This window comes from Candidatus Symbiopectobacterium sp. NZEC135, assembly GCF_025962695.1.
In genome coordinates this window covers 57,672-115,342 of the sequence record NZ_JAGFPF010000006.1, presented here as the reverse complement: position 1 = coordinate 115,342, position 57,671 = coordinate 57,672, and the positions used below count along the sequence as shown (strand labels likewise).

53 protein-coding genes (2 of these 53 cut by a window edge) are annotated in these 57,671 nt (G+C 53.5%); 24 read left to right on the top strand and 29 right to left on the bottom strand.

What is annotated here, in order from left to right:
- Positions 1–139: the 5' end (the start) of a 6-phosphogluconate phosphatase gene (gene yieH / locus J5224_RS05825; protein WP_264624457.1), read on the bottom strand. 527 nt of this gene lie to the left of the window's left edge; 139 of the gene's 666 nt are visible here — the first part of the coding sequence; the start codon lies at positions 137–139; the stop codon falls past the left edge of the window.
- A gap of 320 nt (positions 140–459) precedes the next feature.
- On the opposite strand from yieH, the gene J5224_RS05820 reads away from it, so the two are divergent.
- A complete protein-coding gene (locus J5224_RS05820) occupies positions 460–1,797 on the top strand; it encodes an NCS2 family permease (RefSeq protein ID WP_264624456.1) in 1,338 nt (445 codons plus the stop codon).
- 50 nt (positions 1,798–1,847) lie between these two features.
- Here the strand turns inward: J5224_RS05820 and J5224_RS05815 are convergent, their stop codons facing one another.
- From J5224_RS05815 to aegA, 3 genes are all read right to left on the bottom strand, one after another.
- Positions 1,848–2,576: a 4'-phosphopantetheinyl transferase family protein gene (locus tag J5224_RS05815; RefSeq protein WP_264624455.1), complete on the bottom strand. Its 729-nt coding sequence runs from the start codon at positions 2,574–2,576 to the stop codon at positions 1,848–1,850.
- 155 nt (positions 2,577–2,731) lie between these two features.
- On the bottom strand, positions 2,732–3,247 hold the full coding sequence (locus J5224_RS05810) for a 4Fe-4S binding protein (protein WP_264624454.1): 516 nt from the start codon (positions 3,245–3,247) through the stop codon (positions 2,732–2,734).
- Entirely contained in the window at positions 3,244–5,274 is a 2,031-nt protein-coding gene (gene aegA, locus J5224_RS05805) for a formate-dependent uric acid utilization protein AegA (protein WP_264624453.1), read from the bottom strand. Before aegA ends, J5224_RS05810 begins: the two co-directional genes overlap by 4 nt.
- A gap of 644 nt (positions 5,275–5,918) precedes the next feature.
- Here aegA and J5224_RS05800 point away from each other — a divergent pair.
- The 5 genes from J5224_RS05800 to J5224_RS05780 all read left to right on the top strand — a co-directional run bounded on the left by J5224_RS05800 (position 5,919) and on the right by J5224_RS05780 (position 9,473).
- On the top strand, positions 5,919–6,590 hold the full coding sequence (locus J5224_RS05800) for a CsgG/HfaB family protein (protein ID WP_264624452.1): 672 nt from the start codon (positions 5,919–5,921) through the stop codon (positions 6,588–6,590).
- Between the two features lie 21 nt (positions 6,591–6,611).
- On the top strand, positions 6,612–6,971 hold the full coding sequence (locus J5224_RS05795) for a DUF4810 domain-containing protein (RefSeq protein WP_264624451.1): 360 nt from the start codon (positions 6,612–6,614) through the stop codon (positions 6,969–6,971).
- Entirely contained in the window at positions 6,968–7,624 is a 657-nt protein-coding gene (locus tag J5224_RS05790) for a DUF799 domain-containing protein (protein ID WP_264624450.1), read from the top strand. The genes J5224_RS05795 and J5224_RS05790 overlap by 4 nt, the downstream gene beginning before the upstream one ends.
- Positions 7,625–7,988: 364 nt before the next feature.
- The gene (locus J5224_RS05785; protein WP_264624449.1) at positions 7,989–8,711 is read left to right on the top strand and encodes a hypothetical protein; all 723 of its coding nucleotides are present in this window, start codon (positions 7,989–7,991) and stop codon (positions 8,709–8,711) included.
- 33 nt (positions 8,712–8,744) lie between these two features.
- Positions 8,745–9,473 carry a hypothetical protein gene (locus J5224_RS05780; RefSeq protein ID WP_264624448.1) on the top strand — a complete coding sequence of 243 codons (729 nt, stop codon included), beginning with the start codon at positions 8,745–8,747 and terminating at the stop codon, positions 9,471–9,473.
- A gap of 91 nt (positions 9,474–9,564) precedes the next feature.
- Here the strand turns inward: J5224_RS05780 and ddlA are convergent, their stop codons facing one another.
- Positions 9,565–10,662 carry a D-alanine--D-alanine ligase gene (gene ddlA, locus J5224_RS05775; protein WP_264624447.1) on the bottom strand — a complete coding sequence of 366 codons (1,098 nt, stop codon included), beginning with the start codon at positions 10,660–10,662 and terminating at the stop codon, positions 9,565–9,567.
- Between the two features lie 222 nt (positions 10,663–10,884).
- Here ddlA and J5224_RS05770 point away from each other — a divergent pair, with 222 nt between their 5' ends.
- Positions 10,885–11,619 (top strand): hypothetical protein, encoded by a 735-nt coding sequence (locus J5224_RS05770; protein ID WP_264624446.1) that lies wholly within the window; start codon positions 10,885–10,887, stop codon positions 11,617–11,619.
- 64 nt (positions 11,620–11,683) lie between these two features.
- Here J5224_RS05770 and J5224_RS05765 read toward each other — a convergent pair whose 3' ends face one another.
- From J5224_RS05765 to yihU, 6 genes are all read right to left on the bottom strand, one after another.
- Positions 11,684–13,105: an MFS transporter gene (locus J5224_RS05765; RefSeq protein ID WP_264624445.1), complete on the bottom strand. Its 1,422-nt coding sequence runs from the start codon at positions 13,103–13,105 to the stop codon at positions 11,684–11,686.
- Positions 13,106–13,145: 40 nt separating this feature from the next.
- Entirely contained in the window at positions 13,146–14,528 is a 1,383-nt protein-coding gene (locus J5224_RS05760) for an MFS transporter (RefSeq protein ID WP_264624444.1), read from the bottom strand.
- Between the two features lie 45 nt (positions 14,529–14,573).
- Positions 14,574–16,598 carry an alpha-glucosidase gene (locus J5224_RS05755; protein ID WP_264624443.1) on the bottom strand — a complete coding sequence of 675 codons (2,025 nt, stop codon included), beginning with the start codon at positions 16,596–16,598 and terminating at the stop codon, positions 14,574–14,576.
- Positions 16,599–16,665: 67 nt separating this feature from the next.
- Positions 16,666–17,907 (bottom strand): sulfoquinovose isomerase, encoded by a 1,242-nt coding sequence (gene yihS / locus J5224_RS05750; protein ID WP_264624496.1) that lies wholly within the window; start codon positions 17,905–17,907, stop codon positions 16,666–16,668.
- Positions 17,908–17,922: 15 nt separating this feature from the next.
- Entirely contained in the window at positions 17,923–18,801 is an 879-nt protein-coding gene (gene yihT, locus J5224_RS05745; protein WP_264624442.1) for a sulfofructosephosphate aldolase, read from the bottom strand.
- 38 nt (positions 18,802–18,839) lie between these two features.
- Positions 18,840–19,736 carry a sulfolactaldehyde 3-reductase gene (gene yihU / locus J5224_RS05740; protein WP_264624441.1) on the bottom strand — a complete coding sequence of 299 codons (897 nt, stop codon included), beginning with the start codon at positions 19,734–19,736 and terminating at the stop codon, positions 18,840–18,842.
- 167 nt (positions 19,737–19,903) lie between these two features.
- Between yihU and J5224_RS05735 the strand changes: the two genes are divergently transcribed.
- Both J5224_RS05735 and J5224_RS05730 read left to right on the top strand, forming a co-directional pair.
- Positions 19,904–20,800, top strand: a complete 897-nt coding sequence (locus J5224_RS05735) for a sugar kinase (protein ID WP_264624440.1) — start codon at positions 19,904–19,906, stop codon at positions 20,798–20,800.
- A gap of 33 nt (positions 20,801–20,833) precedes the next feature.
- Positions 20,834–21,628 (top strand): DeoR/GlpR family DNA-binding transcription regulator, encoded by a 795-nt coding sequence (locus tag J5224_RS05730; RefSeq protein ID WP_264624439.1) that lies wholly within the window; start codon positions 20,834–20,836, stop codon positions 21,626–21,628.
- Here the strand turns inward: J5224_RS05730 and J5224_RS05725 are convergent.
- The 9 genes from J5224_RS05725 to rpmH form a co-directional block, all read right to left on the bottom strand.
- Entirely contained in the window at positions 21,625–22,194 is a 570-nt protein-coding gene (locus J5224_RS05725) for a DUF6933 domain-containing protein (RefSeq protein WP_264624438.1), read from the bottom strand. The genes J5224_RS05730 and J5224_RS05725 overlap by 4 nt on opposite strands.
- 31 nt (positions 22,195–22,225) lie before the next feature.
- Positions 22,226–22,510 (bottom strand): putative quinol monooxygenase, encoded by a 285-nt coding sequence (locus J5224_RS05720; RefSeq protein ID WP_264624437.1) that lies wholly within the window; start codon positions 22,508–22,510, stop codon positions 22,226–22,228.
- A 114-nt stretch (positions 22,511–22,624) separates the two neighbouring features.
- Positions 22,625–23,929, bottom strand: coding sequence for a type II toxin-antitoxin system HipA family toxin (locus tag J5224_RS05715; protein WP_264624495.1), 1,305 nt, complete (start codon positions 23,927–23,929; stop codon positions 22,625–22,627).
- A 9-nt stretch (positions 23,930–23,938) separates the two neighbouring features.
- Entirely contained in the window at positions 23,939–24,190 is a 252-nt protein-coding gene (locus tag J5224_RS05710; protein WP_264624436.1) for a helix-turn-helix domain-containing protein, read from the bottom strand.
- 322 nt (positions 24,191–24,512) lie between these two features.
- Positions 24,513–25,877 (bottom strand): tRNA uridine-5-carboxymethylaminomethyl(34) synthesis GTPase MnmE, encoded by a 1,365-nt coding sequence (gene mnmE, locus J5224_RS05705; protein WP_264624435.1) that lies wholly within the window; start codon positions 25,875–25,877, stop codon positions 24,513–24,515.
- Between the two features lie 77 nt (positions 25,878–25,954).
- Positions 25,955–27,601 carry a membrane protein insertase YidC gene (yidC, locus tag J5224_RS05700; RefSeq protein ID WP_264624434.1) on the bottom strand — a complete coding sequence of 549 codons (1,647 nt, stop codon included), beginning with the start codon at positions 27,599–27,601 and terminating at the stop codon, positions 25,955–25,957.
- A gap of 2 nt (positions 27,602–27,603) precedes the next feature.
- Positions 27,604–27,861, bottom strand: coding sequence for a membrane protein insertion efficiency factor YidD (gene yidD / locus J5224_RS05695; RefSeq protein WP_222159001.1), 258 nt, complete (start codon positions 27,859–27,861; stop codon positions 27,604–27,606).
- Entirely contained in the window at positions 27,825–28,184 is a 360-nt protein-coding gene (gene rnpA, locus J5224_RS05690) for a ribonuclease P protein component (RefSeq protein ID WP_264624433.1), read from the bottom strand. Before rnpA ends, yidD begins: the two co-directional genes overlap by 37 nt.
- Before the next feature lie 18 nt (positions 28,185–28,202).
- Entirely contained in the window at positions 28,203–28,343 is a 141-nt protein-coding gene (gene rpmH / locus J5224_RS05685) for a 50S ribosomal protein L34 (RefSeq protein ID WP_004093983.1), read from the bottom strand.
- Between the two features lie 646 nt (positions 28,344–28,989).
- Here rpmH and dnaA point away from each other — a divergent pair.
- The 4 genes from dnaA (at position 28,990) to gyrB (ending at position 35,085) form a co-directional block, all read left to right on the top strand.
- Complete coding sequence (gene dnaA / locus J5224_RS05680; protein ID WP_264624432.1) at positions 28,990–30,372, top strand: chromosomal replication initiator protein DnaA; 1,383 nt, start codon at positions 28,990–28,992, stop codon at positions 30,370–30,372.
- Between the two features lie 4 nt (positions 30,373–30,376).
- Positions 30,377–31,477: a DNA polymerase III subunit beta gene (gene dnaN, locus J5224_RS05675; protein WP_222159004.1), complete on the top strand. Its 1,101-nt coding sequence runs from the start codon at positions 30,377–30,379 to the stop codon at positions 31,475–31,477.
- A gap of 92 nt (positions 31,478–31,569) precedes the next feature.
- Positions 31,570–32,655, top strand: coding sequence for a DNA replication/repair protein RecF (recF, locus tag J5224_RS05670; protein ID WP_264624431.1), 1,086 nt, complete (start codon positions 31,570–31,572; stop codon positions 32,653–32,655).
- 18 nt (positions 32,656–32,673) lie between these two features.
- Entirely contained in the window at positions 32,674–35,085 is a 2,412-nt protein-coding gene (gene gyrB, locus J5224_RS05665) for a DNA topoisomerase (ATP-hydrolyzing) subunit B (protein WP_264624430.1), read from the top strand.
- A gap of 63 nt (positions 35,086–35,148) precedes the next feature.
- Here gyrB and J5224_RS05660 read toward each other — a convergent pair whose 3' ends face one another.
- Together J5224_RS05660 and J5224_RS05655 are read right to left on the bottom strand one after the other, a co-directional pair.
- On the bottom strand, positions 35,149–36,351 hold the full coding sequence (locus J5224_RS05660) for an MFS transporter (protein ID WP_264624429.1): 1,203 nt from the start codon (positions 36,349–36,351) through the stop codon (positions 35,149–35,151).
- Positions 36,352–36,529: 178 nt separating this feature from the next.
- Entirely contained in the window at positions 36,530–38,446 is a 1,917-nt protein-coding gene (locus J5224_RS05655; protein WP_264624494.1) for a methyl-accepting chemotaxis protein, read from the bottom strand.
- Between the two features lie 351 nt (positions 38,447–38,797).
- Here J5224_RS05655 and yidA point away from each other — a divergent pair, with 351 nt between their 5' ends.
- On the top strand, positions 38,798–39,619 hold the full coding sequence (yidA, locus tag J5224_RS05650) for a sugar-phosphatase (protein WP_264624428.1): 822 nt from the start codon (positions 38,798–38,800) through the stop codon (positions 39,617–39,619).
- A 71-nt stretch (positions 39,620–39,690) separates the two neighbouring features.
- Here yidA and bhsA read toward each other — a convergent pair whose 3' ends face one another.
- On the bottom strand, positions 39,691–39,951 hold the full coding sequence (gene bhsA / locus J5224_RS05645; protein ID WP_222159009.1) for a multiple stress resistance protein BhsA: 261 nt from the start codon (positions 39,949–39,951) through the stop codon (positions 39,691–39,693).
- Positions 39,952–40,615: 664 nt separating this feature from the next.
- Between bhsA and J5224_RS05640 the strand changes: the two genes are divergently transcribed.
- The 9 genes from J5224_RS05640 (at position 40,616) to J5224_RS05600 (ending at position 50,895) form a co-directional block, all read left to right on the top strand.
- A complete protein-coding gene (locus J5224_RS05640; RefSeq protein ID WP_264624493.1) occupies positions 40,616–42,199 on the top strand; it encodes an FGGY-family carbohydrate kinase in 1,584 nt (527 codons plus the stop codon).
- A 58-nt stretch (positions 42,200–42,257) separates the two neighbouring features.
- Positions 42,258–43,910 carry a signal transduction protein gene (locus J5224_RS05635; RefSeq protein ID WP_264624427.1) on the top strand — a complete coding sequence of 551 codons (1,653 nt, stop codon included), beginning with the start codon at positions 42,258–42,260 and terminating at the stop codon, positions 43,908–43,910.
- A gap of 135 nt (positions 43,911–44,045) precedes the next feature.
- Positions 44,046–44,990: a dihydrodipicolinate synthase family protein gene (locus J5224_RS05630; protein ID WP_264624426.1), complete on the top strand. Its 945-nt coding sequence runs from the start codon at positions 44,046–44,048 to the stop codon at positions 44,988–44,990.
- A 9-nt stretch (positions 44,991–44,999) separates the two neighbouring features.
- Positions 45,000–46,046, top strand: a complete 1,047-nt coding sequence (locus J5224_RS05625) for a sialidase family protein (protein ID WP_264624492.1) — start codon at positions 45,000–45,002, stop codon at positions 46,044–46,046.
- Positions 46,047–46,091: 45 nt separating this feature from the next.
- Positions 46,092–47,072 (top strand): tripartite tricarboxylate transporter substrate binding protein, encoded by a 981-nt coding sequence (locus J5224_RS05620; RefSeq protein WP_264624425.1) that lies wholly within the window; start codon positions 46,092–46,094, stop codon positions 47,070–47,072.
- A gap of 49 nt (positions 47,073–47,121) precedes the next feature.
- Positions 47,122–47,589 (top strand): tripartite tricarboxylate transporter TctB family protein, encoded by a 468-nt coding sequence (locus J5224_RS05615; RefSeq protein WP_264624424.1) that lies wholly within the window; start codon positions 47,122–47,124, stop codon positions 47,587–47,589.
- 81 nt (positions 47,590–47,670) lie between these two features.
- Positions 47,671–49,209 (top strand): tripartite tricarboxylate transporter permease, encoded by a 1,539-nt coding sequence (locus J5224_RS05610; RefSeq protein WP_264624423.1) that lies wholly within the window; start codon positions 47,671–47,673, stop codon positions 49,207–49,209.
- Between the two features lie 103 nt (positions 49,210–49,312).
- Positions 49,313–50,356, top strand: coding sequence for a LacI family DNA-binding transcriptional regulator (locus tag J5224_RS05605; protein WP_264624422.1), 1,044 nt, complete (start codon positions 49,313–49,315; stop codon positions 50,354–50,356).
- Positions 50,357–50,541: 185 nt separating this feature from the next.
- The gene (locus tag J5224_RS05600; RefSeq protein ID WP_264624421.1) at positions 50,542–50,895 is read left to right on the top strand and encodes a hypothetical protein; all 354 of its coding nucleotides are present in this window, start codon (positions 50,542–50,544) and stop codon (positions 50,893–50,895) included.
- Between the two features lie 42 nt (positions 50,896–50,937).
- On the opposite strand, the gene J5224_RS05595 is transcribed toward J5224_RS05600, so the two are convergent.
- The 5 genes from J5224_RS05595 to J5224_RS05575 are packed head-to-tail and all read right to left on the bottom strand — an operon-like array spanning position 50,938 to position 55,733.
- Positions 50,938–52,365, bottom strand: coding sequence for an NAD(P)/FAD-dependent oxidoreductase (locus tag J5224_RS05595; protein ID WP_264624420.1), 1,428 nt, complete (start codon positions 52,363–52,365; stop codon positions 50,938–50,940).
- Positions 52,362–52,670, bottom strand: a complete 309-nt coding sequence (locus J5224_RS05590) for a (2Fe-2S)-binding protein (protein WP_264624419.1) — start codon at positions 52,668–52,670, stop codon at positions 52,362–52,364. The genes J5224_RS05595 and J5224_RS05590 overlap by 4 nt, the downstream gene beginning before the upstream one ends.
- Positions 52,630–53,748 (bottom strand): NAD(P)/FAD-dependent oxidoreductase, encoded by a 1,119-nt coding sequence (locus J5224_RS05585; RefSeq protein ID WP_264624418.1) that lies wholly within the window; start codon positions 53,746–53,748, stop codon positions 52,630–52,632. The genes J5224_RS05590 and J5224_RS05585 overlap by 41 nt, the downstream gene beginning before the upstream one ends.
- Positions 53,749–53,773: 25 nt before the next feature.
- Complete coding sequence (locus J5224_RS05580; protein WP_264624417.1) at positions 53,774–54,511, bottom strand: aspartate/glutamate racemase family protein; 738 nt, start codon at positions 54,509–54,511, stop codon at positions 53,774–53,776.
- Between the two features lie 13 nt (positions 54,512–54,524).
- Positions 54,525–55,733, bottom strand: coding sequence for a MalY/PatB family protein (locus J5224_RS05575; RefSeq protein WP_264624416.1), 1,209 nt, complete (start codon positions 55,731–55,733; stop codon positions 54,525–54,527).
- 248 nt (positions 55,734–55,981) lie between these two features.
- Between J5224_RS05575 and J5224_RS05570 the strand changes: the two genes are divergently transcribed.
- Complete coding sequence (locus J5224_RS05570) at positions 55,982–56,680, top strand: GntR family transcriptional regulator (protein WP_264624415.1); 699 nt, start codon at positions 55,982–55,984, stop codon at positions 56,678–56,680.
- Between the two features lie 37 nt (positions 56,681–56,717).
- Here J5224_RS05570 and J5224_RS05565 read toward each other — a convergent pair whose 3' ends face one another.
- Positions 56,718–57,671: the 3' portion of an ABC transporter substrate-binding protein gene (locus J5224_RS05565; RefSeq protein ID WP_264624414.1), read on the bottom strand. Its footprint extends 654 nt past the window's final position; the window shows 954 of its 1,608 coding nt (coding positions 655–1,608); its start codon lies off the right edge, out of view — the gene reads right to left on this strand; its stop codon occupies positions 56,718–56,720.

Genomic DNA, 57,671 nt, shown 5'->3' with positions numbered 1-57,671 from the left:
TATAGGTCTTGATGACCTCCTCCAGCGACAACTGTAAGCCATACGGAATAAAAATATTCACATAGGCCTGGCAACAAATCACTTCACTGTCGACCAGCGTGCCATCACAATCGAAAAAAACACAATCAATCGAAGACATGGGGTTCCTTATTGGTAACGCGTGTGGTTCGCCCACTACTTTACCCCACCGCGTCAGTCTTTTGGCTTTACCGGGCGTAAACACGATAAAAGCCTGTTTTTCACCTGGTTTTCATTTTTTGTTCTGAAGATGGCGCGTTGTGGCTTGTTCGCTGTTTTTCTCATGTTTTTGCGGAAAAAAGGATACCCGATGCCGTTGAGGGTAACGGTTGCGATAACGTCTGCTTATAGCAAGAAAAAAAACCGGCCAATGGCGTTAATCTCTGTACTTTTTGTTATAGGATACCCACCGACCATAATTCCTTATCTGGAACGTTGATAATGAAAACATCACAACCTGAGCTTGCGGGAGAGCAAAGCTTATTGGAGCGCGTATTCAAACTGCGCCAACATGGCACTACGGCGCGTACGGAAACGATTGCTGGGTTCACGACCTTTCTTACCATGGTGTACATCGTTTTCGTAAACCCGCAGATTCTGGGTGTTGCGGGCATGGATACCCAAGCGGTGTTTGTGACCACCTGCCTGATTGCTGCATTTGGCAGTATTTTGATGGGGCTAGTGGCTAACCTGCCAGTTGCATTGGCTCCCGCCATGGGGCTGAATGCCTTTTTTGCGTTCGTCGTCGTCGGTGCCATGGGGATTTCCTGGCAGGTCGCGATGGGGGCTATCTTCTGGGGCGCAGTCGGCTTTTTGATACTGACCATTTTCCAGATTCGCTACTGGATGATTGCGAACATCCCGATCAGTTTGCGTTTAGGAATTGCCAGCGGTATCGGTTTGTTTATCGGCATGATGGGCCTGAAAAACGCCGGTATCATCGTTGCTAACCCGGAAACGCTGGTGACCATCGGTAACCTGACATCTCACAGCGTTCTGCTGGGCGCGTTGGGGTTCTTTATCATTGCGGTACTGGCCTCACGTAACATTCACGCCGCTGTGCTGATTTCCATTGTGGTGACCACGGTCATTGGCCTGTTGCTGGGTGACGTGAAATTTTCTGGCGTGTTTTCTATGCCGCCGAGCGTCACCTCCGTTGTTGGCCAGGTCGATCTGGCGGGATCGCTGAATTTGGCGCTTTCCGGCGTGATCTTTTCCTTTATGTTGGTCAACCTGTTCGACTCCTCCGGCACCCTGATTGGTGTGACGGATAAAGCAGGGTTAGTCGACGCGCGCGGTAAATTCCCGCGTATGAAGCAGGCGCTCTATGTCGATAGCATTAGCTCAGTTGTCGGTTCCTTTATTGGTACCTCTTCTGTGACAGCGTATATCGAAAGCTCTTCCGGTGTATCGGTTGGCGGACGTACCGGGTTGACGGCGGTTGTGGTCGGCCTTCTGTTCCTGCTGGTGATTTTCCTTTCTCCGTTGGCCAGTATGGTGCCTGCTTATGCAGCAGCGGGGGCGCTGATTTATGTTGGGGTGTTGATGACCTCAAGCCTGGCGCGCGTGAAATGGGACGACCTTACCGAAGCGGTGCCTGCGTTTATTACTGCGGTGATGATGCCGTTCAGTTTCTCTATCACTGAAGGGATTGCCCTGGGCTTTATTTCCTATGTGGTGATGAAAGCAGCGACTGGACGCTGGCGTGAAATCAGCCCTTGTGTGGTGGTGGTTGCGGCGCTGTTCCTGCTGAAGTTTATCTTTATCGACGCACATTAATCGTACGTGCAGTCAGTGATAAAAAGCCCCGCTTGCGGGGCTTTTTTATATCACGCCGAGGGGACTTTCTCGGCGACATGGCTGGTGAGCTTGATGTAACTGCGCGATTGGCGCTGTTGCTGGATTATCTCACCGGTTTTATGCATCACGCCGTTCCCCTGATAATGCCAGGTCATTAAATGATTTATGGTCGGCGTGCGCGCGCAGGCCCAAGCCAGATAGCCATCGATATCACTGATGGCTTCCAGTGAGGGGAAGTAGCTTGAACGTAATCGACCGGAGGCGGGATGCAACCGCAGGTTATCACCATGGCTGAACTCAGGGTCCGATATCTTGGTGATGGCTTGTCTAAGGGTACAGAGCTGTGTGGCGGCTTCTAGCGGATCGCTTTGGGCATTGATCCAGGCGGTTTCTGCGGGCGTTTGCGTATGGCTCGATGCGACATGGGTGGGGCGCAGATGGACAATCTCGATATCAATCCCCACTTTTCCCTCTTCGCTCAGCAATATCGCCAGCGTATTGCCTGCATAGGCCAGACTGAAATCAGGAAGATGGGGGTCGATAAAATGAGGCCGTTCATCCGGCGAAAGCGTTATTGCGGGTAATACCGGGTAGCCGAAAAAATAGAACATCATCTCGGCCAGCAGTGCTCGGCTTTTTAAGTAGCGTTCACGCCGCCAGACAGGAAGCTCCTGCGCGGCGGCGATCAGAGCATCGGGCAAGCGTTGTAGATCGGGTAATGCCTCCGTGCCGGTCCACCTGACAAAATGGCAGGTCATGCTTCACTCCGTGATAGTCACCAAGGGATGAGTGTTCTCCGATTCACCCCGATAAAATACAAGTTATATGCATATTAACAGACTATTATATGAACAAAAGTAAAAACACCCATAAGTTTGAGTGATAGGCACGCCGTGGCGTCATCGTATTTTACTTATAACAGACGAATGTCTGCGTTATCACGTGCCGCCTGTTGTTGCTTTTTGAAACTCCGTTGTTGCAGTTCACTGTTGCTTACCAATGTCAGCGCGGATGTCGGACACACCCGTACGCAGGAAGGCGATGCGGCAACATCGACACAGAGATCGCACTTGTGCACTTCGCTTTTTGCCGCAGCCTCTTGTGACGTCATCACAACGTCAATAGCACCAAAAGGACAAGCAATGACGCAACTTTTACAGCCAATGCAGCGAGATTGAATGACCTGAATGCTGTCGTGGTGGCGCACCAGCGCATCATGAGGACACACGCTGGCGCAGGGAGCATTTTCACATTGACGGCACAATACCGGCACGCTGACCTGTGCGCCCTTGATCACTTTCAGGCGGGGGAAGAAACGCGCTTTGTTGATGGTGGTATCAGCGCCGCCCGCATGGGCGACGGCACAGGCAATTTCACAGGTGCGGCAGCCAATACATTTACTGGCATCGGCAATCACAAAAGCATTCATGGAAGCGTTTCCTCGCGCGACGAGTTGAACTGAGAAGCCAGCGAGACCGCCGGTAAGGAAGCGATGGTGCTTTGTAACCCCATCTGGTCGAGCATGCTGATGGCAGCCTTGCGCCCATCGGCAATCGCGGTGACCACTAAATCCGCACCGCGCACGGCATCGCCACCGGCAAAAATGCGTGGATGGTTGGTCTGGCATGGACGTCGGCCGTTGCCGCGCGCTGGCGCATTAATGTGACCCCAGTCATCCAGTCTCACCTTGGCTTCTTCGAGCCACGGCATACTGTGCGGCTGGAAGCCAAACGCCGTGATGACGGCTTCAGCGGGTTGTACAAACTCGGAACCGGGGATCACGCGGGGCCGACGGCGACCGCTGGCATCCGCCTCACCCATCTCGGTTCTGACCAGGCTAATGCCGCAGACGTTGCCCTGTTCATCCAGACAAATCTTTTGCGGCTGAACGTTGAACATGAACTCCGCGCCTTCTTCGCGTGAGTTCTTCACCTCTTTTTTCGAGCCCGGCATGTTGGATTCATCGCGACGATAGGCACAGGTTACGGATGCCGCCCCCTGACGCAACGAGGTTCGCAGGCAGTCCATGGCCGTGTCACCCCCGCCGAGCACCACCACGCGCTTCCCTTCCATCGAGATATAGGGTTCTTCTTCCAGATCGGGTAACCCCATAACGCGTTTGGTGTTGGCAATCAGGAACGGTAAGGCATCGTAAACGCCGGGCGCGTCCTCATTTTCCAGACCCGCTTTCATCGAACGGTAAGTGCCGACGCCGAGGAACAGGGTTTCGTATTCCTCCATGATTTGCGACAGCGCGATATCTTTCCCGATTTCGGTATTGAGTTGGAAGTGAATACCCATTTCGCTGAACAGGTGGCGGCGATGGGTCAGTACTTTTTTGTCCAACTTGAAGGGCGGAATACCAAAGGTCAGCAGGCCACCAATCTCTGGGTGACGATCGAACACGGTAACGTCGACGCCATTGCGTGCCAGCACGTCCGCACAGGCTAAACCGGCGGGTCCGGCACCGATGATCGCCGCGCGCTTGCCGGTGGGGGTAACGCCACTCATATCTGGTTTCCAACCCATCGCCATGGCGCTGTCGGTGATGTAACGCTCGATATTGCCGACGGTAACCGCGCCGAATTCTTTCCCCAGCGTGCAGGCACCTTCGCATAAGCGATCCTGCGGGCATACGCGACCGCAGATCTCCGGCAGACTGCTGGTTTGGTGTGAAAGCTCCACCGCTTCCAGTATGCGACCCTGCTTCGCCAGACTGATCCAGTGCGGGATACTGTTGTGCAACGGGCAAGTCCATTCACAAATGGAATGGTTGCCGCAGGAGAGGCAACGGCTTGCCTGATCTTGCGTCTGTTCAGCGGAGAAACCGTGATAAATTTCGTCAAACGTGGTTTTGCGTAGTTCGATGGGTTTTTTCTTCGCTTCAACGCGCGGCCAGTTTTGGCGCTGCTTAAGCGGATTGGCGCTTTTGGTTGGCATGACCGGCGTGGCGCGTTGCCAGGTGGTCGCAGAGCGCTGCGCCATGGCTTGTTGCTTGGCTTTTCGCTTCGCCTCCAGCGTCTGTTCGCTCACCAGCGTGAGCGCTTGCGTTGGGCAAGCCGCCACGCACGCCTGACCTTCGGGGCGGCCGATACACAGGTCACATTTATGCGCAAGCGAGGCCGGGCTGGTGGGTTCTGCAACCATTGACATCGCCCCAAACGGGCAGGCAAGCACACAGGTTTTACAACCGATGCATTTGTCTTTTAACAGTTGAATGCTGTTGTCTTTGCGCACCAGTGCCTGAGTGGGACATACGCTGGCACAAGGGGCATCTTCACAATGGCGGCAGGTTACCGCAGAACGCAGTTCCGGTGTATTGAAGGCTTTGATGCGGGGTAAAAACGCATCCGCACTCGCAGGATACTGGTTGTCGTTGTGTGAAATGACACAGGCGATTTCACAGGCTTTACAGCCCATGCAATCTTGAGCGTTAGCAATAACAAAGCGATTCATAACCTCTCCCTGACACATCTAGCCGATAAAAAAGAACCCAGAGTGGTGACGACAAACGTCCCGCAGCATATTTGCCGCGTACCTTTCCTACGCCGGATGCGCAAAGATCATCGGCGAGGCGTTACTCTCTGATTGTTAACGTTCGATTTTTTGTCTGGTCACCCAGAAAGCGGTTTGGAAGGGGTTGGCACGGGTTTCGCACTTGCAGGAGAAAACACAAGAAAAAATACAACTTCCCCCCATTTACTGTCTTTCATCCTACTGGCTCCTTCAGTCTGTAATCTTGATGTAGGACATGTAAATGGAGGGTTAATAGGGAGAGCGGCATTGCTGAGAATGAAAACAAAATAGTGTGTTGTCTCAGTGGGTTACGTCGCGAGGTTTTACTTAGGACAACCGCTATTATTCAGCATAATGTGCCAGGTAATGACGAAAGAATAAACGATAACCTTGGTGTTGTTAGGGTTTTGGCGTTTTTTGTTATTAAAATTAAGAAAAACAGCTAGTGACAGGTCTTTACATTCATCATATTGTAATGGTGCCAATAAATTACATTTAACATAATGAATTTATTAGCGATTTATATAATTTCCACGGAAATGGTCGATCAAGATCACAAAAGAAGATTGATAAGGGATTGGTCTATGAAAAACAAAATCATCCTGGGTTCTCTATTGGTATCCGCGGCATTATTAAGTGGATGTGCAACAGAGTCTTCACGCAGCGTTGAGACACCTAAAGTTACCTCCTACCAAACGGCGTATCAGGGCGTTCGCAGCCCGATATCTGTCGGAAAATTTGAAAACCGCTCGAACTACATGAACGGTATTTTCTCTGATGGCGTTGACCGTCTGGGCAACCAATCAAAAACCATTCTGGTGAGCCACCTTCAGCAGACCGGTCGCTTCAACGTGTTGGATCGTACCAACATGGAAGAGATCAAGGCTGAAGCGGGTATCAAAGGCCAGCAGCAGAAACTCAAAGGTGCGAGTTATGTCATCACGGGTGATGTGACCGAGTTTGGGCGCAAAGAGGTGGGCGATCATCAACTGTGGGGCATCCTCGGTCGCGGAAAAACCCAGGTTGCTTACGCCAAAACCACGTTGAACGTGGTCAATGTGCAAACGTCAGAAGTCGTGTACTCGGTGCAAGGTGCGGGTGAATACACGCTCTCCAACCGTGAAATCATCGGTTTTGGCGGCACGGCAAGCTACGACTCTACCCTGAATGGCAAAGTGCTGGATCTTGCTATTCGTGAAGCAGTGAACAACCTGGTGTCAGGTATTGAGAGCGGCGCATGGCGCCCAAGTAACTAACAGCATAGGGAATTGCTACGTATGTCTTATGGAAAAAAAGTCGCGCTGCTGCTGGCGGCAGCGGTGCTGGCCGGTTGTGCCGCAGAACCCAAAACGATTTATAGCTGGGATAATTATCAACCGACGCTGTATCAATATTATCAACAGGACAAAACCAGCCCTGAAGAACAAATCACAGCGCTGAATCTGGCGCTTGAAAAAGCCAAAGCGAAAAATAAACCGGTTCCGCCCGGCTTACACGCTCAGCTTGGCTTACTCTACGCCAATACCGGGCGGGGCACGGAAGCCCGTCAACAGTTCGAAACGGAAAAAGCGCAATTTCCAGAATCTGCGCCGTACATGGATTTTCTGTTGAGCAAAAATAAAGGAGCGGCCAAATGAACCGTTTGTTGGGATTTCTCGGGCTGGCATGCGCTTTGGTCCTGACTGGCTGTGCCAAGCCGGCACCGTATGATTACACCGCATTTAAGCAAAGTCGGCCGAAATCTATTCTGGTGCTGCCGCCGCTTAATCATTCTCCGGATATTAAAGCGGGCCCCAGCATGCTAACGCAGGTGACCTATCCGCTGGCGGAAGCGGGATATTATGTGTTGCCGGTGGCTGTCGTGGATGAAACCTTCAAGCAAAACGGCATGACCACGGCGCAGGATATTCACGCGGTGAGCATCGATAAGCTGCGCCAGATTTTCGGCGCTGATGCTGCGCTTTATTTGGATGTCAAAGATTACGGCTCCAAGTACATGGTGCTTAGCAGCGAAACCCGTGTCACAGCGGAAGCCAAGCTGGTGGATTTGAAAACCGGCAAACAGATTTGGAACGGCGTTGCTACGGCCTCCAGCAGCGAGCAGCAGTCTAACTCCAATGGCATCCTTGGCGCACTGGTGCAGGCGGCGGTAGAACAGATTGCCAGCACGGTGTCTGACAAAGGGCATGATATTGCTGGTATCACCAGCGTGCGTCTGCTCTCTGCGGGCACGCCGCGTGGTGTGTTGTATGGCCCGCGTTCGCTGCAATACGGCAAAGATGGCCTGTAAGCGCCTTCGCGTTTAAACGGATTATTGATCAAAAAGGAGCGTTCATTGTTTACGCTCCTTTTTTTATCTAAGTAAACTGCTCGCTTGTGAATCACAGTAGCGTCTGCGTGAGCCCAACATTATTGTGTGGCGTTAGTATTCAATTCAGTCTTAAGCCAAAATTCATCCGACGTTTACGTTGTTCAAAAAACAATATTACGTGTTTGTAACTCAATGTTTTTATGCGAGTGATATCAGGTTGATTGGCACTATTTTTTGGCTTGCTTTTGTGAAAAGCCGATTATTAATAGTTAACCTAAGAAAAAAATACAATATCCAATAATATCGTTAATTTTTTACTTGATATTGGACTAATAAGGAAAATATGACTACAGTAAATTTAAATAGACTGGACAATAGTATTTTAAATTCCCATAGGATCTCTGCAAACAATGGAGAACGAAATCATAATTCGACTGCATTAGCAAGAAAACTACATTCCATTGATAATACAGAATGCGTTTTACAATTTGGTCTTACAAAAGGGAGCGTTACGTCGACTCTGAATAAGCAAGGTACGCTTTTTATGGGAATGCCCAAGATGGCTATGCCTATGAAGCCAGGCTTTATCAGAAGCCTTACGCATGAGCAATGTGGCATAAATAATCCGATAAAATATCAGGGTGGTCCTATTTATAATCCACTGAATAAACATGGAAATACCTTTCAGGGTATCCCGAAAAGTAACGTATCAACGCGGCCCGGTTTTATCAAAATCCTTGCCGATGAGCGGCGTGGCATAAACAACGTGGTTAAATATCACGGTGGTCCTATTTATAACCCGCTCAATAAACATGGGAATGCATTTCAGGGGTTTTCTACCACCATGAAAAGAGAACTTGAAGCAGGGCGAGATGTTTCAAAAAGAAACTCTATCAATATAGGCTTTGATGATCATGTTTTAGAAAAATATCCCTTATTTCCTGTGGTGAATGAAGCAGAAGTGCCCGTTGCACCTGTGAATCATGAAAATGAAATAAAATCGATTACGTTTAAAGATAATAAACTCTATTATCAAATAGCATTTTTAGACGTGAATTTATTTTAGCGTATTGCGGCATATTGAATAGAGGGTGAAATTATGAATGTGGGATTTTTAGGCTATTCAGCGTTAAAGAGTAAAAATTTGTCTAATCTTGTCATGTACACTGACAAAACGAAAGCAACGAAAATTAGCCTATGGGATAGGTTTATTGATCTTTTCAAATCCTGCAAGAAGCAAGATGTTGTCAATACGTTTTATAACCTTATTCATGGCGATGGCAATGAAGGTAGTAGTGATAAAACAAACAACAGATTTCATTGTTTTGAACAATTAAAAAGACTGGCGGATGTTGAACATCAACATCTGTTCAATATCCGCGAAAAATATATCAGTGACAATGAAAGCCTGTACACCTTTTCGATTGGTAGTGAAGATATAGTTAGCTTTTGTTCTGATAAAAATGGATATTCACTCGCTGAATTGAAAATGGCTGAATTACCGGTCGTGGATAATTATCAGAAAATTGTGCATGACTATATGAAAAGCAATGAAGAACGCTTTTTGATTGATTATCCCGACACAAAAACGAATGGTGTCTTGGGGGGCGATGAACTCATGGATTGTAGTTGTTTCTTCTTAAGGAATAACGACGACATAAGAAGAGCGCTTTTTGCACATGGTCTTATGAATATGGATATGGTGGATATACTCATGGATTATATGAAAATTCGTCTTCCTAATGATAATAGTCCAAGAGGTGGTATATTGACAGTTATCCATAACTCTCTGATAAAACTTTATAAATTAGATACCGATTATATGTGAATTATAATACTTGTTCTGTTAGGCCAGACTTCAAAAATATTTATTTGAAGTCTGGTGAGGAGAGCTAATTGATGTACGGCGAGCGCATCCGTTAGCGAACAGAGCTTGCCAAAGCGCGATCGTTTTCCTGCCGTTCTAACGCCAGCTCGATCAATGCCGTGATGAGAGCGGTATAGCTTATGCCGCTGGCCTGCCACAATTTTGGATACATGCTGATATTGGTGAAGCCGGGCAGCGTATTCACTTCATTGATAATCACTTCATCGTCCGGCGTGAGGAAAACATCGACACGCGCCATGCCCTGACATTCCAGCGCCTGGAAAGCCTGCAAGGCAATGCGTTGGATTTTTTCGTTAATGTCAGGCGTTAGATCCGCCGGCGCTCGCACCAGTGCACCTTGTTCGTTAATGTATTTGGTATCGTAAGAGTAAAACTCGTCGCTCAGCACAATTTCTCCACAGACGCTGGCTTTCGGATGATCGTTGCCCAACACGGCACATTCAATTTCTCTGCCAACGATCGCCGCTTCCACCAGCACTTTGTGATCGAACTGGAAAGCCAACTCAACGGCCTGCTGAAATTCTGCTTCGTTGCGTACCTTGCTCACGCCAACAGATGAGCCCTGATTGGCCGGCTTGATGAACAGCGGAAGCCCGAGAGCGTGGCTGACGCTGGCAAAGCTGTGATACTGGCGATTGGCGCGATTCAAGGTAACAAAGGGGGCCACCAGCAAGCCTGCATCACGCAGTAAGCGTTTGGTGACGTCTTTATCCATACTGACCGCGGAACCCAGTACGTTGCTGCCAACAAACGGGATATTGGCCATTCTCAGTAAGCCTTGCAGTGAACCGTCCTCTCCCAGCGTACCGTGCACGATAGGAAAAATAACATCTAACTGGGTAAGGGCATGGGCATTCTGGCTCTCGATCACTTGCTGCTGTGTTTGACCAGGGATCAGCGCTACGCTTTTGTTTGAGCGGTTTAAGGCGATGAGTGCGGGATTCTCGGCATTCAGCAGGTAGTTAGACGCATCGTTGATATGCCACGCACCTTGCTTGTCGATACCAAGCAACGTCACATCAAACTTGGCTTTATCAATGGCATCAATAATATTCTTGGCCGATTGTAACGAGACCTCGTGCTCAGCGGATTTACCGCCAAAAATGATGCCCACGCGTAGCTTTTTCATGCGTTGATTCCTGTGTTGTAGTACCAAACCCGTAGCGCTTAGGGTACTGATTAGATAATCAAGTGCCTCTGCGATCAAGCGCTTCGCGGTATTGCGGGTAAAAAAATTCTTAGTCAGAAAACGACGTGAGCATCACGGGGTGAAACTACATTGTGCTGTTGTTTCGGATACGTGGCCTACGCTAAGCAATGTCACGAATAAAAATAGAGGGGGATTCGCAAGATGGAAATAGAACTTACAGGGGGAAGGAAATTACATCATTGTAATATGGCGAATTTAGTACAGTATGATGATAAAAAAAAAGCAACGGCGTTGAGTTTATGGCAACGATTTCTCGATCTTTTTAGAATTTCGCCAAAAAAAGACATTCTTGACTCTCTTTATGAAAATATTAATGAGTATCCTGCCGCCAAGTTAGGTGGTGCAGTCTATTATCGTTTTTATAATTTTGAGAAACTCAAAGCACTGGCTTTACCCGCATATAGAAACCTTTTTAAAGTAGGTGTTCAATCGCTTGGAATGAATGGGACACGGTACACTTTTTCAATCGATAAGGTCGATATTTACAGTTTCGATACACCCAATAATTGGGATTCACTGTCTGAGTTATCATTCAATCAGTTGCCTTTGGTTGAAAACTACAACCTTATTGTTAAAAACTTCGCTGCCGATAATGATGTTGAGTTTACAAAAAAATTTCCAGATACCAAGATAAAAGATAACTATGGTGGGGATGAAGTTATGGATTATAGCTGCTTTTTTTTAGAGAGAAATCCAGACATCAAACTCACCTTGCTTGAGTATGGTCTTTTCGATCTGAATATCACCAACGCTTTTGTAAACGACATGGAGGCTCAACTCAAAGGCGATGATGATAGAATAGGAAAGATCAATTACCGACTGATCACCTTGCAAGTGTCACTCAACTATCTTGAGAGCAGGGATTGTATGGCGTGATATATTTATCGGCAGTGGGGTTTTACGTTCGTTGGTACCACCCCACAGCCGACGATATTTCACGTTACCCGTCACTCTTCAATGCGGTAAAGCTGCTGCTGCTTTCGATTGGTTTCCCTCCCTGATGCTTACGCTGGCCGATTTCTTCGATAATCAATGCAAAGCGCTTCTCATTGAGTTGGTAAAAGAAGCCCATGGTTAAGGCGGCGACGATCGCCAGACCGCACGGCCAGAGAAAAATAAGCTGACGCAGCCCGAGCAGGGTAGTGTCACTCTGCGCCACATTCGGCATATAGCCAATCTGTGTCAGCATGATACCCGGCAGGAAACCGGCTAGCGCGGCGGAAATTTTTCGCGAGAAGGTGTAACCGGTATACACCGAGCCTTCGGCACGAATGCCGGTTTTCCATTCGCCAAAATCGACCGTATCAGGCACCAGCGCCCAGTTCAGGCTGTTCACGAAAGCCGTGCCGAAAAAAGCCATGCAGGAAAATGAGACAAACAGTACCGAGTTGCTGCCCCAGAAAAAATTCAACACGTCGCCGATGGCCCATAGGACCAATCCGCCGAGGTAAACCTGCTTTTTGCCAAAGCGTTTTACTGCCGCAGGCACCATAAACACCCCGATCAAAATACAGCCCATGCTGAAAAAACCCATCCACGACAGCAAGTGAATATCGTTCAGTACGTATTGGGTGTAGTAGACCTGAATAGCCAGTTTGATATTGAAGGCGGCCAGCGTGCACAGGTTGGCAATGCACAGCACCAGCAGCGGTGGGTTATGAAAAATGGCGCGAAATGATTTCAGGATGCCGGGTTTATAGTGATCGGGCATGACATCCACGTAGCGCTCCTGCACGCCGCTGTAGCACCACCACATGCTAAACAGGCCGCAGGTGGCGAAGATCAGTGCGGCGACCAAAAAACCCAACGACGGTTGTGCCGTAAACAGTGCCTGGATTGGCATAAATCCTACGGTGCATAGCAGCAAACCCAGCGTTGCGCCACCCTGTCGCCAAGCGGCCAAGTGCGCCCGTTCATGCGGGTTCTTGGTGATGGCAGGCACCATTGCGCCGTAGGAGCAGTTCATCAGGCTGTAGAACAGGCCAAACAGCATAAACAGCACCGTAGCCAGCGCGGTTTTGACCGTCAGACTGAAGTCATTCGCCATAAATTGTGCGGTGGCGACCAGCGCAACCGGCACGGAGGCGTACAGGATAAACGGGCGGAATTTGCCTTTTTTGCCGATGTTGCGCCGATTATCAAGTAACACGCCGGTCAGCATATCGGTGAAGGCGGTAAAGAATTTCGCCACCAGAAAGATAATCCCGCCATAAAAAGCGGGCATTCCCAACTGATCGGTATAAAATTTCAGCAGATACAGCGTGCCGATACACAGCATCAGGTTTGAGCCGAAATCGCCTATTCCGTAGGAGAACTTTTCTTTCAGGCTCAGTTTCAGCGTCAGCGGATCCGTATTGTTCATTGTCGATCCTTATGACGCCCCGCAGGGCGTCACGGTGGTATTACGCCAGACGTTTGTGGGTTTCTATTTCTGCAACGATACGCACGTACATTTTCTCGTTGAGATTATAGAAACAGCCCATTGCCACAATGGTGACCACGGCGAGCGCGCACGGATAGATGAAGATCAATTGCCGTAAGCCTTCAACCGTACCTGCCGATTGCACCACGTTTGGTACATAGCCGATTTGCGTCAACATCCAGCCGGGGAAGAAGCCCGCCAGTGCCTGAGACACCTTGCGAAAGAAGGTAAACCCGGTGTAGACCGTCCCTTCCGAGCGCACGCCGGTACGCCATTCGCCATACTCAACGGTATCGGACACCAATGCCCAGTTGAGGCTGTTAACAAAGGCGGAACCGAAAAACGCCAGGCAGGAGAAGGCGACAAAACTGACCGAACCGCCGCCGAAGTTGTAGTTGAGCAGATCGCCCAGCACCCAGATGGATAACCCACCGATATAGACTTTTTTCTTGCCGAAGCGCCGCACGGCACCGGGCATCAAAAATACCCCGATAAAAATGCAGCCCATGCTGAAGAAACCCATGTAGGAGAGCAGGATGGGATCGTTAAGCACGTACTGGGTGTAATAGACCTGAATGGCAAGCTTGACGTTAAACGCGCCGAGGGTACACAGGTTGGCGATGCACAAAATAAACAACGGTCGGTTACCGGCTATCGCCCGGAAAGAGGCTAACAATCCCGGTTTCTGTGCTGGGTTAACGGGCTGTACTTCCACATAGCGCTCTTTCACCCCGGCGTAGCACCACCACATAAAGAACAAACCGAACAGCGAAAACAGCGTGGCGGCAAAGATGTAGCCAAGCTGTGGGTTGCCGTCGATCAGATTCATGACCGGCACAAACAGTACGGTACACAGCAGCAGGCCAAGTGTGGCTCCACCCTGACGCCAGGCGGCCAACGAGGCGCGCTCATCAGTATTTTTGGTGATAGCGGGCACCATTGCACCGTAGGAACAGTTCATCATACTGAAGAACAGGCCGTAGAGCATAAACAGCACCGTTGCCATCACGGTTTTGCCCGTAATGTCGAAAGGTGTGCCGATGAAGTTAGCCACCGCCAGCAGTGCCACGGGGAAGGAGGCGTACAGCACGAAGGGGCGGAATTTTCCTTTCGGCCCGATGTTGCGCCGTGAATCCAGCATCACGCCGGTACCCATATCGGTAAAGGCGGTAAAGAATTTTGCAATCAGGAAGATAATGCCGCCGTAGGTGCCCGGCAGACCCAGTACATCGGTATAGAACTTCAGCAGGTACAACGTGCCAATATCCAGCAGGATATTGGAGCCAAGGTCACCCATGCCGTAGGCGAGTTTTTCCTTGAACGGCAGACGTAGGGTAGCCGGATTGGTTGCGGATTGACTCATTTTTATTCTCCGAATGCCCGCAGCACGTGCTGCGGGCGAGCCGTTTTATAGGTGTTGTAATGAACCAAACAGAGTTGCCCATTGGCTGTCCGCGCGGTAGAACACCGGCGGTTTGCCCAGCGGAGCGTCAACGGTGACATCACCACCGCGGTGCGTTTCCCCCGTCCACAGGTTGACCCAGTTATCGTCCGGGAGATAAAGCGTCCAGTCGCTGCGGCCCTGCTCGTAGACCGGAGCCACCAACAGATCCTGACCAAACAGATACTGGTATTTCAGATGGTAAGTGCGGGCATCGTCTTCGTAATGCAGGAACAATGGGCGCATCACCGGCAGGCCGCTGCTGGCGTTTTGCGCCACCGCCTGTTTGATGTAGGGCTTCAAGGTGGTAAATACGCTGGTCATGCGCGCGAAGTGCGCGATGGTTTGTGCATCGCCATCAAACTGCCAGTTATCGCCGGGGCGGTTGCCTTCGTGGGTGCGCATCATGGGAGTAAAGGCACTGAAATCACACCAGCGCAGCAGCAGCTCTTTGCTGCGTTTCATCTCGAACAGCGTGGTGTAACCGCCAATGTCGCTGTGGTGCAGGCCGTGACCGGTCATCGCCAGCGACAGCGCGGCAGGCACCACCGAAGCCAGCCCGTCATCCAGACTCCAATCAACGTTCTGATCGCCAGCCCACATCATCACCGAGTATTTCTGGCTGCCGGTGGAGCCCGCACGCATAAAGAATAAAATCTCGCCGAGCTTGCCGGTTTCCTGCAATGCCTCGTAGTTGCACTTCGCCCACAGCGCAGGCCAGGCGTTGTGCATGATTTCTGCGCTGACGCCGTTATGCAGGTAGGTGTCGGTCGGCAGATATTCGCCGAAATCGGCCATCCAACCGTTGCAGCCCACCTCGATCAGGTTCTGCTTGATGACCTCTTTGTACCAGTCATAGGCGGCGGGATTGGTTAAATCCACGACGCCACCATAGAATTCGCCAAACTCCACCAGATAGTCGTTGCCCGCCGCATCTTTCGCTAGATAACCGTGCTGTGCCGCTTCGGTGCACAGGTCTTTGTCGCTGGCAACGTAAGGGTTGATGTAGGAGAGGAATTGCACGCCCTCCTGATTCCACTGCTTGATGCGCGCTTTCAGCTCCGGGTAGAGGGTTTGGTTCCAGCGCCAGTTCCACATCACGCGTTTACCGAAAGAGGTCATGCGAATCCCGGACCAGTCTTGTGCCCAGATGCCGTTCACTTTCACGCCCCCGTTACGCATGGTATCCAGCTTTTGCTGGCACACCTCGGTGCCGCCCTGAATGCCAAGCGTCACGCCGTCATACACCCAATCCGGCAGCTCCGGCTGCCGACCTAGCAGTGCGGTGAGTTTTTCCAACAGTGCGATGTAGTTATCGGCGCATTCGAAGCGCAGAGTGGCATGGTCTTCCCACATCGCCAGCTCGTGGTAATCCGGTGCGGTAAAATCAAAATTCATGTAGCAGCTGTTATCAACGTGGCAATAGTACTTTTGGCTGCTGACAAAGGTGGGTTGCGGGAAGAAGGTCCAGTAGTAGTCGCCGCCCGCATTCTCCTTGCAGTCAGCCTGCCAGGTGACATAGCTCTGTTTGTTGCGGCCCACACCCTGCTCGCTGGTCCACAGCGGGAATGGCTTGCCGCGCAGGTTGAAGTAGGAAAACTGTTCGCCGCAGCCATAAATATGGTCTTGTTCCTGCGCCGCCAGCCGCAACCAGATACGGTTATGGTCGCGATTGTCGTTTTGCAGCGCCAGCGTGAGTCTGCCCTGTTCATCACGCGTGATATGCAATGTGGCATGAACCGCATCACCGCGACTAAAGCGGATGGACCAGCCATCCGCGTGTTCCAGCACTGTCGCGTCGTTCAGCGCGATTTTCTCATTCAGACGATCTTTGATGCTGAAATTGCCACGGAACATATCGATGTCGGCGTTGCCGGCACCAATCCATAAACAGGGCGCTTCTGCGCTGTGGCGTAGAATCAGGCGCTGGTGATACGTTAATGAAAATCCACCGTCAACGGTGTGTAATTCGATATCGGTCAGCGAACGCATTATGACCTCCATAAAGTAGGGTACTTTTTAGGGTAATTTTGTCTTTTTTGTGTCTTTTTTAATCGCTTTACTTAGCCAGGCTATCCAACAACCCAGCGGCTACCGCAGGGGCTAAACCGGGTGCCAGCGGCAGACGAGGGATCACCAGACAGTGCAGCAGATGGTAAATATCCTGTTTGCCATCCCACACCTTGGTGGTCACTTCATTGTGGATATCCAGTTCTTGCCACCAGGAGCCGTTCTCGTAGTCCATGAGATATTTGATGCAGTAGTCCCACCATTTCTGATACCAGGCTTCGTACTGGCTATCGCCGGTAACGGTGTACAGGGCGTAGGCAGTGCCCATCGCTTCCACAATCGGCCAGCGCACGCGTTCACGCACGATGGGTTTGCCGTCCCAGTCCACGGAGTAAACAAAGCCGTCGGCACCGTCGGGGGCCCAGGCATCGCGGATAGTGGCGTGAAACAAGCCTTTAGCATCTTCCAACAGCCAGTCTGGCGGGGTCTCAAAGCGGGCTTCCAAGGCAGCGCGCAAGTGCAGCATCAAGCGGCCCCACTCGATCCAGTGCCCCGGTGTGCCGCCGTAAGCGCGGAAGCGGTGGGCGGGGTTATCCTTGTTGTAATCGCGAATCGGGTTCCACTGTGCATCGAAGTGTTCGTTGACGCGATACTCGCCGCGTCGGGCTACATCGTGAATGATCACGGAGGCAATCCGTAGGGCGCGATCGAGCCATTTACGGTCGTGGGTCACGTCGTACACAATCAGAAAGGCTTCGACCGCGTGCATGTTGGCGTTGCCGCCTCGGTAGTCTTCGGTCGCGCTGAACGCTTCATCCCAGGATTCCAGACACATCTGTTCCTGTTCGCTCCAGAAGTACTTTTCGATTACCGCAATGGCGTCATCCAGCAGCGTTCTGGCCTGCGGATGCCCAGTGGTGACGGCGCTGGCCGCACCGAGCAACACAAAGAAATGCTGATAACCTTGCTTTGAGGCATCCGTGACGCCTTCATCGTTAACGCAGGCATACCAGCCGCCATAGCGTTTGTCGCGCAGTGCGCCGTTCAGCGCCTGAATACCGTGTTCCACCAAGGCATATGCGCCGGGCCGCCCCATGGCGGCGGCCACGGAATAGACGTGCAACATGCGTGCGGTGATCCACAGGTGGGTGCCCATCTCGGCCCTGACCTGACCGTTGTTGCCGAGCCAGCCAAAGCCCGTGGCAACCGCCGCGTTCTTGCCGAAATCGAGAATGCGGTCCGTTTCTTGTTCCAGCCAGCGGTTGTGGCTCAGCGTGTTAAACCATTTCATCATGATGCGTATTCCTCAGCGGCGACGCGCCATCATCTCATCAACGATTTCACCCAGACGCTGCAATTTGGGCGCAGAGACATCCCTGAGCATCAGAGGCATATCGGGCAGACCAATCACGGAAGACCACACGGCGCGACCGGCTAAAAAGCCCGAAGCCCCTGCATCCATGGCAACGCGCACGGCGCGTGGGAACAATTTTTCATCGACGCCGGAAGAGAGGATGACCCACGGCATAGCAATGTGTTCATTGAGTTTTTGCGAGGCCGCGAGCAACGCTTGCTGTGTGCCTTTGCCGTGCAGCGGCATTTCCACTTTGTAGAGATCGGCCCCACTGTCACCCAGTTCTTTTGCTGCATCGATAATGGCTTGTTCGCGATCGAAGTGGTCGCCACAGCGCGGCGGACGTACCACGGGCTCGATAATGCTGAGCAGCCCCTGAGCGTGGCAGATGTGATTGAAGGTTTTCACCATCTCCAGACGCTGTTGCGCATCTTCATCGCTGCGCCACAGCACCAACAGTTTCAATGCCTTGGCGCCGTTGTTTTTGGCAGCCACCGGATCGACACTGCTATCAATCACGACGTTATCAACCGGGATGCCGTTACCGGGAATAAACGCATCGGCGGCAACGATGGTGCCGCAGGAAGGGGCGATTGCCTGCTGCTGCACCACTTGTGGGTAGCAGAATTGCTGATCGACCAAAATGGCTGAGGCATAAGGCGACAGAATTCTGGCGGCATTGATTTTAAAATCGGTTAACACCTGATCGCTAACCGGTTGGGGAGCCCCTGCTGCTGCAAACATTAAGCGCATCGCTTCACGCTGATCGACGGCAAGCATGGCAAAGCCGCCGGAAGGTCGGGTAATGTCTTTCAGGGTGTAGGTTTCCATGTATCTGTCCTTTATTTATGTGTTACAGAGAGCGGTGGTTACTGAGCGGCTTTCGGGGTTAACCCAGCGCTGGTGCGTACCTGCTCAAGAATGGCCGTCCAGTCCTGACGTCCGCGTCCGGCGGCGCGCGCCTGGTTGTAAACCTCGCGTGAGGCCGCGCCGAGCGGCATCGGAACGTGAAGCTGATTCGCCACGTCCAGCGCGATGCCCAAATCCTTGTGCGCCAGGTCGATCATGAAGGCCGGGGAGAGATCGCCTTTCAGCACCTTGTTGGGCCAGGAGGTGGTAAAGTGGCCTTTGCCTGCCGGTGTACCGCTCATCACCTTGAGGGCGACATCGAAAGAGAGGCCAAGCGCTTCACACAGCGTGGCGGCTTCTGCGGACAGGGCGTTGAGTGCGATGCTCATGTAGTTGTTGATGAGTTTGACCCGAATCCCCATGCCGGGACCGCCGGCATTCACCAGCTCATTGCCCATCGCCATCAGTACCGGTGTCGCGCGCTCAACCTGTGCGGGTGTGCCGCCTGCCAGTAACAGCAATGTGCCTGCGACGGCATGGTCAGAGGTGCGGCCGACAGGAACATCCATCATGCTGAAGCCTTTCTGGTGCATTTCGCGGATCAGCGCGTCAGTTTGCTGTGGGTGAATGGTGGACATATCGACAACCAGAGCATCCGTGCGCAGTGTGGTGCAGACGCCTTCGTCACCGAACAACACGTTGCGCACCAAATCACCGTTAGGCAGCATGGTGATCACGAATTCTGCCTCTTTTGCTGCCTCGGCGGCGCTCTTGGCGCTGTGCGCGCCCTGTAGCACCAGTGCCTGCACGGCGGCCTGGCTGATATCAAACACGTGGAGCTGGTGTCCCTGCTTGATCAGGTTGCTTGCCATAGGGGCGCCCATTTGGCCGAGGCCGATAAATGCGATTGTTGCCATGCTGCTCTCCTGCCGTTCTCGTTTGTCACATTTTGTCTATTAATGACCGTTTTTGTTCGTTGCGTTGATCGTATTTGTAATTTATGGTCAAAAAATTGACATTCATCACTCTTTAAACATTTGATGAAATTAAAATGGTGTCATTCGATGTCGTTTAAGGAACAACCATGATTCGTATTGCCTGTGTGGGAATTACCGTGATGGATCGCCTCTATTATGTAGAGGCGCTGCCTACGGCGGGAGGAAAGTATGTGGCGCAAAACTACCGGGAAGTGGGCGGCGGCCCGGCGGCAACGGCGGCGGTTGCGGCTGCCAGACTGGGCGCGCAGGTCGATTTCATCGGGCGCGTGGGGGATGACGACATTGGTGCCGCACTGCTGAGCGAGCTGGCGTCTTATGGCGTGAATACGCGTTATACCCGCTGTATTGAACAGGCCCGCTCTTCACAATCCGCCATTTTGGTGGATGAGCGTGGTGAGCGCATTATTGTCAATTACCCGAGCCCTGACCTCTCACCCAGCGCCTACTGGTTTGATCAAATAGATTTTAGCCAGTGGGATGTGGTGCTGGCGGATGTGCGCTGGCATGAAGGTGCCAAACGCGCTTTCACGTTGGCGCGTCAGGCGGGGGTGATGACGGTGTTGGACGGTGATATGACGCCGCAGGACATTACCGAACTGGTGGCGCTGAGCGATCATGCCGTGTTCTCTGCGCCCGGTCTGTTGCGCTTAACGGAAGTGGCCGCGAGCGAAGAAGCATTAATGCGCGCAAAAATGATCACAAATGGACAAGTGTATGTCACTCAAGGGGCTGAGGGGTGTCAGTGGTTGGAAAACGGTGAGTTACGGCATCAGTCGGGGTTCGCCGTTGACGTGGTGGATACCACCGGTGCGGGTGATGTTTTCCACGGTGCGTTGGCCGTTGCCTTGGCGCAGGGGAATACGGCGGCTGAGGCGGTGCGCTTTGCCAGTGGCGTGGCGGCATTGAAATGCACGCGCCCGGGCGGACGTGCCGGTATCCCTGACTGTGATCAAACCCGCTCCTTTTTGTCCCTTTTTGTATAGAATGCGGAAAGTGTGGTTTTGAGAGGGATCCCCATGAGCTTTACCGAACAGACCGGTAACCCGCGCCATGACCGCTTGCTGGCGCTGGTGGCCGAACGCGGTTACATGAACATTGATGAGCTGGCGCACCTGCTGGAGGTTTCCACGCAGACCGTTCGGCGTGATATTCGCAAGCTGAGCGAGCAAGGATTGATTACCCGGCATCACGGCGGTGCCGGACGCGCATCCAGCGTGGTGAACACCGCGTTTGAACAGCGCGAGGTGTCTCTTACCGATGAGAAAAAGGCGATTGCCGAGGCGATTGCCGATTATATTCCTGATGGCTCAACGATTTTCATCACCATCGGCACCACCGTGGAGCACGTAGCCCGTGCGCTGCTGAACCACAACGAACTGCGCATTATCACCAACAGTCTGCGCGTCGCGCATATTCTGTATAAAAACCCGCGCTTTGAAGTGATGGTGCCGGGCGGTACGCTGCGCCCCCATAACAGCGGCATTATCGGCCCAGCGGCTAACGCCTTTGTACAAGGGTTTCGCGCCGATTATCTGGTGACCAGCGTTGGGGCAATAGAGAGTGACGGCACGCTGCTGGAATTTGATGTCAACGAAGCCAGCGTGGCAAAAAGCATGATGCACCATTCGCGGCACATCTTGCTCGCCGCCGATCACACCAAGTACCACGCCTCAGCGGCGGTGGACATTGGCAATATCACGCAAGCCGCCGCGCTGTTTACTGATGAAATGCCGCCAGCGGCGTTGAAAGCGCGGCTCAAGGAGAGTCAGGTGGAGATTATTCTTTCGGGTGAAGATGGCGTACAGCCTTAAGCAACCGGACCGGCCATCCTTGATAATAAGGTCAGCATTGCTTGCTGTGGCCAGAGATGGCCTTGCCCTTTGACAGAGCAGGGTCTGTCTGCCAGCCACTGGCCTAAGGAATAACCCGACAGCTCAGCGATTTTGACATTTTCAAACCACAGCAGGTGCTCAATATCCCTTTTCATCTGATTTAATGTGCCTTGTACTGAGCGATTTACCTTGGTGTCTACCTGTATCGGGCGTAAATAGGTCTGGGCCGCCTGAATTTGCTTTTCATCTGCCCCACATTTTAGCAGGGTGTTGAGGAATGCATCCGCAATGTGCGCGTTCAATTCAGTGCAATCCTTCTTATGCAGTGTCGGTAGCACCACTGGAAAACGCGTCGCGTCATGAACCAGTAATAGACAATTCCTGCGCTGCAACACGATCAGATGACCATGCCAGTTGCTGAGGGGGTTGATATCCAAGATGGGTTGTTCAAACAGCCACTGACTATGAGCCGTGGGAGGAAGACGGTTTTCCTCATTCAGCGGTAAGTATTCAAACAGTTTTCGGGTGGCATGGAGATGAATCACTTTTTGTTTCCCTTTACCCTAATCTCAATCATCACACATTTTTCATCAATATATAGGTCGCATCCTTTCGCTTGTGCCGATCGATCATTGGCACCAGACGTTTGAAGTGCTCGCTGGCACAGTGCTCATCCAGCGCCGCATGATCCGGCCACTCTTCGATGAAGATGAAGTGCCCGATGTCTTTCTCGTCGACATACAGATCGTAGGCAATACACAGCGGCTCTTTCTTGGTGGCTTCCACCAGCTCACGATACAGCGGGAGGACGATTTCAATCGCCTCTGGTTTGATAAAATCTTCAGCAATCACTTTTAGCATGTAGGTTCTCGGTTTGTGTCGGATGGCTTGTCACTATCTGGCTTTACTCTTCTACATTTCAAATTTTTATAAAACAATTTGTTATGATTTTTTTTGCAGGGTCATAGAGTGAAATCATGGTTCCATTCTTCGGATCTTATCCGCTTTACGAGCGAGTCCGCTGAAAATGGCGGAACTGATATGCTCAGGAAAATCGGGTGGCAACTGTGCTGACACCTGGGCGATAACATCTCCTGCCTGATTCGCCATATCCTGCATCAGATTGGCTGCGACTTCTTTAGAGAACCCAACATGCCCTGCGGTACTGATGAAATGACGGGGTTGAATCATCGCGAAATGATACTGACGATTCTTTCCTTGCAATGCCATTGCCATCTTCGCTTTCTTTTCTTGGATGCTGCCACGTTCAAACAACGGGTAAGCAGACATTACATCGTAGAGTGGAGTCATCCGATAGGATGAACCGGCCTCAATAAAGAGGCTGAAATTCTTGCCGTGACCGTCTATTGCTGCCAGCATCCAGAACAGGATTTGCGATTTGAAGAACGTCTCGCGGTCGTGGGTTGCCAAACGTGAGCCCAATAGCAATCTCATTGCATCAGCAATACCGGGACCGCCATCTGATTCATATTTCAACGCAGGCGGAATACCAAGGGCTTGACAGAAATCCTCCTGAGGTAGCCGCATTAACCAGCCGCCGCCACTTGCCCATCGTCGGTCAAAACGTTCAACGATGAGCACTTTCTTTTGACCGAAAACGGCTAGCTCTGCTGTGGGGGTCTCGAACCCAAACGCGTTTGCGATACGCAGACACAACCACTCATTCTCACAGCTCTCACTCAGATCGATGTTGTTCTGCACTATCCTGCCGATGGGGAGCTTGAAGATATGGCTTGTTGGTGTGCTACCTGACGGCCGTTGCCACTGTCCTTGATGCCAAAGCAACGCTGTCTTTTCTTGTGCTCCAGCCAAGGAGATACGGAAGTCGACATCATCAACCATCCCCAAGGGGGCCATCTGATAGCCTTCCAACAGCGCTTCTATTTGCCCTTCATCCAAAGGTTTTGCAATGATTTCAGTCACTGGCGGTATGTGGCTGGCAGGTGGGTAAAGCTGAATAGCCCCAACACAATCACGTCCTACGCTTGCCAGTAAATCAAAGGGATGAGCGGTTTCTACCTGAAATCTGGCCTGCATTCTGGCTATAATCGCTTCTGAATCCGGCAAAAGGTTGTGAAAGAAATTAAAAACCTCAGGTCCTCTGAGTCTGTCTCTTCTCAATGGGAGTGACAGTGAAATAGGGCGTGCATCATCTTCTGCAAGCCACTCCGGTAGATACTGAAATGACATGGCTCCGCTGCCGTCCCGGAACAACGTACCAACGACATCGCCGTTCATCGCAACCGTCAGAGTTTGTATTCTCATGCCTCACCACTCCCGTTTCTGAATCTTTCCCTCATTCAAAACAGCATCTCTTTTTACGACCTGGAGTTCCAGATCTAGCGCAGAGAGAATCTTAAACAACGTATCAAGTTTGGTGGATTCCGGTCTGTTCTCGAAATCAGATACGGTTGTTTGCTTTATTCCGACCTTATCGCCAGTTTCTCGCTGAGTCTTCTTATGGCTTTTGCGTTGGTCACGGACCACATTTGCCAACGCCGACGGAGATGTCACCCTCATACTTTTTCCTTTGGCAAGCGTATAGTATTAACCCTTATAGAGGATAAAACCAATATATCCTCTACAGAGGATAAAATTAATATAACCCTTACAGGGGTTATTATCAATATAACCGCTATAAAGGTTAAATCACATGTATCTCATGAGGGGGCTGGCTCGGGCTGTTGGGATGCTTACACTACAGTGAAAGAGGTTCTGACGTTTATTTTAGCTGAACGGTTAGAGCTTCTGAATAGATTGCTGAATGCTCCCTGTTGCGAAGATGTCGAGCAGTAAAGCAACCAAGGCGATAAGCTAAACCGGCATAAGCCGGTTTTTTACATCACTTCCCAATACAAAAACTCGAGAAAATCCGTCCCAACAAGTCATCGGAAGTAAATTCCCCGGTGATCTCGCTCAGTGCCTGTTGTGCCAGTCGCAGCTCTTCTGCCAGCAGTTCACCTGCGTAAGCGCTCACTAACTGTTCTTTGCCTTGTTCCAGATGCTGTGCGGCGGTTTCCAGCGCTTGCAGGTGGCGACGGCGTGCCAGGAAGCCCCCTTCGGTGTTGCTGGTAAAGCCCATGCTCTGTTTTAGATGGTTACGCAGGATATCGACACCATCTCCGGTTTTGGCGGACAGGCGGATCAGTGAGTAAGTGTTTACCTCTTCAATGCCCTGTGGCTCGCCGGTAATGTCGGCTTTATTGCGCACCACGGTAATCGGCAGTGTGGCGGGCAAGCGCGCCATAAACTCGGGCCAGATTTCGGCAGGCGATGTAGCATCGGTGGTGGTGCTATCGACCATAAACAGCACGCGATCCGCCTGTTCAATCTCTTGCCAGGCGCGTTCGATGCCGATGCGCTCCACTTCGTCGCTGGCATCGCGCAATCCAGCAGTGTCGATGATATGCAGCGGCATGCCGTCGATATGGATATGCTCGCGCAGTACGTCGCGCGTGGTGCCCGCGATAGCGGTCACAATGGCTGCCTCGCGCCCGGCCAGAGCGTTAAGCAGGCTCGATTTACCCGCATTAGGGCGACCCGCAATCACCACCTTCATCCCTTCACGCAGCAAGCTGCCCTGATGCGCTTCGGCTTGAACATCCGCCAGATCGGCCATCACGCCGTTGAGTTCTGCCTCAATCTTGCCGTCGGAGAGGAAATCGATCTCCTCATCAGGAAAATCGATGGCGGCCTCGACATAGATGCGCAGATGAATCAGCGCTTCCACCAGGCGGTGAATGCGGGTGGAGAAGGCGCCTTGCAAGGAGTTGAGCGCAGAGCGCGCCGCTTGCTCAGAGCTGGCATCGATCAGGTCCGCGATAGCTTCGGCCTGTGCCAGATCGAGCTTGTCATTGAGAAACGCGCGCTCGGAGAACTCGCCGGGGCGCGCAATGCGCAGGCCAGGAAGTGCCAGAATGCGCTGCATCAGCAAATCAAGAATAACCGGGCCACCGTGCCCTTGCAGCTCCAGCACGTCCTCACCGGTAAAGGAGTTGGGGCCAGGAAACCAGATGGCAATACCCTGATCCAGCGCGCTGCAGTCGGCATCGCGAAACGGCAGATAATCCGCATGGCGCGGTTTGGGTAATTTACCCAGCACGGCACGCGCCACGTCGGCAGCCTGCTGACCGGACACGCGCAAAATACCTACGCCGCCGCGTCCGGGGGGCGTGGCTTGGGCTACGATGGTATCGGTATGGCTCATGATGGTTTCTCTGTGACGATTAAACAAAAAAATAAGGCGGCCCATAGCCGCCTTATTCTCAGACTTGTGCAGTCCGCTTATTTCTTCTCTTTCTTGTCGCGGCTGTGCAGGCCTTTCTTCTCCAGCCCGCGGTAAATCAGCTGCTGCTGGATAATGGTGACCAGGTTGCTGACGATATAGTACAGCACCAGACCTGATGGGAACCACAGGAAGAACACGGTAAAGATAACCGGCATGTAGGTCATGATCTTCTGCTGCATCGGGTCGGTCACTGTGGTCGGCGACATCTTCTGAATGAAGAACATCGTGATACCCATCAGGATCGGCAGGATGTAGAACGGGTCTTGCGCAGACAGGTCAGTGATCCACAGGATGAACGGCGCATGGCGCAGCTCAACCGAGCTCATCAGCATGTAGTACAACGCCAGGAAGATTGGCATCTGGATCAGCAGCGGGAAGCAGCCGCCCAGCGGGTTCACTTTCTCCGCCTTGTACAGCGCCATCATTTCTTGGCTCATGCGCTGCTTGTCATCACCGATACGCTCGCGCATGGCTTGCATTTTCGGTTGCAGCATACGCATTTTCGCCATCGAGGTGTACTGCGCCTTGGTCAGCGGGTACATGATGCCGCGCACGATAAAGGTAATGGCGATGATGGAGAAGCCCCAGTTACCGATGAAGCCGTGCAGGAATTTCAGCAGTTTGAACAGCGGTTGGGAGATAAACCACAACCAACCGTAATCCACCGACAGGTCCAGATGCGGTGCAACGGCCGCCATCTTGTCCTGAATTTCCGGGCCAACCCACAGCACTGCGCTGATGTCTTTCTGCGCGCCCGCGTCAACGGTTACCGGTGTGGCTTTAAAGCCGATGGCGGCCAAACCGTTACCCAACTGCGAGGTATAGAAGGTGTTAGCACCCGCAGTGGTCGGGATCCACGCGGTAGCAAAATACTGCTGCAACATGGCAACCCAGCCACCCTCGGTGGTGACGTTCAGGTTTTCTTTCATGTCGCTGAAGCTGTACTTCTTGTACTTATCGTCGCTGGAGGAGAACGCCGCGCCACGATAGGTGTGGAGTGCAAAATTGTTGCTGCCAGTATCGCGGTGCTTCGGCAGATCAATTGACTGTTTCAACTGACCAAACAGCGTTAACTCCAACGGCTGCGCGCTGGTGTTGTTCACGTTGTAGCTCACGTTCAGCGCGTAGTCACCGCGTTTGAGCACGAACGTTTTGGTGAAGGTCACGCCGTCAGCGTTGGTGTAGGTCAACGGAATGGTCAGTGCGTCCTGTCCGTCAGCCAGTTCAAAGTGATCCTGTGCGGCAGTGAACAGCGGACGTGCGCCGTTTGCCGGATTATCTGGACCGTGTTTACCCGTCAATCCACTCTGTGCCTGATAGACAAATTCCGGCGTGGTTTCCAGCAGCAGGAATGGCGTAGCAGAGTGCAGTTTGTCAGGGAACGCCAGCAGATTGGCTTGTTCGATATCGCCGCCGCGCGTATTGATAGTCAGCGACAGTACGTCGGTTTTCACCGTGATCAGTTTACCCTGACCGCTGTTAGGCACGCCCTGGCTGGCGGTATCACCGTTGACTGCGTTCGTCGCTTGCTGGATGGCTTGCGTTGAAGCGGCAGGCGGATTTTTGTCCGTCTCCCACGTCTGCCAGATCAGAAAGCTTACGAATAGCAGAGCGATGAGAAGAAGATTGCGTTGCGAATCCATCGTTAATGTTCTCTGTTATTGTCGGGTTTTGGCGGTACGGGATCATCACCACCAGGGTTCAAAGGGTGGCATTTTAATACGCGTTTGAGCGTCAACCAACTGCCTTTTATCATGCCGAACCTGCGTATGGCCTCAATGCCGTATTGTGAACAGGTTGGGCGAAAACGGCAATGTGGTCCTAACAACGGACTTATAACGAGCTGATAACCGCGTATCAGCCCGATCAGGAGGCGCGAGCCAAGCGACAGTGCCGTTGCCATAATTTTTCCAATGCTTCCGTCAACGCGCGATTATCCAGGTCGGCTACCCCTTTTTTGGCGATCACCACAAAATCCATCGCAGGTAGGGTATGTTGATGTAAACGAAAGCTTTCCCGCGTCAGACGTTTAATCCGATTGCGTTCATGCGCCCGTTTGACATGTTTTTTAGCGACAGTAAGACCGATGCGAGGATGCCCCAGCGAATTCAGGCGGCCGAGGATGGTGATTTGCGGCGTGCCAGCCCGATGCGGCTGCTGGAAGACGAAAGTGAAATGGCTGGGAGTTAACAAACGTAACTCCCTGGGAAAAGCGAGCTTAACCACTAGGAGGGTTAGCTTTTATTACTTAGAAACAGTCAGACGAGTACGGCCTTTTGCACGACGGCGGGCCAGAACCTGACGACCATTTTTAGTGGCCATACGAGCACGGAAACCGTGGCTACGGTTACGCTTCAATACGGACGGTTGGAAAGTGCGTTTCATGGCGATTTCTACCTAAACTTGGATTATTGACTTCACAGTAAACGCGTTTGGCGCTCCGGCGTGAACACTGACCGACGCCTCAATCGCATACATCAAAGATAAAGAGGCGGGATTGTAATAATTGTACAGTCCCGAGTCAATTGGCATCACACGCCTATGGAGCCCTTTCCGCAATAAATTTGGGGAATTTTCTGCCTGAAATAGCACAGAAGAGCATCAACGCGTCGGGCTGAGGATTATACGTACTCTGCATTAAATCGCAAGGATCCTGACACGATCCTTGATGCGGGATCTTGATCGCTGTCACTCCAGTATGAATATCGATTCAGTTATGCTAGGCGTCCGCATGATGCAAGCCAGCGTCATCGTTGTGCGGCACGTGGCGGTCACGAGTGATAAGAATAGCCTGTGGATAAAAAGGATCGAAACTGTGCAGAAAGGGAAGATCTCTGCCGAGGATTAGGTTATGATCCGCCGTCCCGTGAACGATCCTTCTTCGGGATCGTCTCGGCAACCGCATGGACATCATCAGATGCGCGGTGCACCCAGGAAACGGTCATTGCAGCTTCCGGGTCATAATCATGAATTACACTAAATAACGTATCTGATTCTTTTCTATTTTAATCTTGTTCGAGTGGAGTCCGCCGTGTCACTTTCGCTTTGGCAGCAGTGTCTTGCCCGTTTGCAGGATGAGTTACCTGCCACAGAATTCAGCATGTGGATACGTCCGTTACAGGCGGAACTGAACGACAACACGCTGGCGCTCTATGCGCCAAACCGTTTTGTGCTGGATTGGGTAAGAGACAAATACCTTAACAACATCAATGGTCTGCTGAACGATTTCTGCGGTATGGATGCGCCTTTGCTACGTTTTGAAGTGGGCAGTAAGCCATTGGCCGCGGTGGCCGTCAGCCAGCCTGCCAGCCTGCAGGCGGCGGTGCAGCCGGTCAGACAGGCGCCCGTGCGTCCCAGTTGGGACACGCCGATGACGCAAACGGAGCACACCTACCGTTCCAACGTCAATCCGAAGCATTCGTTCGACAACTTCGTTGAAGGTAAGTCTAACCAACTGGCGCGCGCGGCGGCGCGTCAGGTTGCTGACAACCCCGGCGGAGCCTATAACCCCCTGTTTCTTTACGGCGGCACCGGTTTGGGGAAAACCCACCTGCTGCACGCGGTGGGTAATGGCATTATTGCGCGCAAGCCAAATGCCAAAGTGGTCTATATGCATTCTGAACGCTTTGTACAGGATATGGTCAAAGCCTTACAGAACAACGCGATTGAAGAATTTAAGCGCTATTACCGCTCAGTCGATGCCTTATTGATCGATGATATTCAGTTTTTTGCCAACAAAGAGCGCTCTCAGGAGGAGTTTTTCCATACCTTTAATGCGCTGCTGGAAGGCAATCAGCAAATCATCCTGACGTCCGATCGTTATCCGAAAGAGATCAATGGGGTAGAAGATCGTCTGAAATCGCGCTTTGGCTGGGGATTGACGGTTGCGATCGAACCGCCGGAACTGGAAACGCGCGTCGCGATCCTGATGAAAAAAGCGGATGAAAACGATATCCGTCTACCGGGTGAAGTGGCCTTTTTTATTGCCAAGCGACTGCGCTCTAACGTTCGTGAGCTGGAAGGCGCACTGAACCGCGTGATCGCTAACGCCAATTTTACCGGCCGCGCCATTACTATTGATTTCGTGCGCGAAGCGCTGCGCGATTTGTTGGCGTTGCAGGAAAAGTTGGTGACCATCGACAATATTCAAAAGACGGTCGCGGAGTACTACAAGATCAAAGTCGCCGATCTGCTGTCCAAACGGCGATCCCGATCGGTGGCACGTCCGCGCCAGATGGCGATGGCGCTGGCGAAAGAGCTGACAAACCACAGCTTACCGGAAATTGGTGATGCGTTTGGCGGTCGTGACCATACCACCGTGCTGCATGCGTGCCGCAAGATTGAGCAGCTGCGTGAGGAAAGCCACGACATCAAGGAAGATTTCTCTAATTTAATCAGAACATTATCTTCATAATATTATGAAATTCATTATTGAACGCGAGCATCTGCTAAAACCGTTACAACAGGTGAGTGGCCCGTTAGGTGGTCGCCCCACGTTGCCTATTCTGGGCAATCTGCTGCTACAAGTGACGGACGGCGCATTGTCGCTGACCGGCACCGATCTGGAAATGGAGATGGTGGCGAAGATCCCCCTGTCTCAGGCCCATGAACCCGGTGCCACTACGGTACCAGCGCGTAAATTGTTTGATATTTGCCGTGGCTTGCCCGACGGCGCAGAAATTACCATCACGCTGGAAGGCGACCGGATGCTGGTGCGTTCCGGCCGTAGCCGTTTCTCACTTTCTACGCTTCCGGCGTCTGATTTCCCGAACCTGGATGACTGGCAGAGCGAAGTGGCATTCTCGTTGCCGCAGGCGACGCTGAAACGCCTGATTGAAGCCACGCAGTTCTCCATGGCGCATCAGGACGTGCGTTATTACCTCAACGGCATGTTATTCGAAACCGAAGGGGAAGAGCTGCGCACCGTAGCAACCGACGGTCACCGTCTGGCGGTATGCGCCATGCCGATTGGTCAGTCGCTGCCGTCTCACTCGGTGATTGTGCCGCGTAAAGGGGTGATTGAGCTGCTGCGGCTGCTGGACGGTGGCGATACGCCATTGCAGTTGCAGATCGGCACCAACAACATTCGTGCTCACGTTGGGGATTTTATCTTCACGTCTAAGCTGGTCGATGGGCGTTTTCCAGACTACCGTCGCGTATTGCCGAAGAACCCGGACAAGGCGTTGGAAGCAAGCTGCGACTTGCTGAAACAGGCCTTTGCGCGTGCGGCGATCCTGTCTAACGAGAAGTTTCGCGGTGTGCGTCTGCACCTGATTGAAAATCAGCTGAAAATTACCGCGAATAACCCGGAGCAGGAAGAAGCGGAAGAAATTCTGGACGTGCAGTACAACGGCACGGAAATGGAAATTGGCTTTAACGTCAGCTACGTGCTGGATGTGCTGAATGCGCTGAAGTGTGAAGATGTCCGTTTGCTGCTGACCGATTCTGTCTCCAGCGTGCAGATTGAAGACGGTGCCAGCAAGGCCGCGGCATACGTTGTCATGCCGATGCGTCTGTAGCGGACGCGCGTGGTCTGCCCTCTTTTTGGCGTGAATGCCGACGCTTGCCGTCGGCATTTGTGCAGGTTGTCGCGTACAGGATCTGGTTGTTCATGGCTCTGACCCGCCTTCTGATTAAAGATTTCCGTAATATCGCCTCTGCCGATCTGGCACTCATCCCCGGATTTAATTTTCTGGTGGGGGAGAATGGCAGCGGAAAAACCAGCGTGCTGGAGGCCATCTACACGTTGGGACACGGTCGCGCGTTTCGCTCCATTCAGGCGGCGCGCGTGATTCGGCATGAACAGCCCGAATTTATTCTGCACGGTCGGTTGGATGGCATGGAGCGTGAACGCTCGATAGGTCTGAGTAAAAACCGGCTGGGCGACAGCACTGTGCGTATTGATGGCAGCGATGGTCACAAGGTGGCGGATCTGGCGCAGTTGCTGCCGATTCAGCTTATCACGCCGGAGGGTTTCACACTGCTCAACGGTGGGCCAAAATACCGTCGTGCTTTCCTCGATTGGGGCTGTTTTCACCATGAGCCCGGATTTTTCGCGGCATGGAGTAACTTGAAACGGTTGTTACGTCAGCGTAATGCGGCGCTGCGTCAGGTGGGGCAGTATCGTCAACTGCGCGCCTGGGATCAGGAACTTATCCCGCTGGCCGAGCGCATCAGCGCCTGGCGGGCGGAGTATACCGCTGCGATTAGCGCGGACATTACCGCAACCTGCGAGCAATTTTTGCCGGAGTTTTCACTGAGCTTCTCTTTCCAGCGCGGCTGGGATAAAGAGAGCGACTATGCTGAACTGCTGGAACGGCAGTTTGAGCGCGACCGGCAGTTGGGCCATACCGCACTGGGGCCGCACAAAGCGGATTTTCGTATCCGTGCGGGCGGCGTTGCGGTGGAAGACATGCTGTCGCGTGGACAGTTGAAGTTATTGATGTGTGCGTTGCGATTGGCGCAGGGGGAGTTCCTCACTCGTCATAGCGGTGCCAAGTGTATTTATCTGATAGATGATTTTGCTTCCGAACTGGATAGTACCCGCCGCCGTTTGTTGGCTGAACGGTTAAAAGCGACCGAGGCTCAGGTATTTGTCAGCGCCATCAACGCTGAGCAGATAGATGACATGATCGGTGAAAAGGGCAAGATGTTCCGCGTGGAACAGGGTAAAATAACGGTTCAATTACAGGACTAAAATGAGCGAGAAACGTTGATGTCGAATTCTTATGACTCCTCAAGTATCAAAGTATTGAAAGGGCTGGATGCGGTACGTAAACGCCCGGGTATGTACATCGGTGATACGGATGACGGCACAGGCCTGCATCACATGGTATTCGAGGTTGTGGACAACGCTATCGACGAAGCGCTCGCAGGCTTCTGCAAAGACATTGTTATTACCATTCATAAAGATAACTCGGTTTCGGTGCAGGATGATGGCCGTGGTATTCCAACCGGTATTCATGAAGAAGAGGGTGTCTCTGCGGCCGAAGTGATCATGACCGTACTGCACGCCGGCGGTAAGTTTGACGATAACTCCTATAAAGTGTCCGGTGGTCTGCACGGCGTGGGGGTTTCCGTGGTCAACGCCCTGTCTGAAAAGCTGGAACTGACCATTTACCGTGATGGCAAAACTCACCACCAAATTTATCGTCATGGCGAACCGCAGGCACCGCTGGCCGTGGTCGGTGACACAGAGCGCACGGGTACCACCGTGCGTTTCTGGCCGAGCATGGAAACCTTCAGCAACGTGACCGATTTCGAATACGAGATTCTGGCCAAGCGTCTGCGTGAACTGTCGTTTCTGAACTCTGGTGTTTCCATTCGTCTCAGCGACGAGCGCGAGCAGGGTAAGGCCGATCACTTCCACTATGAAGGCGGCATCAAAGCGTTTGTTGACTACCTGAACCGCAACAAGACGCCGATTCATCCGCAGGTGTTCTATTTCAGTGCGGAAAAAGACAATATCAACGTGGAAGTCGCCATGCAGTGGAATGACGGGTTCCAGGAAAATATCTACTGTTTTACCAACAACATTCCGCAGCGCGATGGCGGTACACACCTGGCCGGTTTCCGTGGCGCGATGACGCGCACACTGAACAGCTACATGGAAAAAGAAGGCTACAGCAAAAAATCCAAAGTCAGCGCTACCGGTGACGATGCGCGTGAGGGCTTGATTGCCGTAGTGTCAGTGAAAGTACCGGATCCGAAATTCTCCTCGCAGACCAAAGACAAGCTGGTCTCTTCCGAGGTGAAAACTGCGGTGGAATCGCTGATGAACGAACGTCTGGTCGATTACCTGATGGAAAACCCAGGTGATGCCAAAATCGTGGTCGGCAAAATTATTGATGCAGCGCGCGCGCGCGAAGCAGCTCGCAAAGCGCGTGAAATGACGCGTCGTAAAGGGGCGCTCGATCTGGCTGGCTTGCCGGGCAAACTGGCGGATTGTCAGGAACGCGATCCGGCGTTGTCTGAACTCTACCTGGTGGAAGGGGACTCGGCGGGCGGCTCTGCCAAGCAGGGGCGTAACCGTAAGAATCAGGCCATTCTGCCGCTTAAAGGTAAAATCCTTAACGTGGAGAAAGCGCGTTTTGACAAAATGCTCTCTTCTCAGGAAGTGGGCACGCTGATCACCGCGTTGGGCTGTGGCATTGGCCGCGACGAATACAACCCGGACAAGCTGCGTTACCACAGCATCATCATCATGACCGATGCCGACGTCGATGGTGCGCACATTCGTACGCTGCTGTTGACCTTCTTCTATCGTCAGATGCCGGAAATCATCGAACGTGGTCACGTCTTTATTGCCCAGCCACCGCTGTACAAAGTGAAGAAAGGCAAGCAAGAACAGTACATTAAAGATGATGAAGCGATGGACCAGTACCAGATTGCACTGGCGCTGGATGGTTCGGCGCTGCACATCAATGCGCAAGCACCTGCCTTGCAGAGCGAGCAGGTGGAGCTGCTGGTGAAAGATCATCACGGCGTACAGCGGTTGATCGATCGTATGGAACGCCGTTATCCACGTGCCTTGTTAAATGCCTTGATTTATCAGCCAACGTTGACTGAGGCGACATTAAGCGATCGCGCTGCGGTGGAAAGTTGGTTGGCAACGTTGGTGAAAACCCTCAATGAGGATGATGTGCACGGCAGCAGCTATAGCGGGACGTTGAGCGATAACCCAGAGATTGCCGAACCGGTACTGCGGGTGCGTACGCACGGAGTAGATACTGACTATGTACTGGATGCCAACTTTGTGCGTGGCAGTGAATACCGCAAAATCGTACTGCTGGGTGAAAAGCTGCGTGGCCTGTTCGAGGAGGGCGCGTACATTGAGCGCGGTGAGCGTAAACAGCCGATTAGCAGCTTCGAACAAGCGCTGGAGTGGCTGGTGAAAGAGTCACGCCGTGGTTTGAACATCCAGCGTTACAAAGGCCTGGGCGAAATGAACCCGGAACAGCTGTGGGAAACCACCATGGACCCGGAAAGCCGCCGCATGCTGCGCGTGACCGTTAAAGACGCCATGGCAGCGGATGAACTGTTCACCACGCTGATGGGTGATGCGGTTGAGCCGCGTCGTGCCTTTATCGAAGAGAATGCGTTGAAAGCGGCTAACATCGATATCTGATGTGATGTTGTGACATAAAAAAACCGCCGCGTTGCCTGAGCCACGCGGCGGTTTTATTTTGTGTCACATTGCGGCGGCGGCGCGACGCTTGCTGGCACGCATTTCCTGCGCCAGCGTGATAGCGGCGGTGATCAGCATGAAAATGACCGCAGACCAGAAAATGGCATGGGGATGACCATTATCCAGCAACCAGCCGAACAGCACCGGACCGGCAGCCCCGCCGATATTGAACCCGGTGGACACAATACCAAATACCCGCCCTTCTGCGCCTTTCGGTGATGCAGCTCGCACCAGCATATCCCGCGAGGGTGCAATCATGCCGGAGAGAAATCCCGCGGCTGCCAGCAGGAGCACCAGCACCATCGCTGGCAACGGATAGATAGCGACAATTGCCACCAGTATGGCAGTAACGGCTAATGCGCCGGTAGCAACCAGGCCGTGGCGCTCGGTTTTATCGGCCAGCGCACCGCCTGCCAGCACGCCAAAGGCACTGGCAAACAAAAACGCGGTCAGCACCGCATTGGCATCGGATAAGGGCAGATCATAGCCGGTAACCAGTGCGGTGACCGAGAAGTTCTGGATCGAGTTGGTGCTCAGGCTCAACATCAGAAAGAGACCCAGCAGCGCCAGGATGGGTAACGAAAACAGCGCCCGGGCGCTGGTTTGTGTCGGGGCGGCACCGCTTTTGGGTGCCGCTGATTTAAGCCGCGCTGGCTCGTCTTTATGCATCAGTAGCATCACGACAACCAGTAATCCCACCACGCCAGACACAATAAAGGCGGCATTGATGCCCAGCCATGCTGCTACCGCGAGCAAAATCCCCGGCGTAACGGCGTTGCCTAAAAAGCCGGAGAAGGTGTGGATCGAGAACGCGCGCCCCATGCGTTTGTCATCAATGCCGCGCGAGAGCAAAGCGTAGTCTGACGGGTGGTAGACCGCGTTAGCCACACCGGCAAACCCCATCGCGATCAGCAACCAGAGATAGTGCGGCGTCAGCCCCAGCGACATAAAGCTCAGACTGCCGAGCGTCAGCCCGGCCACCAGCGTACGCCGCGCACCAATACGGTCAACGGCAAAACCGATGGGCGTTTGCACGCAGGCGGAGACGATGTTAAAGACGCTGATCGCAAGCCCAAGTTCAACGAAGCTGATACCGCGTTGGGCAGACAGCAACGGGATCAGCACCGGCAGCACCATGATGTGAAAATGGCTGACCAAATGCGCACAAGAGATCTGGGCGAGCAGAGGAAGTTTCATCGTTTTCATGTTTGTGTTACGACATCAATGCGGGCGTTGAGTGGCGCTGCTGAGTGGAAAGCGGCGAGATCACGTCCAGAGGGCGAAGTTAGGGTTAGCGTAACATATTGTTTGCGTTTATCGCACTTTCTCTTGTGCAGTTTTCGACCTCAGACAGGCCGAGATCCCTCGGCCTGCCTTTGTCAGATCAGGACAAACGAAATACTTTTACTGTGAGTGCCAGTTGGCGCGCCTGTTCATCCAGCGAGGCGGCGGCGGCGGTAGCTTCCTGTACCAGCGCAGCGTTCTGTTGAGTAACACCATCCATTTCATGCACGGCTTGCGTTACCTGGCTGATACCCCGTGATTGTTCATCGGATGCGGCAACGATGTCATCCATGATGGTTTTAACCGACGCGATCGCATGCAGCATCTTTTCCATGGTGTGACCGGCGCTTTGTACCAGTTCGACGCCGTTTTTAACGCGCGAAGAGGATTCTCCGATCAGTGCCGTGATGTCTTTCACCGCAGCGGCGCTGCGCTGTGCCAAATTGCGCACTTCACCGGCGACTACGGCAAAGCCGCGCCCCTGCTCGCCCGCGCGGGCGGCTTCCACCGCTGCGTTCAGTGCCAAAATATTAGTCTGGAAGGCAATGCCATTAATAATACTGGTAATGTCGGCGATTTTACGTGAACTGTCGTCAATATCACCCATAATGTTGACGACTTGCCCGACGATGGTATTCCCCTGCTGAGCGATGTCAGTCGCGTTTTGCGTCAGCTCGGTCGCGCTGTGTGCATTGTCGGCATTCAGTTTTACCGTCGCGGTGATCTGCTCCATGCTGGCGGCAGTCTGTTGTAATGCCGCTGCCTGTTGTTCGGTGCGCGAGGCCAGATCGATATTGCCTGCGGCGATTTCTGTGGCAGCGAGGCTTACCGATTCGCTGGTGGTCAGCAATTGCTGAGCGATATCGCGCAACTGATTTTGCATGGTGTGAATTGCGTAGAACAGGCTGCTGGTGTCCTTGGGCTGCACCTGGATGGTGTTGGTGAGCTGCCCATTGGCGACGGACAACGCGATGCGTGCCGCTTCTGCCGGTTCGCCACCAATCGGGCGCAACACCTTGCGCGTAAAGATAACGCCCAGTGCGGCAGAGACCACGATAATGCTGATGACCATCAGCAGTAACGCGATATTGCGCTGGTGTTCCGTTTCGGCCAGCACGACATCAATGGGCGCCGACAGGCCCAATATCCACGGTGTACCGGTGTTGCCAATGGTCACCGGAATGGTGAGGTCGTAGGATGCCGTTTTCAGTACCGGATTTTCAGCGCTGGTCTGTATCGATACCCCTTGAGACGGCGTTTTTAGCAGGCTGTCGGCGTGAGCGGCGGGTTTGGTCACCTGCGTCTGGTCGGGGTAGGCGATATAGGCACCGGATTGCGATAACAGCTCGGCGTAGCCTGCGCCTTTATAGGGTTTGATGGCATTGATAAGTTGTTGCAGCGTTGCCAGTGAAAAATCTGCCGTTACCGAACCCAGAAAGGTACCGTCAACCACAATGGGCACGGCGATAGAGGTGAGCAGCACCTCTACGCCGTTATAGGGGTAGCGGTAAGGCTCAAGAATCACTTCCTGTTTCATCTTGCGCGGCAGCAGATAGTAGTCGCCGCTGCCGGGCGTTTCATAATCCGTCAGATTGTGCAGCACCACGTTACCCGCCGTGTCACGATCAACATAGCGTACATAGCGGCCGTTCGGATCGTGCTCGGCTTGTCCGGCAAACTGCGCGTCGTTGCCATCAAAGGCGTTTGGCTCCCACGCCAGCGACATTGACAGGAAATCCGGGTTATTTTGCAGCGCATTTTTCAGCATGGCGTCCGCCATGTCGCGATCGGCATGGCCGCTATTGCGCAGGCTGAGTACGCTTTGCCCCAGATTGCGCGCCACCGTTAATGCCAGATCCAGTTTGCGCTGTACCAGATAGCTGTTGGTATAGGCAGTTTGGGTCAGATACTGCTGCGCATCGTTTTTCTGCTGCTGTGTAGACTGCCAAATCAATAAACCGATGGTGATGGCAAAACCAAGGCCGATAGTCACGATACCTGCCAACAGCATAAGCATGCGTGTTGAGAGCGTCTTTTTTATATTTTCAAAAGGGGTGTGCGATGCTTGAGTATGAAGCGCGGCGTGTGAAAGCGGCGTAGCGGGTGCGGGTGGCGCATAAGGCTGTAGGGATTTAGACATGGTGGTTATCCTCCCTGGGATAGATATGTGTCAGAATTTAATTTAGTGTTCAAAAATCAATAAGTTAATTTTCATTTTTTGCGCTGTATCCCTTCATGAAAAAGCCTGTTTTATGTGATAAGGATCACAGCATGATCATCGGCAGAATTCCGTAAATCTTTATCCTTCACTGGCTCACGGCGATAACTCGCGTTAGCATGCAAAAAAACCATTACGGCAGGATGAAGCATGACGATAAAGCTGATTGCAATTGATATGGACGGCACGTTGCTTAACCCGCAACATCAGATTTCGTCCGCAGTAAGCGCGGCGATTGCGGCGGCGCGGGATCAGGGAGTACATGTGGTGCTGGCTACCGGGCGGCCCTTTATTGGGGTAAAACGCTATCTGGAGATACTCGGTCTGGATAAAACCGGCGATTACTGCATTACCAACAACGGCGCGTTGGTTCAGCGCACCGATACCGGAGAATGTGTGGCGCAAACGCCGCTGAGCTTCGATGATTACCTCTATTGCGAAGCGCTTTCCCGTACTTTAAATGTGCACCTGCATGCGTTGGATTTCAACACCGTTTATACCGCCAATAAAGACATCAGTCGCTATACCGTTTATGAATCTCACCTAACCGGCATGCCGTTGAAATATCGCGCTGTTGAAGAGATGGATAGCACCCTGACCTTCCCGAAAGTGATGATGATTGATGAGCCAGAGCTTTTGGATAACGCGATTCGCCACATTCCTGACGAGGCGCGAGCGCGCTACACCATTATCAAGAGTGCGCCCTACTATTTAGAAATTATGGATAAGCGGGTAAATAAAGGCGAGGGAGTGCGTTTGCTGGCGGAGTATCTCGGATTGACGGCGGAAAACGTGATGGCGATTGGCGATCATGAAAACGATCTGGCCATGATTCGCTATGCGGGCACCGGAGTTGCCATGGGAAATGCCATTGATGAGGTCAAGGCGATCAGCCAGTTTGTCACCCGTCCCAATACTGAAGACGGCGTTGCCTATGCGATTGAAAAATTTGTCCTGAAAACATCGCATTGAGTTGTTCTTATTATAAAAAAACGGCGCTTCTCCGTGAGGAAAAGCGCCGTTTTTTTGGCTACTGCGGGTGATTATTTGTAGATAATCGCCGTGCCGCGCAGCAGGTCGCTACCGGTGGTGTTAGTGATAGAGAAGGCTTTCGCGCCCGCTTTATCGGCTTTCTCAGCCAGTTGTTCCTGAAGTGAGCTCAGATCGTGTGCACCGCTTACGGAAATGACGCCGAATTCCTGGTATTTAGTGGCTTGTTGAGCGCTAACGCTTTCAGCAGCAAAAGCACCAAAGGAAAGGGAAGCGAGTACGGCAGCAGCAGCGATGGTTTTTACGTTTTTCATGATGTCTTATCCTGTTTTTGAATGTGTTGTTGAAAGAGGATGTCTTTCGATGAAATGAATGTTACGCCCATGCTAAAAAATTAAAAAACGGATGTTATTGAGAAATTCATTCAATAAATTTGAAATTGTTTTTAATGGGTGTTTTTAATTTTAATGTTATTAATCAATTGATTATTTGTTTTTTATGTATCTTCTTTACATTATCTTGCTTTTCTTTTCATTAATCACATCAATCATTATCTCTGTTTATTTGATTAACATTTGATGCTGTTTGTGTCGTTTGTTGTGATATTTATCACTGCATTCGTGGCGGTGAGTGGGTTGCTTGTCATGGTTTTTCTTTTCGATCTTGTTTCACCTTGCTGACAGTGTTGAAGCCAAGATTTTTATCTCATGAGTGCTGTCGCGCTGATACCCGTGATGTACCTTAACAACCGCTACGGCTTTGTTATCCAATTGTTAGCAGTTGCCAAAATTAACCTGATTACTTTCAATCGGTTATTTTTTGTACCTCGATCAATCTCACAAATCGCGGCTAAACCCGTTGAGTCTGTGTTTACCTTGAAATAGATTGCTAACTCGAGTTAGCAATGAGGTTAACGCAATGAATAACGCAGATTTCAGCGGAAAAACCGTTATCGAAAAAGGAGTTAACCCCTCTTCAGTGAGCTCCGCATGCTTTATTGGTGTGGATGTTGGCTCTGCCAGCGTCAGGGCCGGTGTCTTCGACAGTCAGGGACAGCGGTTAGCGTTTGCCGTGCGTCCCATCAGCCAGTTCCATCCTCGCGCCAATGTGGTTGAACAATCTTCTGCTGAGATCTGGCAGAACGTCTGCGCGGTTGTCAAAGAAGCGGTAGCGTTGTCCGGTGTTGCGCCGCAACGCGTGCGTTCGATTGGCTTTGATGCCACCTGCTCGCTGGTGGTGGTGGGCGCGCAGGGAGAGAGTATTTCCGTTGCCGAAGACGGGGAAGCCGCGCGCGACATCATCATGTGGATGGATCACCGCGCCGCGCTGGAAACCGCTGACATCAATGCGACCGGCGATGATGCACTGCGCTATGTCGGCGGTGAAGTCAGTATCGAGATGGAATTGCCAAAAGTGTTGTGGCTCAAGCGCCATTTCCCCGATCGTTATCGTCAGGCCTGGCGGCTGTTCGATCTGGCTGACTATCTGGTGTGGCGCGCCACCGGGGCCGATGTTGCCAGCGTATGTACCCTGACCTGCAAATGGAACTACCTGGCGCACGAGCAGCGTTTCAGCCAGCCGTTGTTACAGGCGGTTGGTCTTGATGATTTGCCGGAGAAAATCCCCGCCACCATTTTAGATCTGGGCGTCAAAGCCGGGCAGTTGCAGCCTGATGTGGCGCTGGCGTGCGGTTTGAGCACCGATGTCGCTGTTGCCAGCGGCATGATAGATGCCCATGCGGGCGGCTTGGCGCTGGTGGGCAGTCAGCCCGAGGGCAGTCTGGCGCTGATCAGCGGCACGTCCAACTGCCACATGCTGGTTAACCGTGAACCGGTGATGGTGCCCGGCGTATGGGGGCCTTACTGGGGTGCCATGTTGCCAAACGGCTGGCTGAGTGAAGGCGGACAAAGTGCTGCCGGGGCGCTGGTGGAGTGGACGCTACGTCAGCATGCGAGCTGGGCCGATGCGCAGCAGCAGGCGGAACAGCAAGGCATCAGCGTTTATACCCTGTTGAATCATTGGGTTGACGATCTGGAGCTGCGTGAGCCCTTCCCGACTCGCCACGTGCATGTGCTGGCTGACCATCATGGTAATCGTTCACCGCGCGCCAACCCACACGCACGCGGTGCGGTTTACGGGTTGACGCTGGAACAGGGGCCGGATGCGTTAGCGCGGCTCTATCTTGCCACTTTACAAGGCATTGCCTACGGCACGCGCCACATCATCGACAGCATGAATCAGGCCGGGCATCAGATTACCCGCGTGGTGATGTGCGGCGGGGCCACCAAGAACCCGCTCTGGCTGCGGGAATACGCCAATATCACCGGTTGCGACATTCATCTGGCGAGTGAAGAAGATGCGGTCACGCTCGGTGCGGCGTTGCTGGGGGCGGTGGCAGCGGAATGTTACCCCACGTTGCCAGCGGCTGCGGCGGCGCTGGTACGTGCTGGCGCGACCATTGCTACAGACCCGCAGTTCGGTGCGTTCCATGCGGCTAAATATGGCGTCTATCTCCAGATGTATGACGATGTGCAGCGTGCACAACGGCTGATGCAGGATTAACCGAGCGCTGTCGCGCGGCGGCAGCCTTGAGAGCGTTTATTTGAATCAGGAGCAGAACATGTTGAAATTACATCTCCCCCCTTCCCCGGCCACCCTTAGCGCACAAGCCAATGAGGTGCTGTTGGTGACCAACGCCGACCTGCGCGAGCCCGCTAATGTGACCTGCTGGCCGACGCAGCGTGACTATGAAGCGCGCCTGGGGGTGGCGTTGGAAAAACTGGGCTATCAGATGAAGCGTGCGCACGCGGTAAATAATGAGCGCGGTCACGGCTTTATCAGCAGCCAGAAAGAGGGGAGCGATCTGTTCGCCGCCATCGATCCGGACGCACCGGTGATTGTGCTGCTGACCGCATGGCAGTACTCCCACCACATCGCGCCATCGCTGGTGCACCACCGTGGCCCGATTCTGCTGCTGGCAAACTTTGATGGCACCTGGCCGGGACTGGTGGGGATGCTGTGTATGGCGGGATGCCTCACCAGTCTGGAGCGCCCGTTCTCACGCCTGTGGTCAGAAACCTTTGATGACGCGTTCTTCCATCAAGGACTGGAAACCTGGCTGCGCGATGGTGCGGTCAGCCATAAAACCGGTTATCTGCGCCCGGTTGCGCCGACCCATCCGGTGGTTGCCAGCGAAGCAGGACAAATCGGTCGTCAGGTCGGTGAGCATATTTTACGTCACAAGGCGATTGTCGGGCTGTTTGATACCTTCTGCATGGGGATGATCAATGGGGTATTCCCGCTTAAAGCGATGGTGGATATCGGCATTCCGGTGGAATCGCTGTCGCAGTCGGCGCTGTTGGTGGAGATGGCAAAAGTCCCGCCCGCGCTGCGTGAAGAATGTCTGGCATGGTATGAAGCGCGTGGTATGCAGTTCCAGTTTGGCGAGGATGGTCGCCGTGAGCTGACGCGTGAACAGGTGCTTGAACAATGCGCCATGATGATCGCGATGGCGCGTTTTGTGAAACGTTTTGGGCTTTCAGCCGTCGGCGTGCAGTATCAACAGGGGCTGAAAGACAGCTGTGCGGCCTCCGATTTCGCGGAAGGTGCAATTGGCAACCAGGCGCGTTTCCCTATCCCCGATGAGAACGGTGACACCATTTGGCCCGATCGCGCTATTCCTTGCGTGAACGAAGTGGATATGGGCAGTGCCATTCCGCAGGTGATGTTGGGGCAACTGCTCGAAGGTTTGGGGCTACCGGCAGAAACCACGCTGCATGATATTCGCTGGGGAAGCGACTATCAGGGCACCTTCTACTGGGATTTGGAAATCTCTGGTGCCGTACCATTTGCTCACCTCAAGGGCGGTATCGCGGGGGCCACTGGGTATCGTCAGCCTGCCATGTTCTTCCCGTACGGCGGTTCGACCATTGCCGGACAGGGTAAAGCCGGGCGCTTTATCTGGGCGCGTGCGCACTATGAGGGCACCCAGGTGGTGATGCATATTGGTACCGGCACCGGTGTTGAGTTGCCTGAAGGGGAGTTCGAGCGCCGCCGTCGCGCCACCAACTACGAGTGGCCGCTGCTTAATGCCGTGCTCGATGGCGTGAGCCGCAATGACCTGATGGCCGGGCACCAGAGTAACCACCTGACCATTGCCTATGTTGACGAGGCGTTGCTGCCGGAAGTGCTGCAAGCCTATGTTGCTCAGGCGCTGACGCAGAATATCAAGGTTTATACCGCCGGGGATGCCTGGCAGTTGCTGTCAAAATAACAGGTTGTCAGGCGAGAGTATGCTCGGCGTTTGTGGCTCTTGCCTGTGGGGTTTATCCCGGCGCTACTTCTGTGTGTGCGCCGGGCAATACCGGGGAAAACGCTAAAAATTATAATTCGTTAAGGTAGAATCGCCATGGCCCAGAAACAGGATGCACAGCAAAAGTATGTCGGCATTTGGCCCGTAATGCTGACGCCGTTTGATGAGAAGCGGGAAATTGATTATGACTCACTGGCTCGCCTGATCGAATGGTATCTCGCGGCAGGGGTTCACGGTCTGTTCGCCGCTTGCCAATCCAGTGAGATGTTTTTCCTGAGCGATCGTGAAACACAGCAACTGGTGCGCTTTATTGTGCAACAGGTGGATGGGCGTGTGCCGGTGGTGGCCTCGGGCCATACTGCCAACAGCGTGGCGCAGCAGGTTGATCAACTGAACGGCATGGCACAAAGCGGTGTGGATGGCCTGATTCTCATCAGTAACCGTCTGGCATTGCAGGGGGAATCCGACGAGCAGGCCTTGCAGGCGCTGCAAACCCTGACCGCACAGTTACCCACGTCCGTGGATCTGGGGATTTACGAATGCCCGTATCCTTATAAACGCTTGCTGTCAGACGAGACGGTTGCCTGGTGTGCACAGAGTCAGCGTTACACCTTTATCAAGGATACCTGCTGTGATTTACCCACCATTCGCCGCCGTCTGGCGCTATCACAGGGCAGCCGCCTGCACCTGGCGAACGCCAATAGCCAGACGTTGTTGGCCTCGTTTCAATCTGGCTGTCAGGCTTACAGCGGCGTGATGGCGAATTTCCATCCGCAGCTTTATGTCTGGCTGTATGAAAACTGGCGCACGCACCCGGAACAGGCGCAGGCACTGGCGGATTATCTGGCGACGGCGGCGTTGGCAGAACACCTTGATTACCCGGCCTGCGCCAAATATTTCCAGCAGCAGGTGGGAAATTTTGCGACCCATGCTTGCCGAGTGCGTAACAGCGCGGGTTATGCCTCCACCTTTTTCCCGGCCGCTATTGATAGCATGATGCGTCTGGGAGAATCGCTGGGCCAGCGCTTAACGAAGCCGTAAAAGGAGATGCTGATGCTGACCACACTGACGAGAGAAGCGCTGCTGCCAGCGCATCAACGCGATTTCGCCAATTGCCATGCTTCTACCCTGGCCCTGCTGCCGCAGGAAACGGTGGTAGTGGCCTACTTTGCCGGTACCAAAGAGGGGGCGGGAGACACCGCCATCTGGCTGTCTCGCCGTGAGCAGGGCACGTGGTTACCACCGCAGCGGGCGATTGCTGAGCCGGGGCTGGCACACTGGAACCCCGTACTGCACTGGCAAGCTGGGCGGCTCTGGCTGTTTTATAAGGTGGGCCCGGACGTGCACCATTGGCTGACGCGGGTTGCTGTGTCTGACGATGGCGGCGTGAGCTGGTCCACGCCGGTTGCGCTGGTGGAAAACGATGCGTTACCGCGCGGTCCAGTGAAGAACAAGCTGCTGGTGATGTCGAACGGCGAATGGCTGGCACCGGGATCGGTGGAGGATGAGCGTTATTGGGATGCTTTTGTCGATATCAGCGGCGATCGCGGCTTATCGTGGCATAAAGCCGCCATTCCTTTACAACATCAGGCGCCGGCCGCGAGCGAAGAACAGCAGCTTTGGCAGGGGTTGCAGCAGAACGCGCTGTGGGAGAATGACCTGAACCGCGTGTTCCAGTGGGACGGTGTCATTCAACCGACGGCGTGGGAGTCGTCACCGGGCCATGTGCATGTGCTGATGCGCAGTACCCGGGGACAGGTTTACCGCAGTGATTCACACGACTACGGCAGGCATTGGTGCTCCGCCTACGCCACCACTTTACCAAACAATAACAGTGGGATAGATGTAGTACGCACACCGGATGGCTGTCTGGTGCTGGTGTTTAACCCGATCACCGGAAACTGGAACCGACGTTATCCGCTGTCGGTGGCGGTTTCCCGCGATAACGGTGAACAGTGGGAAATGGCGGGCGCACTGGAAACGGAGAACGGCGAATTTTCTTATCCAGCGATCGTTTGCGAAGAAAATGCGCTTCACATCACATATACCTGGAACCGAACCAACATCATTTATCAGAAAATCAACATTATGCAGTAAGTTATCCCTTTTTATCCGACCCTACCAATAAGAACGGAGAATACAATGAAGAAGACCTTGATCCTGCTTTTGGCGTCAGTGATGCCGTTCTGCGCGAACCAGGCGTTCGCGGAACCCTCGACGATCGGCTATGCCAAGAAAAACATCGAAGTGGTTATTCCCAAAAACCCCGGCGGCGGTACTGACACCTCTGCCCGAACTCTGCTCGAATATTCCAAGGATCATTTGCCGAAAGGGGTGATTTTTGTCCCGGTAAACAAACCGGCAGGCAACGGTATCACCGGGCTGATTGAAGTCGCCAGAGCAAAACCAGACGGTTACAAACTGGTGATGACCACGGTGGAGCTGGCGATGTTCCCGCACCAGAATAAATCACCGGTCACCTATAAAGATTTCACCCCGTTGGTCACCACCATTGCCGACCCAGTGGCTATCGTGGTGCGTGCCGATGCGGGCTATGACACGCTGCAAGCCTTTATCGATGCTGCCAAACAGCAGCCAGGTAAATTCAAGGTGGGTAACTCGGGCATGGGTGCGATTTATCATCTCGCTGCGGTGAACATTGAGAAAACCACCGGCACCAAATTCAACCATATTCCTTATAACGAAGGCACCGGGCCGTCGATTGCCGCACTGATTGGTGGGCACATTGATGCGGTGTTGACCACGCCGGGCGCGGTGAAATCGCAGGTTGACGCTGGCATTCTCAAAGTGCTGGCGGTGATGGATGAGAAACGCTTTGAACTGGTGCCTGACGTTCCGACCATCAAAGAAGCGTTGGGGCTGGATGTGAACGTCAAGATGCGCGCCTGGGCCGTGCTGGCGACCACAGCGAAAGTGTCGCCGGAAGTGGCCGAACAGCTGGTTAAAGCCTTTACCGAAGTGGTCAATACCCCCGCTTATCAGGATGCGGTGAGAAAACAGGGCATCATGCCAGTGACCATTGTCGGACAGGACGCTTACAACATGATGCGTGAAGATGATGAGCTCTACAAACAGCTTATTGCCGATACGCTGAAGAAATAACGCTGTCGATACGCTTGTCGGCTCAGTGCCGACAAGCGGGAGAATTGCTATGCGCAAATATGATGTGTTAGTCGGCCTGTTCTCCTTGGGGTTTGGCCTGCTGATATTGTTCCTGTCCCGTGATATGTCGATGCTTGATGAATATGGCGTTCCGGGCGAGCGTTATTGGCCCTTTGGGCTGGCGTGCCTGTTTATTCTGCTAGGCGTGCTGCAATGGGGCGTGGTGCTGAAAAACCGTCTGATGGCGGACCGAAGCATCGATTTCTCGTCGGTGAATGTGCGCAAGGCCTACCTGATCGGCGCGCTGGCGGTGGGTTACGGCATCGTGATGGCCTGGGCGGGATTCATTATTTCGGCGGTGATTTTTATTCCTTGCACCATGGTGCTGATGAAAGAAAAGCGTGTCTGGTTTGTTGCGCTCTCCACGCTGCTCATCGTCACGGCGGTTTACCTGTTTTTCACCTATCTGTTCAACTCGCCGCTACCAACGGCTGAGTTTAGTGATTTGGGCTTCTAACGACCAGGTGTTTCGGCCATGTGCTATACGCAAGCACAGGCTTGTTGCGAACATGTCGCGAACATAAAGAAGGGCAGTATCATGAACGAAGTCCTTACCGCGTTTTCCGTGGTATTCAGCGTTGACACGCTTGCCGTGATTTTTCTCGGGGCGCTTGCGGGCATCCTGATCGGAATTATTCCCGGCCTGACGGTCAATATGGGTATCGCATTGTTATTACCGCTGACTTACTCCTTCCAGGGGGTGAGCGGGATTCTTCTTCTGCTAGGGGTGTATTGCGGTGCCGTTTATGGCGGCTCTATCACCGCGATACTGATCAGTACACCGGGTACGCCCGCCTCTGCCGCCACCGTGCTGGATGGTTATCCGATGGCTAAGCGCGGCGAAGCCGGGCGTGCGCTGGGGCTGTCCACGATGGGATCGCTGTTCGGCGGTATATTCAGTACCATCGCGTTGATTGTGATAGCGCCGATGCTGGCGACCGTCGCGACCGGATTCTCTGCGCCGGAATACTTTGCGCTGGCGATTTTCGGTATCAGTATCATTACCAGCGTCTCATCGCAGTCCATCATCAAAGGGTTAATCGGTGGCGGTATCGGGCTGGCAATTGCCACGATCGGCCTGGACCCGATGACCAGCGGCATGCGCTTTACCTTTGATTCCGTTTATATGATGGGCGGTATTTCGTTTATTCCGGTGCTGGTAGGGTTGTTTGCTTTTTCCCAAGGGTTACTCAGCGTTGAAGAACACTTTCGTGAAGGCGCTGTAGTACCAAAGTCTGTGGCAAAAATCACCCGTATTTTACCGACATGGGTCGATTTCAAGCGTTGTCTGCCCACCTGGGTGCGTTCATCCATTATCGGTACTGGCATCGGTACTATTCCCGGCGTGGGCGGCGATATCTCCTCCTGGATTTCCTATAACGAAGCCAAACGGTGGTCAAAACACCCGGAAGAGTTTGGTAAAGGCTCGCCGGAAGGGGTATCTGCACCCGAAGCGGGGGCTAACTCTGTCTCCGGTGGTAGTATGGTGCCGCTGATGACGCTGGGTATACCGGGCGATGGCGCGACGGCCATCATCATGGGCGCGTTTCTGGTGCAGGGGTTAGCGCTGGGGCCACAGCTGTTCACTGAGCATCCGGTTGAAGTTAATACCATTTTTATTGGCCTGATGATGGCGAATATCTTCATGGGATTGCTGGGTTTCATGGGCATGAAGCTGTTCGTGAAGGTGATGGATGTGCCGCGCACGCTGCTGGTGCCCGTGATTTTGCTACTGTGCGCCGTGGGAGCTTACACCGTTAACCACAGCATGATTGACGTTTTCGTCATGATGGGCGCAGGGCTGGTGGCCTATGTCCTGATCAAGCTTGATTTCTCCATGTCACCGATTGTGATTGGTATCATCCTTGGCCCGTTGGCAGAAACCAACCTGCGGCGTTCATTAATGATGTCGCAAGGGGATGTGTCGATATTCTTTACGCGCCCGGTGTGTGCCACGTTCATTGTGATTGCGGTATTAACCCTGTTCCTGCCCATCGTTTCACCGATGTGGAAAAACTGGCGTCAAAAAGGGCTGAAAAAAAAGCAGGACGCGCAGAGTAATCAGCCGGGGGTGTAAACCGTCGTGCGTTATTGGTCGCGTAGTTGTGCGATGTTATACTGCGAGCGGCGTTTCCCCAGCGGGAAACGCCCTTCGGGGTGGTGTTATTTAGGGCATAACTATGGCAAAAACGGTCGAGCAGATCGCCAATGATTTAAATCTTTCCATCACCACCGTTCGGCTGGTGCTGAACGGTAAAGCCGAGCAATACCGTATCAGTGCCAAGACGCAGCAGCGGATAACCCATTATGTGACGGAGCATGGTTATACCGTTAACTACACGGCGCGCAGCCTGAAGTTAAATAAAACCGATACGTTGGGTCTGATTATTCCCCGCCTTTCCAACCCGTTTTTCTCCACGTTGGCAGAGAAACTGGAGATCCGCTGCCGGGCCGCAGGCTATCAACTGATGATCAGCTGTACCTACAGTGATGCAAAGTATGAAAACAAGCTGGTCGATGCGCTGCTGCAACGTAACGTGGACGGCCTGTTTGTCGTGCCTTCCTCGCGCCAAACACAACAGCACCATGTGAAAATGGCCAACCGCCCGTTGGTGGTGCTGGACCGTGATTTCGGTGCGGAGGACGTTTCTCTGGTAGTGAGTGATAACTTGCAGGGCGGCGTTCAACTGGCGCAGGCGATGTTGGCACGAAACCTCGACAACGGGATAACGCTCAGCGATGAGCCACTCTATTTTATGGCAGGAGACACCCGGCAGCCTGCGATCAAGGAGCGTCTAAAAGGGTATCAGCAGGCATTGCTGCGCCACGGCATCAAAGCCCCAACTGAGTGGATCTTGCAGGCCGAGCACAACCGCCGCGAAGACGGTATCGCCATGATGCAAACCTTTCTTGCGCACCATGCCAAAGCGCCTAAAGCTTTTATCGCGTCATCTTTGCCGGTGTTGGAAGGGGTTCTGAGCGCGCTTCGAGAACGTTATGGCGCGATTCCGGCCGACATGAATATTGGCACCTTCGATGAGCACGCCATGTTGGGTTTTCTTGCCAATAATCTCTGGTCAATGCGACAGGATGAAGACGCTTGGGCGGAGCAGGCATTTACGCTGATGCAGCGCGCCTTGCACGGAGAAAATCCGCTGGCGCGAGCCATTATTCCCATGACGTTAATTCATCGGCGTCAGGCGTTGGGAGACCTTTCCTCGTAAAAATCAGCGTCATATCGCGGTAATCACCGCGAAAATGCAAGAAAATCGTCATGTGATATGTGTATACTCTTGATCCGAGTATACTTTTTTTCATGGCTGCTGATTGACAATCCCATCAGTTTTCGTGTTTGCGAATACTGAACACACCGTGTAATACGCGATTAAAAAAACAAGAGGCACGTTGCGTGAAGCGATCCTATTTTTTATATTTTGGCAGTAATAGAAATAAGGAAGATGTTAACGCATTGTTGAGTCAATATTGGGATATCGTTTGTGTGCCCCACGATAATTATTATTGCGGTCGTTACTATTTATATTCTGGTTTTTATGCCGATAGACTCACCGTGAAAGGCAATAAAATTGCAGGGACGGAGGAGTGGCTCGATGAAGATAATCGTCACTACCGTACCCTTATCGAGGTGTCGTTTATTCACGGACGTAATACGGACAAATTGAACCGGTGTGAATTTATTAAAGAAGCGTTCGCACAATTGAAAGTTGCCGACGTCATCGGTGATAAATGTATTGAAGAGATTTAACGCCTCTCCCATCAGGCTCTCTGGGATAGGCGCTTTGCGACACTAAGTTGACGCCTCACTATCATCATTGCTGAACGCCAATTGCGCCAACGTGACAGGCTTAAGAGGAAAACGGGCGCGTGCATATCCGGTTTCTGATACCTGGCGCTGCTGCGTGTCGGCCAGAATAGCCGCCGCGTTATGCCCGCACATACGCCCCTGACAGGGGCCCATGCCGCAGCGAGTAAACGCCTTCAACTGATTCATGCCCGCGCAGCCCGCGCGCGCGGCCTGACGAATTTCCCCGGCACTCACCTGTTCACAGCGGCAGATGGTCACGTCGTCATGCGGTTTTTGTGCCTGTTTGGGAATGGGGTAAAGCGCTGCCAGAAAGGGGCGCAGTGAACGCAGCGCGGCGCGCTGTTGCCGCAGTGCAGTAGATTGGTGCTGATAGTCATCTTCTGCGAGTTTTCCTGCTGCATGCACAATGCTTAATGCGGCAAGCTGCCCGCTGAGAATTGCTGCCTCTCCACCCTCAATGCCGCCCGCGTCCCCTGCCAGATAGATACCGGGCTGGCTGCTTTCCTGGCGCTCGTCCACTTCCGGCTGCCAGTGGTGTTGCTCATCATCCCAAACCAGCTTGCAACCGAGGGCATTGGCGCACTGCGTGGCCGGAATCACACCGATATGGCTCAATACCGTTGAAGTAACGCGCTGTATTGGATGGCCCCGATGGGAAAAGCGCACGGCGGTGACCTGCGTTTCTCCTTCAATAGCAATATCGGTCACGCCGGAATAATAAGGCACTTTAGCGCGTTGCAGTTCGCGCAGCAGCGTGATGCCTTTGAACAGATCGCGCGAGGTATGACGTAATGCCTTCGGCAAGCGTGGCAGCGCCCGCAGATAATCTTGCGGGCGCGTGGTGTCCAGCACCGCTTGAATTCGGCCTCCCGCGCGAACCACCTGCGCGGCGAACAGTAATAGCAGTGGGCCGTTGCCCACCAGAATGCTGTCCGCAGGGGGTAATAATCCCGCTGATTTCATTAACAGCTGTGCGGCACCGACGGTCATCGTGCCCGGTAATGTCCAGCCCGGCAGCGGAAAGCTGCGTTCTTGTGCGCCAGTTGCCAGCAAAATAAAACGGGCCTGTACCACATGCTGGCGTGGCGACTCGCCTTGTTCCAGCAGATAGACCTGTTTCTCCGGCGTCACTTGCCAGACGGCAGTGCGCGCCAGATAGCGCACGTGGGGAGAGAAAGCGACTTCTGCCAGGCTACGGCGCGCGCCGTACTCTTCGCCGAACAGGGTTTGCGGGTTGGCAAACGGTGACTGGGTGACCTGTCGCAACAGTTGACCGCCCGGTAACGGATTCTCATCGGCCAGCCAGACGGATAAGCCTGCTGCGCTGGCGATTTGCGCGGCTTTTAGCCCGGCCGGGCCTGCGCCAATAATCAGCAGATCGCAGGTATTCACTGCCGTGGTCTGGGTCATGATAGTACCCTCGCGCCCTGAGACAGGGTCACTCGCATACCGTCACGCACTGGCGTCATGCAAGATTGTACGTTGGGAATATCATCGACCGTGACACGGCATTCGAAGCAGACGCCCATCATGCAAAACGGGCCGCGCGGCTGCTGATCAATGGCAGTATGGCGCGTGGTGGTGATGCCGTTTGCCAGCAGCGCGGCAGCCAGCGTCCAGCCAGCGCGTGCGGTAATGGGTTCATCGTTCACCCACAGGGTGATTTGCGGTGTATCAGCCGTGGGTAGCGGCTGGAACCGGGAAACGCTGGACATGAAATACCTCGAAAAGCGAAGGAAGTGCACCGCCTAAAATCCATGCCGGAAGCAGTTCGCTATGCAACGCTGCCAGCGTAACACCGCTGTGGCAGGTGACGGCAAACGCGCCGGGGTAGCGACGGGATTCATCATAAACCGGCAAACCATCTGGTGTCATGATACGCAACGCACCCCAGGTACGTACGATCTGCGCGTGAGCCAGACAGGGGAAAGCGCGTATTGCCCGTTGGGCAATCTGCTGTTGAACCTCGGGCTGCGTCTGGGTGTTAAACCCGACATGCTCCTGCGAGTCCCCGATCATCACCGTGCCCTCCTGCGTTTGTCGTAGCAGGTTGGAAGGATAGCGCAGAAAGGGAGCCAGCCGCTCGGTCACCAATACTTGCCCACGCACCGGCTCTATCGGGATCGGGAGATCGACCTGTACCCCAAGACGCGCGTTTTCCAACCCGGCAGCCAGAACGATACGTTTGGCGTGCCATTTGCCCTGCGGCGTGTGCAAGGTGAAACCGTCCTGATGGCTTTCAATCTCACTGACCGGATGGGATGGAAAATAGTGCCCGCCCGCCTGCTGAAAGGCGTAAGACAGTGCGCGCAGCGTCAGCAGCGGATTGACATGGCCGTCATGGGGAGAATAGATGGCACCGGCTATCTGGTGTGATGCTTCAGGCACATGTTGGCGCAGCGTGGTGTTATCCCACACCTCATAGCGAAAATCCGGGTTGCCCTGTTGCAGTTTGCTGACGTTGCGCACCGCGCTGTCTAGGGCCTCTGACGTTAAGCAGAAATTGATGCCGCCGGGTTGAGACAACCCGCAATCAATACCGGTTTCAGTACGTAGGCGCCGCGCAAAGTCAGGCCAGCGCGTGGACGCCAGACAGGATAGTTGGCTGTAAGGCGGGCAATTGACGCCTTTACCCTGCACCCAAATCAGACCGAAATTGCCGCGTGAGGCGCGAAAATCCGTGTCGCCCCCGTCGAGAATCGCGGTATGGGTGCCTTGGCGCTGCAAACCATAAGCGATGGCGTGGCCGACGATGCCGCCGCCGATCACGATAACGTCATAGCGTTGTGTCATGAAGGGGTTACCTGCTGAAAACCTGTTACCGGCACCAATTATCTCCCCCATCATAAGCACGCGGTTGCAGCGCGCCATAGAACCAGCGAACCAGCGATACGGTGTCGAATACCGGCAAGCCAAAGCGGGCATGCAGTGTGGCACTGAAGGGGGCCAAATTGGTACATTCGAGTACCAGCGCTCCGGTTTGCGGATAGCGGGCCAGCGCCTGCTGCGCGGTAGCCAGCACTTCTTGCTGTAAAATAGCATACGGGACGCTGTCGTCACCGTCACGAATTGAACGCACAAACTCAGAGTCTGGGGCCATCCCCACCACGTGCGCGTCGCCGGGGATCCCGACTTTTTCCAGGTAATCGCCGCGCAGCGCGCGATCGTCGAAGGTCAAAATCAGCGGTGTTTTCCCGGCGTGAAGCAGGCGCTGTACCAGCGGGTATTGCAGCAGGCTGCTGGTAACAATCGGCACCGGTGACCAGGCCGCTAACTCTTGCTGGTAGTAGGAGAGGAAGCCGCAACTGGTGGTTAGGCCATCAACGCCCTCGTCAATGAGTACCTGCGCCGCGCGTTTAAATGGCTCCAGCAAGTCGTGTTGATCGAGGTGCCCCATCCGTTGTGGAATGGCCTCTTCCACCACCTGATAGCGCACCGGAAACGGCCAGGTGCCGGGGTTACCAATATCGCCCAGATAGCGGCGAAAATGGGTTTTTACCATCAAAATACCGAGTGTGGCTTGCGGTGTGGCTACGCCGGTGTGAATGTCTGACATGGTTAGGGTTCCGTTAAGCGCGCTGTGAGGCGGCAATCACTGCGTCCAGAATCTGTTGCAGCAGCGCCTTTGAGGTGGCGAAGTTGAGGCGTGCAAAGGCTTCTGCGCCGGGGTTAAAGGTTTCACCCGCGCTGAGTGCCACCTTGGCATGCTCCAAAAAATACGCACCCGCGGCGGTCGGTAAGTGCAGTTCGCTAAAATCCAGCCAGGCGAAGTAGGTTGCCTCGGGGGTGTGGACGCGAACCTCCGGCAGTGCGGCGCGCACGGTGGAGATCGCTTGCTCACGCCGCTCCAGCAGGTAATGACGCGCACCTTCCAGCCAACTGTGGCCGCGATCCCAGGCGGCAACGGTAGCATCAATACCGATACCGGAGGGATAGCCTAAAATCCGGGCGGGTAGACGTTGGGTAAAGCGCTGTTTTAACGCACCGTCGCCGAAATACATCAACGCACAGCGCAGTCCGGCGATATTGAAGCTCTTGCTGGCTGAGTTCAGGGTGATGGTGCGTGCCGCAAGGCCCGGTGCCACCGTAGCAAACGGAATATGTTCCTGCCCGGGATACACCAGATCGGCATGAATTTCATTAGCAATCACAATTAAATCATGGGCTTCGGCTAGCGCTGCTAGCTTTTCCAACTCACCACGCCGCAGTGCTCGACCGGTAGGGTTGTGTGGGTTACACAGCAGCAGGATGCGCGTCTTGGTATCAATCTGGTTGGCAAGATCATCGAAATCGATTTCATAGCCCTGCCCGTTGTCCACCAGTGGGCTGGCCTGTATGCGGCGGCCAGTGTCATTGATGGCCTCATAGAAGGGCGGATAGCTGGGGGTTTGCAGCACAATACCATCGCCCGGTTCACTGAAGGCCAGAATCAGCAAATAGACCGCCTGCACCAATTCGTTGAGCGCCAACACGTTGGCAGGATCGGTTTCCCAGTTAAACGCGCGTGCAGTATAGCGGCTGAAGGCGCGCGCCAGCAGATGTTCCGCCCGGTCGCGTTGCCGATAGGGGTAGCCGGTATCCTGAGCCAGATACCAGTGACGTAATACGTCAGCAACGGCTGGCGCTGGGGCGAAATCCATCTCCGCCACCCAGGCGGGGAGAATCTCCAGCGCGTGATACTGCCACTTCATGCTTTGGCGACGGCGCAGCGTTTCCAGCGGCAGCGTGTATTGCTCGGCAAACTGTTGCGCGATACCGGCATCGTAATGCGTGCTCATGTTATACCACCTGCGGGATGGGTTTCAGCAAGGGCATTTTCAGCCAGGAAACCGACGTATCAATACGCAGATGCATGAGGATTCCTTCTGTTTTTTTTGCCGTTGACAAGCCAATCAGGGTTGGCTAAGTTGCGGTCAAATTAACAAATATATATTTTATATTGTATAAACTTTATCAGCTATGCATTGCCATTTAACGCATATGGCACTGTGGTTATCCTGGCCGATAAATCAGCAATGAGGGCGCTATGGATCAGACTGACGCAGCAAACCGGGCCAGCCCGGCTCCCCTTCCCGCCGTGGTGGTTGACCGGCGGCCGCTGACCGACCACGTGGCGGACTATGTGCGCGATCTGATCGTGCAGGACATCCTGCAACCCGGCGATCCCATCAATGTGCAAAGCATTTGCAGCACCCTGCAAATCTCGCAGACCCCATTGCGTGAAGCGCTGAAAATGTTGGCGGCCCAGGGGTTGGTGGATTTGCGCCCCAATAAGCGCGTGGTAGTGGCGTCTCTGGCGGCGAATGAAATTGAAGACATGCTGGTGGTGTATACCGAAATGGAAAAACTGGCGGGTCGACTGGCGGCGTTGCAAGCGACACCAGACGATCTGCACGCGTTACAGCAGCAGGAACAGGCACTGATGACAGCGTTTCATGCTGGAGAATCGCTGCGCTATTTTCATGCTAACCAAGCCTTTCATCAGGCGTTGGTGCACGCCTCGCACAATGCCACACTGGTTGAGTTGCACAATAATCTCAATGCCCGTCTGTATCGCACGCGTTTTAAAGGGAATCAATGGAATGCACGCAGCGGGGACTGGCAGCGTGTGGCTGAAGAGCACAGTAAAATTCTGCGCGCCATCGAGACGCGCAATGGCGATCTGTGCGCGGAACTGCTGGCACGCCACCTCAACGGTGCGCGTGCATCTCTGCACGCGGACTGATCCAGTTATCCTCCCCGCTGATGCTGCGGGGAGTCTCTTAGGGTTTAGGCTCTACCCATACCCCCGCCAGATTCCCTTCAACACCGTCTGCCGTTGGCGAATGGTCGTGAACGCGCGGGTTGTAAATGGTGATGAACTGCGGCGACAACAGGTTAATGTCCGGCGCGTCATGCATCACGATCTGCTGGAACTGGCGGAACTGCGCAACGCGTTTGGCATTGTCGTTTTCCGTTTGCGCGGCTTCCAGCAGGCGGTCGACGTCGGGGTTAACGTAGTGCGAGGTGTTGGAGAACGGCAACCCGACGCGGTAGTTCTTCGACCAGTAAAGACGCTGTACGCCTGCGGTAGGATCGTACAAGTTGGCGAACATGTTCAGTGCCAGCGCAAAGTCGCGATCGGTGTAGACGCGTTTGGTGTGCGACGAAATGTCCGATGAGCGCAGCGTGACCGCAACGCCAATTTTTGCCAGTGCCGCCCGTGTGAAATCGGCGATACGACGGAACGCATCGTCATAGGTGTTGTAATCCAGCGTGATGCTAAAGCGAGTGCCGTCTGCGCCGCGCGGGTATCCCGCTTCATCCAGCAGGCGGTTAGCGGCCGCCAGATCGAAGGGATAGGGGGTCGGCGACGGATCGTGGAAGGTTTTCAAACCGGGGGCAACGGGAGAAGCCGTCGGCGTCGCCAGGCCAAAGTAGGCAATTCGCACCAGCGCATCCCGGTCAATGGCGTGAGAAAACGCCTGACGCACGCGCAGGTCTTTGAAAATCTTATCATCCAGATTGAATTGCAGCGAGGCGACACTGTAGGAGTAATTGTTCCCTTTGGTTTCAAAGCCCAGTTTGCCCTCTTTCTTCAATCGGGCAATTTCACTCAGCGCAACCGGCGTGCGGTAAGCGATGTCCGCATCTCCGGTTTCCAGCGCCAACGTGCGCACCACGGCATCCGGCGAGAACTTGACGATCAACTGATCCAGATAGGGTTTTGGGGCATC

Bases quoted from the DNA above. Each gene is read 5' to 3' on its own strand.
- J5224_RS05820 (WP_264624456.1), top strand. From the start codon at position 460: ATGAAAACATCACAACCTGAGCTTGCGGGAGAGCAAAGCTTATTGGAG.
- J5224_RS05815 (WP_264624455.1), bottom strand. From the start codon at position 2,576: ATGACCTGCCATTTTGTCAGGTGGACCGGCACGGAGGCATTACCCGAT.
- J5224_RS05810 (WP_264624454.1), bottom strand. From the start codon at position 3,247: ATGAATGCTTTTGTGATTGCCGATGCCAGTAAATGTATTGGCTGCCGC.
- aegA (WP_264624453.1), bottom strand. From the start codon at position 5,274: ATGAATCGCTTTGTTATTGCTAACGCTCAAGATTGCATGGGCTGTAAA.
- J5224_RS05800 (WP_264624452.1), top strand. From the start codon at position 5,919: ATGAAAAACAAAATCATCCTGGGTTCTCTATTGGTATCCGCGGCATTA.
- J5224_RS05795 (WP_264624451.1), top strand. From the start codon at position 6,612: ATGTCTTATGGAAAAAAAGTCGCGCTGCTGCTGGCGGCAGCGGTGCTG.
- J5224_RS05790 (WP_264624450.1), top strand. From the start codon at position 6,968: ATGAACCGTTTGTTGGGATTTCTCGGGCTGGCATGCGCTTTGGTCCTG.
- J5224_RS05785 (WP_264624449.1), top strand. From the start codon at position 7,989: ATGACTACAGTAAATTTAAATAGACTGGACAATAGTATTTTAAATTCC.
- J5224_RS05780 (WP_264624448.1), top strand. From the start codon at position 8,745: ATGAATGTGGGATTTTTAGGCTATTCAGCGTTAAAGAGTAAAAATTTG.
- ddlA (WP_264624447.1), bottom strand. From the start codon at position 10,662: ATGAAAAAGCTACGCGTGGGCATCATTTTTGGCGGTAAATCCGCTGAG.
- J5224_RS05770 (WP_264624446.1), top strand. From the start codon at position 10,885: ATGGAAATAGAACTTACAGGGGGAAGGAAATTACATCATTGTAATATG.
- J5224_RS05765 (WP_264624445.1), bottom strand. From the start codon at position 13,105: ATGAACAATACGGATCCGCTGACGCTGAAACTGAGCCTGAAAGAAAAG.
- J5224_RS05760 (WP_264624444.1), bottom strand. From the start codon at position 14,528: ATGAGTCAATCCGCAACCAATCCGGCTACCCTACGTCTGCCGTTCAAG.
- J5224_RS05755 (WP_264624443.1), bottom strand. From the start codon at position 16,598: ATGCGTTCGCTGACCGATATCGAATTACACACCGTTGACGGTGGATTT.
- yihS (WP_264624496.1), bottom strand. From the start codon at position 17,907: ATGAAATGGTTTAACACGCTGAGCCACAACCGCTGGCTGGAACAAGAA.
- yihT (WP_264624442.1), bottom strand. From the start codon at position 18,801: ATGGAAACCTACACCCTGAAAGACATTACCCGACCTTCCGGCGGCTTT.
- yihU (WP_264624441.1), bottom strand. From the start codon at position 19,736: ATGGCAACAATCGCATTTATCGGCCTCGGCCAAATGGGCGCCCCTATG.
- J5224_RS05735 (WP_264624440.1), top strand. From the start codon at position 19,904: ATGATTCGTATTGCCTGTGTGGGAATTACCGTGATGGATCGCCTCTAT.
- J5224_RS05730 (WP_264624439.1), top strand. From the start codon at position 20,834: ATGAGCTTTACCGAACAGACCGGTAACCCGCGCCATGACCGCTTGCTG.
- J5224_RS05720 (WP_264624437.1), bottom strand. From the start codon at position 22,510: ATGCTAAAAGTGATTGCTGAAGATTTTATCAAACCAGAGGCGATTGAA.
- J5224_RS05710 (WP_264624436.1), bottom strand. From the start codon at position 24,190: ATGAGGGTGACATCTCCGTCGGCGTTGGCAAATGTGGTCCGTGACCAA.
- mnmE (WP_264624435.1), bottom strand. From the start codon at position 25,877: ATGAGCCATACCGATACCATCGTAGCCCAAGCCACGCCCCCCGGACGC.
- yidC (WP_264624434.1), bottom strand. From the start codon at position 27,601: ATGGATTCGCAACGCAATCTTCTTCTCATCGCTCTGCTATTCGTAAGC.
- yidD (WP_222159001.1), bottom strand. From the start codon at position 27,861: ATGGCAACGGCACTGTCGCTTGGCTCGCGCCTCCTGATCGGGCTGATA.
- rpmH (WP_004093983.1), bottom strand. From the start codon at position 28,343: ATGAAACGCACTTTCCAACCGTCCGTATTGAAGCGTAACCGTAGCCAC.
- dnaN (WP_222159004.1), top strand. From the start codon at position 30,377: ATGAAATTCATTATTGAACGCGAGCATCTGCTAAAACCGTTACAACAG.
- recF (WP_264624431.1), top strand. From the start codon at position 31,570: ATGGCTCTGACCCGCCTTCTGATTAAAGATTTCCGTAATATCGCCTCT.
- gyrB (WP_264624430.1), top strand. From the start codon at position 32,674: ATGTCGAATTCTTATGACTCCTCAAGTATCAAAGTATTGAAAGGGCTG.
- J5224_RS05660 (WP_264624429.1), bottom strand. From the start codon at position 36,351: ATGAAAACGATGAAACTTCCTCTGCTCGCCCAGATCTCTTGTGCGCAT.
- J5224_RS05655 (WP_264624494.1), bottom strand. From the start codon at position 38,446: ATGCTTATGCTGTTGGCAGGTATCGTGACTATCGGCCTTGGTTTTGCC.
- yidA (WP_264624428.1), top strand. From the start codon at position 38,798: ATGACGATAAAGCTGATTGCAATTGATATGGACGGCACGTTGCTTAAC.
- bhsA (WP_222159009.1), bottom strand. From the start codon at position 39,951: ATGAAAAACGTAAAAACCATCGCTGCTGCTGCCGTACTCGCTTCCCTT.
- J5224_RS05635 (WP_264624427.1), top strand. From the start codon at position 42,258: ATGTTGAAATTACATCTCCCCCCTTCCCCGGCCACCCTTAGCGCACAA.
- J5224_RS05630 (WP_264624426.1), top strand. From the start codon at position 44,046: ATGGCCCAGAAACAGGATGCACAGCAAAAGTATGTCGGCATTTGGCCC.
- J5224_RS05620 (WP_264624425.1), top strand. From the start codon at position 46,092: ATGAAGAAGACCTTGATCCTGCTTTTGGCGTCAGTGATGCCGTTCTGC.
- J5224_RS05615 (WP_264624424.1), top strand. From the start codon at position 47,122: ATGCGCAAATATGATGTGTTAGTCGGCCTGTTCTCCTTGGGGTTTGGC.
- J5224_RS05610 (WP_264624423.1), top strand. From the start codon at position 47,671: ATGAACGAAGTCCTTACCGCGTTTTCCGTGGTATTCAGCGTTGACACG.
- J5224_RS05605 (WP_264624422.1), top strand. From the start codon at position 49,313: ATGGCAAAAACGGTCGAGCAGATCGCCAATGATTTAAATCTTTCCATC.
- J5224_RS05595 (WP_264624420.1), bottom strand. From the start codon at position 52,365: ATGACCCAGACCACGGCAGTGAATACCTGCGATCTGCTGATTATTGGC.
- J5224_RS05590 (WP_264624419.1), bottom strand. From the start codon at position 52,670: ATGTCCAGCGTTTCCCGGTTCCAGCCGCTACCCACGGCTGATACACCG.
- J5224_RS05585 (WP_264624418.1), bottom strand. From the start codon at position 53,748: ATGACACAACGCTATGACGTTATCGTGATCGGCGGCGGCATCGTCGGC.
- J5224_RS05580 (WP_264624417.1), bottom strand. From the start codon at position 54,511: ATGTCAGACATTCACACCGGCGTAGCCACACCGCAAGCCACACTCGGT.
- J5224_RS05575 (WP_264624416.1), bottom strand. From the start codon at position 55,733: ATGAGCACGCATTACGATGCCGGTATCGCGCAACAGTTTGCCGAGCAA.
- J5224_RS05570 (WP_264624415.1), top strand. From the start codon at position 55,982: ATGGATCAGACTGACGCAGCAAACCGGGCCAGCCCGGCTCCCCTTCCC.